Genomic DNA, 43,058 nt, shown 5'->3' on the forward strand with positions numbered 1-43,058 from the left:
CGACCACCTTGACCACATGGGGGTTGTATAGATCGGCGCCGTTCGCCAGGGGGGCGATGAGGGTAGTCATTTGAATTGATGAGTCCTTCAGAAAGGGGGTGATGGCACGGTCGATGTCCTCCGGCTTTATGAGGGGTTCGTCTCCCTGAACGTTCACAACGACATCGGATTCCACATCCGCCGCCACTTCGGCCACCCTATCCGTTCCAGAACGATGGTATGGAGAGGTCAACACGGCCTCCCCCCCGAATTCCCTTACCTTGGACAATATACGCTCATCGTCGATGGCCACGATTACCTGTTGGACCGACGAGGCCTTAACCCGTTCGTAGACGTATTGGATAAGGGGTTTTCCCTTTACCTCTAGCAAGGGCTTGCCTGGCAGGCGAGTAGAACCATATCTTGCAGGTATAATGGCGGTTATCTTCACTTCTTACCCTTGCAAGAGTTGGGTGTTTATCAAGAAGAAATATCTCAATAATCCCCAACAGTCAATGAATTTAGAGGTCCTTTAAGGTGAAAAAATACAAGCAAAGGAGGTGAGGGCGACATACCCCCTTCTTCCCCCTGTAGGGATATAGGAGCACTCTAAGATGGGTCACTCCTCCACTTCAATCTTGGTAACGCCCCTTTTTCTCGTCTTTTCCTTCTGCTTTTTGAGAAATTCTATCCTTTCATCGATGAGCGATTTGAACCCCTCCAGAAATTCAATGCGGGCATTGTCCATATGCTCCCAAAACTGAGGTTTCTTTGCCTTACGACCTTTGATCCAACTGAGGAATGCATAAATAGGACACTCCTCCATGGGCTCCCTCTCCTTGGTCCTGACTGTCTTGCGCCTAACCATCTTTTTTCCCTCCAAAGCTTATAGTGAGATTTTCTCCTTTTATCTTTGCCCCTAAGGGGGTAAGGTGGGCGATATTTTTGGGCAAAAGGATATGCCTCTTTACCCCTCCTATCCTGAGGATCAGTTCCTCCCCGCTTTTGCTCAGGTCTAAATCCTCCTTGGTGGTAAAGGGGAGTTTGATGCTCAAATAGTAATTCCCGTCCTTTTTGCTGAACTTATAAGGGCTCTCCGCGAAAAACACCTCGGTGGGGTCTCTTTTCCCATAGAGCTGATGGGCCAACTCTTTTAGATCTTTCTCCCCAACTACTTCGTCCTTAAAGAGGGCCAGTTTAAATATGGGTACAGGATCAAAATACCTTTCTGACTCTTGGATATGACGGCCTTGTGTCCCCATCCAGCGGTGGAAATAGGCGTCGGAGATCTCGTCCGGGAAGACCCTATTGATGATGACGGCATCTATACAAAGTCCGTAGAGTGAGAAATACATAAAGGCCCGCTGGGTCTCCTTGATCACGATCTTTTCGGGGTTGGTCGCCAACCTGACGGAGGTAATCCGAGGGTTGGTGAGAAGTTTCTCTACCCCTTCCAGTCTTTGAAAAAGGATCTGTATGTTTTCAAAGTATTCATCTTCAGGAAGGGGGAGGTCATAGACCCTTTCCGCCACAGGCCGGACATATCTGGTCAGCTTTCTCTCGACCTTGAAGAGTTTTTTCATATACCATTCTAAGGCCGTGGGAATGCTGATAAAGCGAATGGACTCTCCAGTGGGGGCACAATCTAGTAAGATAGTATCAAACTCATTTTGACTGGCGTATCGATTAATGTACAGAAGGCTGCTTACCTCTTCCATCCCTGGGATGATAGCCAATTCCTCAGCCAAGATCTCTTCAATACCTGAGGCACTGATCAGGGTGGCGGTGTATTGGTATACATCCTTCCAGTTTTTTTGGATTTCCTCTTGGGTGTCAATCTCTTGAATCCATAGATTTTCAGCTACTTGCGCAGGCCTCCCCTTGTTTATATCCATTAGCCTTTTGTCAAGGTCGAAGGAATCGGAGAGGCTGTGAGCTGCGTCCAGGGACATGACCAAGGTTCGGTGTCCCAATTGGGCCGCTCGCAGGCCAGTTGCCGCCGCAATACTGGTTTTACCTACGCCGCCCTTCCCCGCAAAGAGGATGATTCGCATTATTACTCCCCCTTTTAAACCCTCATGAGGGTTTACCCTCAGTCCATGAAAATATCCCTTCCCTCAAATAAGGGTTCAAGGATTCGAGGATTCAAGGGTTCAAGAGGGACCTTCAGATCGTCTACTTCAGGAGGCATTCCATAAAAAGGATCCAAAATTTGTTTTTTCACTGGAACCCTGGGCCCCTAGATCCCTGGAACCCTGAGGGTCTTCAGTAAAAAAAGGGACCCTCTTTTGGCCCCCTTTTTTATTTTTTATACCAAAGGGTTCATGCCAGGGCTATCCTTACTACCTCGTCTATGCGCTGGACGAACCTAAATCTCAACCCCTCTTTGATATGATCTGCCAGTTCCTCTAGGTCCTTTTCGTTCTTTTTGGGCAGGATGATGGTTTTGATCCCCGCCCTCTTTCCCGCCAAGATCTTCTCCTTGATCCCACCGACGGGGAGGATCATCCCCCTCAGGGTGATCTCCCCGGTCATGGCCACATCGCTGCGCACGGATTTGTTGGTCAGCAGTGAGGTAAGGGCTATGAACATGGCAATCCCTGCTGAGGGTCCGTCTTTGGGGATGCCTCCAGCGGGGACATGGATGTGGATATCGTGCTTCTGGTAAAAGTTCTCCTCGATCCCCAGCTCTTTGGCCTTGGATCTGACGTAACTGAGGGCGGCCTGGGCCGATTCTTTCATCACCTCACCCAGTTGCCCTGTCAGGGTAAGCCCCTTTTCCCCCTGCATCTTGGTGGCCTCCACAAAGATGATGTCACCTCCGGTGGGGGTCCAGGCAAGACCTGTGGCTACCCCTGGGTCAGAGGTCCTCTCTGCCACCTCGGGGAAGAACTTAACAGGGCCTAAAAACCCGTGCAACATGTCAGGTCCCACAGTGACCTTTCCCTGTTTTCCTTCTGCCACCTCCTTGGCCACCGCGCGGCAGATCGCCGCGATCTCCCTCTCCAGGTTTCTCACCCCAGCCTCTCTGGTATAGGAATTTATGATCATCAGGAGGGCCTCATCTTCGAACTCCAACAATTCGGAGGAAAGCCCATGTTCGTTGAGTTGTTTGGCGATGAGGTGTTTTTTGGCGATCATCAGTTTTTCATCGTCCGAGTATCCAGGGAGTTCCAAGACCTCCATGCGATCTTTTAAGGACGGAGGGATGGTCTCGAGCACATTGGCCGTGGTAATGAACATCACCTTCGATAGATCAAAGGGGACATCAATGTAGTGATCGGAGAACGAAAAGTTCTGCTCAGGGTCCAACACCTCCAGCAGGGCAGAGGATGGATCCCCCCTAAAATCGATGCCGATCTTATCCACCTCATCAAGCATGAAGATGGGGTTATTGCTACTGGTCTTTTTGATACCTTGTATTATCCTGCCTGGCAGGGCACCGACATAGGTCCTTCTATGCCCCCTTATCTCTGCCTCGTCTCTAACCCCACCCAGGGAGATCCTAGTGAACTTTCGGCCCATGGCCCTGGCGATGGACCTCCCCAATGAGGTCTTCCCCACCCCAGGTGGTCCTACAAAGCAGAGGATAGGACCCTTCATGTCATTTTTCAACTTGCGTACAGCCAGATACTCTAATATCCTCTTTTTCACCTTTTCCAGGTCATAGTGATCTTCATTCAATATCGTCTGGGCATGGGGGATGTCGATCTTGTCATCGGTGCCCTTTGACCAGGGGAGCTCTACCAGCCAATCGAGGTAGGTCCTGGCCACGGTGTATTCTGCCGAGGCAGGAGGCATCTTAGAGAGCCTGTCCAGCTCCTTTTCCGCTGCCTTCCTTGCCTCTTCGGGCATCCTTGCCTCTTCGATCTTTTCTTTTAACTCCTTTAGTTCAGCACTATGTTCATCGGCCTCACCCAGCTCTCTTTTGATGGCCTTGAGCTGCTCCCTCAGATAGTACTCCCGCTGCGTCTTGTCGATATCCTCTTTGACCTGGGATTGAATCTTGTCTCCCAGCTCCAGTATCTGGAGCTCTTTGGTAAGCATGAAGTGGATCTTGCTGAGGCGGTCCTTTATTTTGAAGGTCTCCAGAACCTCTTGTTTTTCTGCCGGGTTCACATTGAGGTTGGAGGCGATAATATCGGCCAAGATGCCGGGGTCCTTTATGTTCAGGACCATATTCTTCAGCTCCGCACTAAGGTAGGGTGCCAGTTCCACTGCCTTTTGGAAGAGGTTTTTCAGGTTCATGATCAAGGCATTGGTCTCTACATCTTTGGCCTCCTCCTCGGGGATCACTTCTACCTCGGCCACAAAATAGGGATCATTTTTGATATAGCGCAGGGTCTTGATCCGCTCGAGACCCTGGACAATGACACGTTGGGTACCGTCAACCTCCTTCACCATGCGGACCAAGTGCGCTGCAACCCCTATGGTATAAAGCTCATTGGGGTGGGGGTCCTCGACTTCCGAGCTATGTTGGGTAACCACTCCTATGATCCTTTCCCCCTCCATAGCCTCATCGATCAATTTCACTGATTTCTTCCTTCCCACCATGATGGGGAGGATGAGTTCGGGGAAAAGGACAGTCCCCCTTAGGGGTAATATGGGCAAGCGGCTGGGGATGGAGACCTTCTCCTTCCCTTTTCCATCTTTTGATCTGGGTACAAATATCATCCCTTTCTCCTCTTTTTGGCCTCGAGAATTTTGTGCAATTCCAAATAAAAAATAATCACCACTCCTTTGGCTGTCAACTGTTAATCATTTAAGGTTGTAAGATGAAGAGATATTATTCTCTTTTTATGGAACTTTTCCCCTCGGAAGCTCTCCTCCCTCCATTTATAGAGGGGTATTTAGTGCTTGCCCTTTTCTCATGCCTCATCCCCATTCAGAGGTTGAGGCCAGGTATTCTTTAATCTTCCCCAAGACAATCTTGGGAATATCTTCTTTGTCCTTAATGTTAAAGAGGGAGATATTCTTTTTCGTCTCTGTCCCCTCCTTAGAGCGGGTGGGATGTACGTTGTGGCCCAAATGAACGGCTGTTACCCTATTTTCGATCTGATTGAAAAACCCGATGAGTTTTTCGAGATTGGTGATCTGCATATCCGTGATAATGAAGATATCGGGGTTGTCCGCACAGGACAACAGATATTGTATGTCGCCCAGATCCAAGGCTGTACCCCCGCCGAAGTATCTGCATATAGCCTGGTAAATCTGTTCTTTTTCTTGGTTGAAGTCCAGGACGATTTTATTCCCCCTCAAGGCATCACTGAAGTTATAGACAGCAGCTCTGGACTCATTCTTCAGGTAGGCGTTGCAAGCACAGGCTGCCCCCAGGACCGCGTACGATAACCTCTCTCGGGGATTGATCATGCTTCCGGAAGAATCGATGATGATGAGACAGTCAGGGGTCCCTTCTAATTCCCCATAGGTCTCCCCCTCTCTTTTCATCCAAATTTGGGTTATGCCAGGCATGATCTTGCCGAAACTGGTCCAGACGTCTATATCAGCAAAGGGTTTTCCCATCTCCCAGGGCATATGAGAATGGGGATGGAGGTCACCCCTCTTTTCTATGGGGAGTTTTCTTATGGGAAGGGTATAGCTCTCGGCCAGTTTCATATAATAGAGGAGATTGGCATCGATGGGATTCCCCTTGCCCCTTCCCATTCCTCCGGTGGCATATCCCTTCTCCTCCAATTCCTCCCTTAAATCTTCCACCGTTTCCTTGAACTCCTGTAAATCCTGCACAGCAGAGGCGAAATCCCTCAATCCACGATCGATCTCATCCAAGGAGTAGTTGTCCAAAGAATGTTCCCCTAAGGGGTTGGGTCTTCTCTGGGGGTTCTCTTGCTCATTTTCTAATTCCTCTTCGAGGATATCCTGAATGACCTTGGTGAATTTTTTTATGCTTTCCTCCCATCTTTTTCGTTCCAGATAGGGAATACGGGAGAGGCGATTGACACGCTCATCGAAGCCTCCACCCCCCAGATCCACCCCCCAGATCTTTTCATAAAGGGAGGCCAGCACCTCATGGACCCCGGTCTTGGGGAGGTTTTTGTATAAATTAGGAATTTTTGTATCTTTTTCCTTTACACAATAGGTATCCGTTACCACATCCATAAAATAGGTGGTCGCCTTTTGGGCTACCTCTTTCTTTCTCACCACCTTTTTGGCCTCGTTGTAAAGAGTGAGGTGGGTGTGGAAATCCCAGGGACAATACATATAATGGGTGATCCCATGGTCGAGAACCGCTTCGACGATCTCTTCCCCCTCCATCGTATCCTTCAGCTTTTCATAAAAGGAATTGCTGATGAAGAGCTGCTTACTCTTGATCTCCAGGGCCACCTCCTCTCCTCCCTCGATCACCTTCGGTGGGGGAATTTGGGGAAAGAGGTGTTTTTTCCTCACCTTGGGCCAAACCTTTCGAATGATCTTTTCGATTTCCATCGCCAGGTCTCAAAAGTAGAAGGGTTTTACTCCCTCATTGGGGAAGATGGGGTGTTCCCTCTCGAAGATCTTCCCCCCTACTATCTTTCCCAAACCTTTTATCCTCCCCCCTGCAATTATCTCACCCCCGGTCATGCCATGTCCTGTGTTAAAGCCGAGATTATGCCTTACGATGATTTTTCCCCGCTTCATCCCCGCCCCCGTGTAATTCTTGCCGCTCCCCTCAATGATCAATTCTCCTCCATCCAGCCCTATCCCCGTAAAGTCGCCCACATTCCCCTCCACGATCAATTTTTTATTGGGGGGGAGGCGGTATCCCAGGAGGTTAATCTTGACATTGAGGTCTCGCAGATGGAGGGCGATTTCCTCCTCCTTGGCGTAGTTACAAAGGGTGGAGATATAGACCCCTGCAGGACCTGTTATCAGGTAGGGAATCTGGTCTGTGCGGTCTAGGGCATAACAAAACTCCTCTATGTCCTCGGCCGTATACTCTATCCCCTCTATCCCCTTCTCCGCTATGCTATAGGCCTTGATCACAGTACTATACTGCATCAGCCAAACCAAGTCTTTGGCCTCATTTTTCAATAGGTCTTCGTATCCCTTGAGAACCTTAGAGAGAGTCTCTTCCTTGGATTTTAAGATCTTATCCAGGGGGATCTCGCGCTTGCGACTGCTGGTTTGGTGAAAGGCCTCAAAAGGATTTTTCATCTTTGGCACCGATGTCTTTTTTTATCTCTTCATAAATGGGGTGATCTCCATCCAGGGGGGTTATCTCTTCCCCGGCAAAGGCCCTCCACCCTATGGAAAGTGCCTCCAGGAGATATTCTCTTTGCTCGTTGTATCTCTGAAAGATCTCCTCTGTTGCCTCCTTGGCCAAGTATATCTGAAATGGGTCATTCCTTCCCTCTCCCTCCTTTCTGGAGAGGTAGGAATCCTTCCACTGGATCCGATGGGCCAGGGTGTAGGGGATGACCAACCTGACGTGCTCGATGTCTATCTCGTCATCCTCCAAGAACCAGGCCAAGGCCTGAGAATAATTCCTGATTGAGGTAGGGAGTCTATTGGAGGCACAGTTTTTGATGTGATGGCATAGATAGCCCGTATAGTGGCATCCCTCTTCACATACTTCTACCGACCTCTTCTGTCCGTACTTGTGGCAGAAGGAGAGCTCTGCCAGCAGCGTGCGCACAAAGGCGTTGGCATCGAGATCGAAATCTATATCTACCATCTCCTCCTTGATCTCGCTCCTCTCTCCTTTGTTTAGACCTTTTACCCCAAGGGTTTCCTTCATATGCTCGCCGACGAGGTCACAGATCTCCTCGGCCATGGCCATCTTTTCATCATAGGGTTTGTTTCCCCTGAGTATCTGGTATAGGTCCTTCTCATACTGGGGGTGCCGGAGGGGATGGTTCAGCCTCGTCTCCTTACCGATGGTGAAGGCTATGTTTGGACCTGGGTGTCTTGACTCCACCAGGATGTCGAAACGGTCGATGAGGGGGGCGATGATGGTATTCGTTCCCCTGTCCTGATAGTTGGCCGTAGCAAAAAGGGAATATTCATCATTGATCAAGATCTCGTTGAGATATTCCCAGTTTCCCCGATCTACACCGTTCAAGATCATACTCTGTTTGGTCTCAGGGAGGCGGTTTATTTCGTCCACGATCTTCACGGGGATCTGTGCAAAGTTGGTCCAGACCACCTCTTCCTTTCCCTTGTTTAGTTCACCTAGATCGGGTCTGCCGATGATCTTTTCCTCTGTCTGTTCAGGGTGTCCGGAGACCTCACTCCCCCAGATCACTCCCAGGGGATACCGGTAGAGGATGGAACCCGCATATTCCGCTGAGGTTGTCTTGCCCAGACCAGGCTCTCCGATGATAAGCTCCTTGCCCCCATTGAGGCCTGTGAGGAGACAAAACAGGAGAGTAGAGTTGAATCTTTCTCCTTTTATATCTATGTCCGGTCTATTGAGATATAGGTTATCACTGATATAACCATATATATCTCTAATTCTTTCTTGATAATACCCATTTTTCATTTATTAGCTCCTCTTTATGTCCCAGTTATATTTGGCTTCTTTTGCATAGGTTAACATCATCCGTAGCGGAAATCAAGAAATCTATCCTTTACTTTTTTCCGAGGGCGGTCTCGTTGAGGCCTTCGATCTCTATTTTCTTGTAGGTCATCAGGGGGCTAGGGGAAGTGCGGTGAGATCTCAATCCCTCCAATCGGCGACGGTGCGCACAAAGAGGTAGATATTTATGACAAAGGCGAATAATCCGAGGACAATGCCGGCAATGACCCTCTCTATGGATATCTGATAGATGTCGCCTTCTGCGAAAAAGGAACAGGCGGCGAGGATGGTGAGCACGATGAAGATCAGAAAGATCCCCAAACGACCCCTGAAGTAAGTCAAGATGGCCAAGCCGATGCCGATACCTATGGATATCTTGACCTCAGGCAGGTGGTCCACCATCCCGTAGATGATATTTAATATCTCCTGCAAGACACCCTCGAGCAACCTCTGTCTCCTTCTCAAAATATATGTTAAGTAAAAAGCAAAACCTGAAATTTGTCAACCCTTTACTGACATCTGAATTTTTGTTAAAAAGTTATCGTGAAATTACGGTAAATAAATAGCACTAGATGATTAATAAGCGCTTAACGTCTGTTTTAATCTCACTTCAGGGGGCTGTACCCCCTGAAACCCCCCGAAAAGAAAGGGTTCTAGGGTTCAAGGATTCAAGTGGTTTCCCCTTTGCTAAAATCCTAGACCCCTCGAATCCTAGAATCCTTGAATCCCTCTTTGGGAAATGGTATCTTCATGATCGGGGGTGTGGGTAAACCCTTATAGGGTTCATTATGAACGAGGACAAAATAGTAATAAAGGGAGCGAGACAACACAATCTCAAAGATATAGACCTGGAGATCCCCAAGGGGCGAATGGTGGTGATCACCGGGATCAGCGGTTCGGGCAAGTCCTCCCTTGCCTTTGACACCATCTATGCCGAGGGGCAGAGGAGGTATGTGGAGTCCCTCTCTGCCTATGCCAGGCAGTTTTTGGAGCGGATGGATAAACCTGATGTGGACTCCATTGAGGGCCTCTCCCCCGCCATCGCCATTGAGCAGAAGGGGATAAGTAGGAATCCGCGCTCCACTGTGGGGACGGTAACAGAGATCTACGACTATCTCCGCCTTCTGTTCGCTCGAGTAGGACGCCCCCACTGCTATAGCTGTGGCCGGGAGATCAGGTCGCAGACCCCCCAGCAAATGGTAGATCAGCTCTTAACCCTCCCCGGGGGAAGCCGTTTGATCATCATGGCCCCCCTGGTGAAGGGGAGGAAGGGGGAGTATAAGAAGCTTTTGGATCAACTACGGGGGGAGGGGTTTGTCCGGGTGAGTATAGATGGGACCATCAGGGATCTGGGGGAAGAGATAGCCCTTGATAAGAACAAGAGGCACGACATAGAGTTGGTGGTCGATCGGCTCGTGATGCGTAAAGGGATCAAGAACAGGATCACCGAATCAATGGAGCTGGCCCTGAAGTATGGGGAAGGGGTGGTGAAGGTGGCAGTGGATGAAGGTGAGGAGCTTGTCTTCAGCGAGAGGTTCGCCTGCCTTGGATGCGGGGTGAGCTATCCCGAGGTATCCCCCAGGCTGTTTTCCTTCAACAGCCCCTATGGGGCATGCCCCCGCTGTGGGGGGTTGGGGTTTCTCCCGAGGGAATCCTCGTCCCCCGAGGGATCGGGATGGGAGATGGGCGCCTTTCCGTGTCCTGATTGTAGGGGGACTAGGTTGAGGAAGGAGGCGCTGCATGTGCGGTTTCAGGGAAAGTCCATCGCGGAGGTGACGGAGTGCTCCATTAAGGAAGCCCTCGCCTTTTTCCAGGAGGTGAGGCTCACCCCCAAGGAGGAGGAGATAGCCAGGTTAATACTGCGAGAGATCAGGGAGAGGCTCAGTTTCCTGATGAGCGTGGGGCTGGACTACCTCTCCCTAGAGAGGGCCTCCTCCACCCTCTCCGGAGGGGAGGGGGAGAGGATAAGGCTGGCCACCCAGATAGGATCGGGCCTCACCGGGGTCCTCTATATCCTGGATGAGCCAAGTGTCGGCCTGCACCTCAGGGACAACCTCAGGCTGTTGGTCACTTTGAGGCGATTGCGGGATCTGGGCAACACCGTCATCGTGGTGGAACACGACCCTCAGACCATCCTCTGCGCCGACCATGTCATCGACATGGGGCCCGGGGCAGGTGTGCACGGAGGGGAGGTGGTATTTACCGGCACCCCACAGGAGTTGGTTGAGGATGAGGGATCTCTGACCGGAAAGTACCTCTCAGGTCGTCTCACCATCCCCGTGCCCCCAGGGAGGAGGCACAGGGATAAGGGATTTTTGATCATCAAGGGGGCCAGGGCCAATAATCTGAAGGGGATCAGTGCCGAGATACCCCTGGGGGTCTTCACCTGTGTGACCGGGGTCTCCGGCTCTGGCAAAAGTACCTTGATCATCGATACCCTTTACCGTGTCCTGGCCCAACGCCTCCACAGTGCCAAGGAGAGGGCGGGGGAGTTTGAGGCCCTCAGAGGGATAGAAAAGGTGAACAAGGTGGTGGAGATCGACCAGATGCCCATCGGAAGGACTGCCCGCTCCAACCCCGCTACCTATACAGGGGTCTTTACCTTCATCAGAGACCTCTTCTCCCAACTCCCCGAAGCGAAGGTTCGGGGCTACACCCAGGGTAGATTCAGTTTTAATGTGAAAGGTGGCAGGTGTGAGGCGTGCCAGGGGGAGGGGATCATCCGGATCGAGATGCACTTCCTCCCTGACGTCTATGTGACCTGTGATGAGTGTAAGGGAAAACGCTTCAACCGGGAGACCTTGGAGATACGATACAAGGGGAGGGATATATCAGAGATCCTGGAGATGACGGTGGAGGAGACCTTGGAGTTCTTTCGCCATATCCCTCTCTTGAAGAAGAGGCTTCGGATATTGGCCGATGTGGGGTTGGGCTATATCAAACTGGGACAGCCCGCGCCCACCCTCTCCGGGGGAGAGGCCCAAAGGGTGAAGCTGGCCAGGGAGCTGGGCAAGAGGGATACCGGCAGGACCGTCTACATCCTTGATGAGCCCACCACAGGGCTCCACTTTGCCGAGATCCAGAAGCTCCTTGATGTGCTTAATCGCCTGGTGGATGCCGGCAACACCGTCATCGTCATCGAACACAACCTAGATGTCATCAAGTGTGCTGACTACATCATCGACCTGGGACCAGAGGGGGGTGATGAGGGGGGGGAGGTAATTGCCTTGGGTACCCCCGAGGCGGTGGCCGACATGCCCCATTCCTATACCGGACAATTTCTGAAAAAGGCATTGGGGGAGTGTCAGTGATTTTTCTAACTTTGGAAGAGAGGTACCGCGTAAGGCCCTTCTTTAATAAAGGCAAGGGTGGGCTCTTTCCCTATCCTTTGGATCCGGTATACGGCATGGATGAGGGCCCGCTGGATCATCAGTTGAGCCCTCTCCAGGAGGGGCTTTTTCATCTCCTCGTCCCCCAGGTAAACATAGCCGCTGACCCCGGGGATGATCTTGTAACCCTGCGAATGGATATTAGGAGAGCAGTAGATCAGCCTTTCTGCTGAGACCCTACGCATGACCTTCGTCCACATCTCTGTTTCCCATTGATCCTTGGTGAAGGTCCAGCTAGGTGAACGGATGAGGTCTAAGTATCCCTGTGGGCCTTGCATCTTCAACAGATGCAGCAACCTCTTGTATTCTGGCCCTCCAATGGGCTCGGGATCGAGATTGTTCGCGGCGATGATGATGGTTCCCCCCTCTTTGACGGCAGGCAGGGCCCCCACTGCTGCCTTGGCAGTCTGATAGTGATTTATGCCGACATAACCCGCATGGGTGAGGACGATGTCGTAGGGATGGTCAATGAGGATGGCCACCTCTTCCCTCACCTTTTGGCAGGACTCCAGATGGGCCTGAACCAGATCTCCAGCGAAGATCCCGGTGAGCTTGAGGTCGCGGTTCAGCGTAACATTTAGGGTGAAGGCTACCCCCACGGCCTGGGCTATCTCCAATGCCTCCTCATGACAGGGGTTTCCCTCCAGGACCAGATTGGCAGAAAGGGGATGCTCCAAGAGCTCCGGCCCATGAAAGCGTTCTATGGTCTGTTTATCCACCAGACCAGGGCAGATTGCCTTTCTGCCACCAGAAAAGCCCGCCATGAAATGAGTTTCTACCAGGCCGGTGGTGATGCGCAGATCTGCCCTGTAGAAGTCTTTATCGATGAAGACCTGAGTCCCTCGGCTGGTCCTCCCTACATAGGCCAGGTTGGCCTGATCCTCGCAATCGTGATCTTTGATGGGGTAACGCCCCATCACCTCATCTCCGAACATCTGAACCTTTTCCTCTTCAGTGCTAGCCCGATGCATACCTGTTGCGACCAGGAGCATGATATTCTCCCTCTTGATATTACATGTCTCTAGGGCTCGAAGTAGCGGTAGGAGAATACCTCCTTTCCCCTGATAGGGGATTGGCCTGGTGATATCGGAGACGGCGATGCACACAGAGATTTGGTGAGGTGGCCTTCCCTTCCGCTTGATGATCTCCTGCAAGGCGGGGCTGGCAATGGGATGTTTTAAGGCCTCATCAATGGCCTTTTGTGGATCTGGGAGGGGAGGGATTTCCGTCATCTCCAGGACCTCAAGCTGGGGAGGGACGATGATCTCCAGCTCAGCTTTGCCGAACTCTACAGTTATCCTCTTCCAGCCCTGAATGTCTGTATTTTTCAGCGCCTCGCTGACCTCGTCCCACATCATTGATCCCTTCTTCGTATCTATTGCTATCACTTCGTCGTTTATTTTGTCAAACCCCTCGGCACGTGGTAAAGATGTCTTTGCCACGTGCCCTTCCCAATTATGGAATAAAAAAGTTGGGGGGGTGTATTCGAGATCTGGAAAAATGCTCTGAAGATGGTCCTTGTGCACCATTTAGGTGCTTTATTGAAGAGATAGTTATGGTAATTGGGATTTTTGAAATTTTTGAGGAAACTTCTGGGATTTTTGAGCTTGACTTTTAAAAACAGAAAGGTAATATAACAGAACGTTTTCCAGAACACATAATGATTTTATAACCACTTTAACAATAAGGAGGTGTCTTATGAAGAGCAAGGTTTTTCGAGCAATCTTGGTTTTGTTTATAGCGGTAACAATGATAGGGGCTTTTGGGGTGATCAGCGCCAAAGCAGGAAAGAAGGGTAAACCTATAATTGTAGGATGTCCTGTTCCCCGGGCGAGTGCATATGGGCAAAATGGCGAACGGGGCATGATCTTAGCTGCAGAGGAAATTAATGCTGCAGGTGGGGTCAATGTCGGTGGTGTAATGCGTCCTCTTAAACTTGAAATAATCGATACCCGTGATGAAGAACCCGGTGTTCCTACTAGTGAAGTGCTTCTAGCAATAGAAAAGCTGATTTTACAAAAAAAGTCAGCTGTTATCGTTGGTGGTCCTTGCATGTCAGAGTGTGGAATTGCAGCTATGGATTTATACGCAAGGTACAAGATAGTAGATATAGTCTCCATTGGGTGTTATACACCCAGCTGGGATAAAAAGGTAGCCAGTGATCCTAAAAAATATAAGTATTCCTTTAGGGCTAGCGGCAGTGTTAAGTGGTATATAAAAGAGGGAGTTGATTTGCTCCATAAAATCAAAGAGCAGTACGGCTTCAACAAGATGTTCATATCCATCGACGACAGTCTGATGTGCCGTAAGGCCGCGGGAATTGTGGAAAAGCTCGCAGTAAAAGATGGCTGGGAAATCGTAGGCCACGACAAACATCCCATTGGTACCACTGATTACTCTGTAGCACTGAGCGAATGCAAGAAATCAGGGGCACAAGTTTTGTTTATGTGGGCCTATTCACCGGAAACTTCCATTCTCTTGAGGCAGTGGGCTGAGATGGAGGTGCCGGCACTACCCATTGGTTTCATCGGTGCTGCCGAGGACCCTGGTTTCTGGAAGGCAACCAAGGGCAAAGGCGCTTACACTGTGGTCACTCTTTCGGAGACTGGCTCTGTCCCCAGCAATGTAATGCCAAAGACCATGAAATTCTATAACGCCTTTAAGAAAAGGTGGGGTGTAGCACCTCGGAGCACTGGATGCGTAAGCGCCTATGAGGCACTTTTTGTATTGAAAGATGCCATTGAACGGGCCGGAACCCTTAAAAAAGATGCCCTGATAGCTGCCCTTGAGAAGACAAATCTTCCAGCTGTTCGGGGAACGATCAGGTTCGATCAAAACCATCAGATCATTTATGGCTATGATCCAAAGACGAGCGTATTAGGTTGTTGGATCCAATGGCAAGATGGTAAGAGGGTGTGTATCTTTCCAGAGGCAGCAGCCACTGGTACCATTAAGATGCCCCCTTGGCTAAAATGATATCAGTTCAAATAAATGATATTGGTTAGGCCCCCCGTCCCATGCTGGGGGGCCTATTTCTCTTAGACCCTCTTTGCTAGTTTCCTTAAATATAAGTAGTATATCAGATGCATATATTAATCTACGGAACAGTTAATAGTATTACATTTCTCCTGATAGCTGTTGGCTTTACCCTGGTCTATGGAGTAAGCAGATTGCCCAACTTTGCTCACGGCGCCTTATATGTTTTGGCCGGCTTTTTAACCTGGAGTTTCGTGAATGATTTAAAGATAAATTACGCACTAGCTATCATCCTATCCTTGGTTATTGTGGCATTTCTTGGCTTTATTATATACCGTTTAATTCTCATACGCCTAAGGGGTATGGCAACATCGGAGATTATCGCCTCATTCGCTGTTAGCTTAATCATACTGGAAGGTCTGCGCTTGCAAGGTATTGGCGGTTTCAAGGGCTTCATCGGTCCATTCTATGTTCTGGCGCCATTTATAGAAGGAAAAGTGAGCATATGCGGCGTGCTAGTGGACTTTCAGCGGCTTATCATAATAGGGGGAGGATTGCTAGTCGTAGCATTGTTGTGGCTCTTCACCCACCATACGAATATAGGGTTATCCCTTAGAGCCATAGCACAAGATGAACGTGCTGCCATGATGCTCGGAATAAATTCTGATCGAACAGCGGAGATATCCCTATCCATCGGTTCTGCCTTAGCCGGCCTGGCTGCTTTGATCATCCTTCCTCTCGGTAATGTCACAGCCGAGGCGGGATACAGGGTCTTAATCTACGCCCTTGCAGTATGCATCATTGGTGGACTTGGAAGTTGGGCAGGTGTGGTACTGGCATCCTTCGTGCTTGGCTTTGCCATGATAATTAGCACAACCTTGCTCGGGGCTGTATGGGAGTCAGTGGTACTTGTTGGAGCCATTATATTGATACTGATATTCAAGCCTTCAGGTTTTTTGGGAAAACAGAAAGAACTTGAGGAGAGGGTTTAATATTGGTCACAAGGGATAGGCGCAAAGAGAGGCTGGACAGAGGCATAAAGGTGCGAACCGAGGGCCTATATGCCATCTCTTCCTGGAGGGGAATGGCTTATCTTGTCATACCGAGGTTCGTCTTAATCGCGGGTCTACTCTTGCTTCCCTTTGTTTTGAGCATGTACTGGCAAAGGGTCTTATGCTCAGCGGGGGTCTACGCATTGCTAGCCCTGGGCTTTGATTTCTTGGCTGAATACGTCGGGCTGGTTTGTTTGGGTGGGGCCTTTTTCATTGGAGCTGGCGGATACATATCGGGGATCTTGAACGCCTATCTTGGCTGGCCACCAGTCCTGACTATCCCTATTGCTTCAGTTGCCGGAGCTGTGATTAGCACCTTGGTCTTACTCCCTTGCCTCCGATTACGAGGTATCTATTTTGCCATCGTTAGCTTCATGTTTCCACTATTTGCGGTTTATATCATCGTTGCACTAAATGTTTTCAGGGGTACCGAAGGCATCAGTGCCCTTGCAACCTTCCCCAATGTATGGGTTGACCAGTATCTTATACTGGGAATGGTTATCGTCTCGGTCTTTGCACTTAGAAGATTGGTCAACGAAGATGTTGGGTTGATTTTACGTGGCATAAAGGATAATGACCAAGCAGTCGAGGCCTCCGGTATTAGCATAACCTTATACAGGATTAAGGCAGTGTTCATAACATCGTTGATAGGGTGTTTTGCCGGTGCTTACCTTAGCCACCTTTATGGCTGGTTGGGTATATCCCTATTTGCTATGGACTTTTCTATACTCCCCATTGCCGCAGCTGTGATGGGCGGAATGGGAACCTTGGTAGGCCCGGTGCTGGGTGCCTTCATCCTAACCCCTATGTCCGAGGCATTGCGTGGTTTTGGCCAGCTCAGGGTAGTTCTCTATTGCCTCATCTTGATAGGCTTTATCGTATATAAGCCTGAAGGGTTAATGAACTACCTTCAGCGGAAGTATCATCAATTTGAGCATTGGATAGAGGTATAAGTATGGGCGAGGAATTTCTCCTCCAGGTCAAAAATGTTAGTAAGTCATTTGGGGGCGTTAAAGCAATAAAGGATGTAAGCTTTGCATTGTCCAAAGGCGAGATTCTTGGGGTCATCGGTCCCAACGGCTCTGGAAAGACAACGCTGGTGAATCTCATTACTGGTTTTGTAAAACCTGATTCAGGGGAGGTTTTCTTCAGAGGCAAAAAGATTACGGGCTTACAACCACATAAAATTGCTAACGTTGGGGTTACAAGAACGTTCCAAGTAATGAGACCATATCATAGCTTGTCCGCATTCAAAAACCTCGTTGTCCCTTTAAACTCACCGCGAGTTCGTGGAACTAAGGAGGGAAAGCTTGGAGACACAGATACAGTGGCTATAGATGTTTTAGAAGAAGTTGGTTTTGAACGCGATGCCCGTGTTCCATATAAAATTGCCGCATCTTTACCGCTTGGGTACCTTAAGCGTCTTGAACTTGCCAGGTGTATCGCGCTAAAGCCTGAGATAATAATATGTGATGAAATCTTTTCAGGTTTAAGCATGAGTGAGATAGCTAGTATGTTACCTCTCATAGAGAGGTTACAGATGGATGGCATTACATTACTTATGATAGAGCATAGATTGAGGGAACTATTCAGGCTGGTCAATAGGGTAATTGTAATGAATTTTGGTGAAAAACTTGCCGAAGGTGTCCCAGAAGAGGTAATGGAGAAACAAGAGGTTAGGGAGGCTTACCTGGGAGCAGGTCCCAGAAGGGGTCATCGAGAACTAAGAAGGCAGGAAGGATTACCTAAGAGCAGAGGTACTGAACCGATATCGTTAGAAGTTAAGGATCTTATGGTATTTTATGAAAATGCGATAGCCATAAATAATGTTAATATAAGGTGTCGCAAGGGGGAAATCACAGGGGCATTTGGAGCTAACAGTGCCGGTAAATCCACGTTGATGTATACCATTTCAGGAATAATACTAGACATAAAGAGAAAAGAAGAAATGAAAGGGGGAGAAAGGATAACAGTACTTGGAAACATAGAATATGATGGGTTGGATATCACCAATATGATGCCTAGCGAAAGGGCTGAGAGAGGGATTATTCTTTGTCCGGAAAGACGCAGGATCTTTCCAGAAAGCAGTGTATTAGAAAATTTGAAGATTGGCGGCCGTTTAGCTACAAGAGCTCAAGCCAAGAAAACACTTGATTTCGTTTTTACCATCTTTCCGGCCCTAAAGGGACTGAGAAAGAGAGAGGGAGGGTTTCTCAGTGGTGGTGAACAGCAGATGCTTGCCATCGGGAGGGCCTTGATGGCCCAGCCGAAGTTGCTCCTATTGGACGAACCTCTACTCGGGTTAAGCCCAAAAATAGAGGAAACGCTTGTTCAAGCAGTCGAAGAGATCAATAAGCAAATGGGAATTACGATATTGATCGCGGAGCAATATGCCAGGCCAATCTTGCCTATTATAGATTACGGCTATGTGCTGGAAAATGGGGGGGCTGTTTTGGAAGGTACTTCTCAGGAATTGATGGACAATCCGGATGTAAAATCCGCTTACTTTGGAGTTTAATTTATAGACCTTACAGAAATACAATAAATCCGTTTACACCTTAATTGATTTCTTTCCCTTCGTTAACCGTCTTCGCTCCTCATCCCTTATCTCTCGCCTCAAGAGCTTCCCTACCTTGGATTTTGGAAGCATATCTCTAAATTCTATATACTGTGGAATCTTATAAGGAGCTAGTTTTTCCCGGCACCATTTAGTCAACTCAGCCCCGCTTACACCCCTCGCATCTTCCTTAAGCACTACTATTGCCTTGATACGTTCTCCTACCTTGGAATCGGGAATACCCACCACGCATGCACCTATTACAGTGGGGTGATCTTGCAATACCGATTCGATTTCGGAACAGGAAACCCTATATCCCTTATACTTTATGACATCTGCACTTCTATCGACATAGTATAGTTGCCCATCACTCCCCATTCGGACATAATCATTCATACGGTACCAGATTTTACCATCGATCTTCACATATGAAACAGCAGTCTCTTCTGGCTTATTCCAGTAACTCTTTGAGATATATTCAGAAGTAACCAACAATTCCCCAGACGTGCCAGGAGGAACTTCTTCCAGACTTTCCGGGTCTACAATCTTGATCTCCCTGGATGGTAGCGGAAGCCCAATGCTCCCCGGAGTAGGCTCCCTGTCCAGAGGGCTCATCGCGGTAAAACCTACCTCGGTTGAACCGTATACTTGGTGTATTGGCACAGCAAACCTTTTTTTCCACCTGTTAAATACCTCGAGGGGAAGGACATCACCACCGCTCCAGCAGTATCTCAGTGAGCTTAAATCATAAAAGTCTAACCTATCATTTTCCAAGATCATACGGTAAAGGGTTGGTGCGCCCAAAAATAGAGTCCCTTTGTATACCTGTACCGCATCTAAAATGCTATCCACTTGAGGTATGGGCATCAATACAGCAGTATTCCCTTTAGTTAAAACCATTCCCAAAATGATCCCCTGGGCCATCTGGTGGAAAAGAGGATTCACCATGATGAATACATCATCTCCCTCTGAAATATAGTCCTTACCTGCTGCACGAATCTCATCAACGAAGGATACCATACCTGTATGGGTAGACATGCAGCCCTTAGGGAAGCCGGTAGTCCCTCCTGTGTATAATATGTAGCTGAGTTGAGTTCTTGGGTTGATGTTAATCTTTGGTGGCTGAGGTGGATATTTACGAATTAAGTCTTTGAAGAAATATATATTTTCACCTCGCTCAGTAATACCATCTGGTATTTTGTCAAACAAGATCCCGATGATACGCTTATACATAGGGAGTAGATCCACATAGTTTGTAATGATAGCCCTCTTTAGGCATGTTCCTGGAAAGACCTCTTTGATATATCTAAAATTCGTGTCCTGGCATAAGACAGTCTCGGCCCCAGCATCGTTGATGAGGTATCTTATCTCATAGGGTGTGTAAATAGGAGAGACCGGAACCGGTACAGCCCCAACCTGCTGAGCTCCGAAATATCCTATAAGGAACTGCGGGCAATTTGGAATATAAATCATAACCTTATCATTATCCCTGACGCCTAACTCATATAAAGCAGTTGCAAATCTATCAATGAGTTCTCTCATTCTCATATAAGAGAACTTTTCACCAAGATATATTATCGCTGGCTTGTCGGAAAATTTCTCACATGCCCGATCAAATGCACTAATTACGAGTTCATCATATGCTCCCATGATACCTCCTTATTGCATTGGCTCAATAACTTTTCCCAGGCAACAACCTCTTGAGAGAAACTTCACCATGCCGGTACAAGGAAATGGTTGATGGTAGCTCATCAAGGTTCCTTTATTAATACTAGGTTACAATTCTTAATTTGAAAGCAGTCCTCTGTGCACACCAATTATAGGTACTTCATGGAGTACTGTCAACAATTATGCATCCTTACCTCTTTCTTCTTTACTTCCCCTTAATTTTGTCTTACAATAATTTTAGAAAGTAAGAAAAAAGGGAGTGGGCTATATGGAAACGAGAGTAACCACCAAGGGGCAAATAGTGATACCTGCTGCACTGAGAAGGAGGCTGAAGATCCAAAAGGGTACGATATTTTCCGTTTCTGAGCGCGATGGCAAAATCATCCTTGAACCGATCTTTGATGATCCTATCAAGGCGGGTCGGGGTATGCTTTTGACTAGGGGAAAGGTCTTGAGACGGCTTATTGAGGATAGAAAGGCGGAGTCAGAGAGGTGAAGGATTATGTCTTTGACAGTTTTGCGATAATTGCATTCTTTGAGGATGAGCCAGGGGCTGATGAGGTGGAGAATGTGCTGAGGGAGTTGTATGAAAAGAAGGCCAGGGGCTGGATGAGCGTCATCAATTGGGGCGAGGTCTACTACAGTACATATCGTGAGCAAGGGCCTGATGCGGCCGAGGCGGTGGTGTTCCAATTAGCCAAGTACCCGATCACACTGGTGGACGCAGATAAGGGCCTGACTCGTGAGGCTGCTGAGTTCAAAGGAAAGTACCCCATTGCCTATGCCGACTGTTTCGCCCTTGCACTGGTAAAGAGGAAAAGGGCCGAACTTCTTACTGGTGATCCTGTTTTTGGTAAGATTCGGGAAGACATAAAGCTCCGCTGGATCGTTTAACCCCGCAGAGGGATATCTCTCAAGTTGGGTCTTACCATTTTGACTTTCGGTTGATTTCGTTTTACCCTATTATCGCTTGAGGAAGGTCAGAGGAGAGGATAAAAAGTGTTGGACCTGAAGTTTGTGCGAGAAAAGATAGATTTTCTCAGGGAGAAATTGGCCCAAAGGGGTGATGACCTTGACCTAAATCCCTTTATAAAGCTAGATCAACAACGCCGGGAACTGATCCAACAGGTGGAGGTCCTCAGGAGTCAAAGAAACCAGGTCACGGACGAAATCAGCAGGATCAAGAGGGAAGGGGGGGATGCGAAGGAGTTGATCGCCCAGATGCGCCAGGTATCCCAGGAGATCAAGGACCTGGAGGCCGTCTTAAAGGGAAAAGAGGAGAATATGCGACCCTTTCTCCTCACCATCCCCAACATCCCCCATGACTCAGTTCCCGTGGGCAGAACAGAGGAGGACAATGTGGAGGTGAGGAGATGGGGTGAGCCTTCCACCTTCTCCTTTGAGCCCAAACCCCACTGGGATATAGGCGAGGCCCTTGATATCCTCGATTTTAAAGGTGGGGCCAAGCTGGCCGGGGCCAGGTTCACCCTTTACAAAGATCTGGGGGCCCGGTTGGAGAGGGCCCTGATAAATTTTATGCTCGATCTGCACATCAGCGAGCACAACTACCGAGAGGTCCTCCCCCCTTTCATGGTCAACAGAGACGTGATGACTGGCACAGGGCAACTGCCCAAGTTTGAGGAGGACCTGTTCAAGATAGAAGGGACGGATTATTTCCTCATCCCAACGGCCGAGGTCCCGGTGACCAATATCCATCGGGATGAGACCCTCTCTGAGCACGACCTTCCCATCTATTATTGCGCATATACCCCCTGTTTTCGCAGGGAGGCGGGTTCTTATGGGAAGGATACGAGGGGAATTATACGCCAGCACCAGTTCAACAAGGTGGAGTTGGTAAAGTTTGCCACACCGGAGACTTCCTATGAAGAGCTGGAGGGTCTCCTTGTAGACGCTGAGGAGGTCCTGCAGAGGTTGAAGATCCACTATCGGGTGGTCGCCCTCTGCACAGGTGATCTTGGGTTTGCCGCCTCCAAGACCTATGATATCGAGGTATGGCTCCCTGGCCAAGGGGTTTATAAGGAGATATCCTCCTGCAGCAACTTCGAGGCGTTTCAGGCCCGTCGGGCCAATATCCGCTTCCGCCGGGGGGGTGTGAAGGGAACGGAGTTGGTCCACACCATTAATGGCTCGGGGTTAGCCGTGGGCAGGACTGTGGTGGCAATTTTAGAAAACTATCAACAGGAGGATGGAAGTGTGGTGATCCCTGATGCCCTGCGTCCGTACATGGGCGGCATTGCAAAGATCGAGCGGAAGACGTAAAATAAGTGAAATGGTTTGAGGAGTGGGTCAATCCCGTTTTAGAGTTTGAAAGAAAGAGCTAAAAGCTCAGGGCTAAGAGCAAAAAGTATCCCGCCATAGGCGGGATCCCGGAGGGATGGCCGAGTGGTTTAAGGCGGCGGTCTTGAAAACCGCTTCCCCCAAAAGGGGACGGGGGTTCGAATCCCTCTCCCTCCGCCAGAAAATTTGCTTTGCAAATTTTACGAGTTGCTTATAGCGATGAACTTGTAGCAGTTTGACTTAGTAGTACTTTAGGGGTATCATGATAAAGATTTAAGCCAGAACGTTGCAGAATGGGCATACGCCCTGGTTGCAGCAAGTGGCATCTTTACGAAACAAGCTGTAAGAAGAAAGCTACCTGCTAGAGGCTAAGGGTATCTCCGCAGTTGCGGGGATCGCGGAGAGATGGCCGAGTTAGGCTGAAGGCGCTCGCCTGCTAAGCGAGTATCCCGGGAAACCGGGATCGAGGGTTCGAATCCCTCTCTCTCCGCCATTTTTTTGTCTTTAGGGAGATGGAAAAGATCAGAAAAGGGATTATCCCCGCTGCAGGCATGGGGACCAGGATGCATTCCCTGGCGAGGGGGCAGATCAAGGAGATGCTCCTCATAGGGGGGAAACCGATGATCTCATATGCCGTCTGTGAGGCCGTCCTCTCTGGTTTGGAAGAACTATATATCGTGGTAAATGAACGAAAGGAATCCCTGCGCCGCTACCTCGAATCAGAGCAGTTACAGAAGGACTTACAAGCAGAGGGATGGAAGGGGAGGACTTTTTCTTTAAGGTTGACTTTTATAGATCAGCCGGCCCCCTTGGGGTCAGGTGAGGCCATATACAGGGTAAGGGAACTGGTAGGGGAGGAGCCCTTTGCCTTGATGATGCCGGACTTCATCTTCTTTGGCCGCACCCCTGCCTTGGACCAGATGATCCCTCTCTATCAGCGGTTTGAACTGGACACGATAGGGGTCCTCTCTCTGGGGGCAAGGGAGGCAAAGGGGTTCGGAAATGTCGGGATCATTGAGAAGAGAGAACGGAAGCCAGGGGTCGTGGAGGTCCGTGGCCTCTCGGGTAAACATCCAGGTGCTTTGATCCTCAAAGAAGATAAGAAGATCCTTAAGGGGGTTGGGAGGTGGATCCTCGGTCCTCACTTCTTCTCCTATCTGGAGAGGACCAAAGGCTGGGAGGAAGAATGGGATGACACCCCTGCGCTGCAGATGATCTGTGAGGAAAGGGAGGTAATGGGAAAGGTCTTGGAGGGGAGGGGTTTCGATGTGGGCAACCCCGTTGGTTACCGCGCAGCCCAGCGCTTTGCAGCAGGAGGGTCTTGACGCTGAAGTTTAAAGATGTTATTTAGAAAATAATCTTACTCGAATCCTTCTCCTCCCCTGGGGGGAGGGGATAAAGGGGAGGGGGAAATTAATTTTCAAAAAAAGCGCCCATAGCTCAGTTGGATAGAGCGACGGACTACGAATCCGTAGGTCGGGCGTTCGAGTCGCCCTGGGCGCGCCAGTGATTTCAAGGGGTTAGCCAATTGAGCCTAATCCCATTTTTACTATTTGCTACCATTTTGCTACCATCTCAAATTACCTTAGCCTTTTAAAGTTTAATGCGTATTTCCTGTTATCTCTGCTTCCCTCATATAGTTCTACATGACTTAGGTTATCCCTTAAACATTGAGTAATCTGTTTACGTTTTCGTTCTTCAATTTTACAACCTAGGTATATAGCTTCTATTTCCTGAGGCAAAAAGTCAAAAAATTCAAATAGCTTTCCATTATCTTCTTTTTTGCTACCAATACATCGCCATTCCTTTTCATATGCCCAGTGATCACTTTTAGTGCTCGCAAAACGAGGAAATAATTTGCTAGTATCTATTCGCTGTTGTCCCGTTATATGTTTAATCCAATCATCCATGCTAGCGATAACTGGAACACGAGTTTGATATTTGATTGGTACCGCTGCACACAGAGAAATATAAAGTGTCAGGTCTACACTATTGACTCCAATAATTGCTTGAGCTTCAACACCTCCTTGGATAGCTTCTCGTCTGCCTTCAGGATCTCCTCAAATCGTCGCGTGTTTTGGCTCACGCCTGAGGGACTGATCCCACCAAAAAACCCCCCGATTTCCCCCAAAGACCTCCCACTCAACCGATGACAGAGATACATCGCTGCCCTTCTCGCCTCAACCGCCCCCTTGCCAAATCTTTTCTCGCACTCCCTTAAAATGGAGGTACAATCTGGCCGCAAAGAAAGCTTCCCCAAAGCTGGAACATCACGATGGGAGGCCACCTTGCCAATCCATCTCTCCCTCACCCACGCCACAAACTCCTCAGAGCCCAAAAGGGTCGATGCGATCACCTTCTTTAGGGGATTCCCCACTTCCTCTCCCATTCCTTCCCTCACGTAATCCCGATACATCCTCCGAGCTCGCCTCTCATCCGAACTGAGCTGAGTCAATATGAAATCAACCCGCAGCCACCCCCACCTCTTTCCCTTGCCTACGTAATCTATATAACTGCTCCAAGGGTACTGCGAGGGATTATCCACTAAATGCGCCCTGAGCGGATTTAAATGAATGTAACGCGACAGTTCCCAGGCGTAGCTATCCCTTTCAACCAAAATAGCCCGGTACCGCCCCTGAAAAAGGTGGCCCACCCTCCCTGTATTTCGGTTGAAATAGTTGGTGTAACTGGTGTTCAAATGGTGAAGGATGACGTGGAGATTGCCCCTCGGGGTCTCCAGGAGGAGATGGTAGTGATTGGGCATAAGACAGAAGCAGTGAATCTGAGCCCCATATCTCTCGGTCGCTGATTCCAAGTAACCTGTAAATCTCTCATAATCCTCCTTTGCCAAAAAGATGGGCCTTCGTTCATTACCCCGGGAGGTGACATGGTAAAAAGCGCCAGGATACTCAATCCTCAATGGCCTTCCCATGAAGATTTTATATCAAATCAGATAGGTTTTGTCAATAGTGTAGGTCTGACACCACTGACACTCTACGAACTACCTAAAAGTGCTAATTGATGCTCAGGGTGGCCATTTTTGTCACCCAAAACAGACCCCCCCCAACTGGCTTGCAGCCCCCCTATTCACGGTATTCAACGGTATTCATTAGGTGGCCGTAGATATCCATTGTCACATTTATACTGCTGTGGCTCAAGTGACTTTGAATGTACTTGGGATGCTCCCCTTGAGCGATAAGCAGGTTTGCATAGGTATGTCTCAGGTGGTGGAATTGAATCTTCGGTAACTTTGTCCTTCTCAATGCGCGGGGCCCTCCGCTAGCCCCCCACATTCAGTGATTACGGCTTGCTAATTATATCTCCGTCAATTCTGCCGAATTGGTATACGGAATAAGTTCTCCCGAGGTCTTTCTCTCCCAAACTATTTCATTGTGAGTGGCTTGATATACCATGCTCTTTTTAGGAAAGGTTTTTGCAATTCTAGTGATAATCCTTTTTTCTTCAACTGTAAGTGGTTCAGCCATTGTCTCGTCAGCATTCTTTATCTCATCAATCAGGTCTCGATAGTTATTAAGCTGTGGACCCCACGGGAGCCGGGCATAAGTAGAGCCGGTCATACTTTCCCCTAGCTCCCGAAAAGCCACCATATCTGCATACCACAAATACTTTGCTGCGTAGAGCATCCTGTCGTTCTTTACCAAAAGCCTTTTTCCCAGGATAGACTCAAATTGCCTCAAGACGAGTTTTATTCTTGGTATTGATAATACTCGGTTACCTGTATAAATATCTCCAACTGTCTGACCCTGGAGGGCTGTACGCAGGGCCTTGTCCATAGATTTGCTTTGGATCAGCCCCCCTTCCCACCTCTTTATGCTAGCGATACCAACACTCATCCGCCTTGCAAGATCGTCTTGGGTTAAGCCCAGTTTTTTTCTACGTTCCCGTATTTCCTTGCCTGTCAGCAGACCAACCATTTTACGGTAGGCATCTGAAATCGCTCTCTGAGTGGCAGCCGCCTGGTCGATTGTACCCACCTCTATGCCGCAAACCAGGCATACGTAATATTCTGCTTGAAAAGTTATATCAACACCACGAAACGTTATACTTTTATCCAATTTCTTAATCTGCATTGCCCCGTGGCCATTTGGGCAGTTCATAGCATTTTTCGTCATTTTATTCTCCCTCTCTATGCTGGTGAAAAGATACAAGCCACATTTTGTCATCTTTGAGCGTAAACTTTAAATAGACCTCACAACCCAAACGCTTACTTACCCATCTAAAAGCGAAGAGCTCGCAATCCTTAATTTTGTCCTCATAAGAACGTTGCGGAGGTCTTTGCCCTGCATAATCAGGCGGCGTTATTTCATTCAATACCTCATAAAGGACATTTTCAATATCTTCGATAAGGTGGCCTAGTTCCAAGGCATCGGCAGCAATGGAGACTGGATCTACAATACCAATGCGATCTTCTAATACTGCTTCCCTTGCCTGTCTGATCTTGTTGTTAAGTTCCTTATGAGAAGGTCTTTTCATTTAAAGTATGGTATCAATTGATGCCTTTGTCAAGCACTTTTTGCCTTTTTATATCACTTTAGCTCTTTTATGCCACTTCCAACATACTGAGCATTAAAAAACCTTTAGTTTGCAGTAAGTTATCGATTTACTCGCTTTTTATAAAAATCATGCCAGAAAACCCACAAGCTTGCTTGTGGGATGAAATGGCATCCTTACAAAGCAGGGTTTTTAGGGGACGGCGATTAGCGGAAGAAGCAACCGAGCTTGCTCGGTGGTAGTTCACTTATTTTTGAGTGCAATAAAGATGGCCAAGGCGATTGCTATAATACCAACTGAATATGATAAAGCTGTAATAGGATTGCCAGACCAAAGACTACATATAATTTTTTTCCACCATGCCTTACCCCAAAGGGAATCGGGACATCCTAATTTGTCTCCCCAAAAATTTATAGCTAAGGCAACCGCTGCTAATGCAAGAACGATCCTTTGATAAATATTCATACCGTCACTTCCTTTCCCCCCAAAATAGGGAGGCCGGGTCACCAGGTGGATGGTAGAAGAGAGGTTTAACGCATCTCCTCAATCTCGGATCGCCGGCCAAGCTGTTGATAAAAAAGCCCCTCTTCAATTTCCCAATTTAACCATAGCACGGCAAGGGGGAAATGTCATCGTCTGATATCCCTTGACCCCTCATTGCTTTTCTGCTAGCATTTTTTATCGGAAGTATCGAAAACAAGGTGAAAAAAGGCTCATTGAAAGATAAAGAGATGATGGAGATGGCCATAGAGGAGGCCCTCAAGGCCTCGCAAGAGGGAGAGGTCCCTGTGGGTGCGGTCTTGGTCAGGGAAGGCGAGGTCTTGGCCAAGGAGCACAACCGTTCCCTTTCCCTCAACGATCCCACTGCCCACGCCGAGATCTTGGTCCTACGCGAGGGGGCCTCAAGGGTAGGAAATTACCGCCTGAATGGATGTGAGCTCTATGTTACCATTGAGCCCTGTCCTATGTGTGCCGGGGCCATTTTACATAGCCGGCTGGCCCGCCTCATCTTCGGGGCGAGGGACGAAAAGGCAGGAGCGGTAGAATCCCTCTATCGCCTGCTGAACGATCCGAGGCTGAACCATCGGGTCCAAGTGACCGAGGGTGTGCTGGCCGAGCGTTGTAAGGAGATAGTACAGGCATTTTTCCAACTTCGGAGGGAATAGCAGGAGAGGTACCGAAGTGGTCATAACGGGGCCGACTCGAAATCGGCTGTTCCGGGAAACCGGGACCGTGGGTTCGAATCCCACCCTCTCCGCCAAGAAATTTAGCAAAGCTAAATTTCACTCTTGGCTTATAGCAATGAGCTTTTAGCTGGAGGATTTCATTGCCGCCCTGCTGTAAATTATGAAATTTAGATTCAAGAATTTTAGGGCTTACCAGGAAGCTAAGGATTATTGCAAGTTTTGCCGGGACGTCATTGAAAGATATGTTGAGAAAAAGGGCAAGGGGCTTACAAACCAATTGGAAAGGGCTTTAAATTCCATTGTGCTTAATATTGCCGAGGGATCGGCTGACAATTCCGACGCTGAGTTTGCCCGGTTTTTGAGCATCTCGATTAGATCGGCCTACGAATCGGTGGCCGGATTTGATCTTGCAACGCTCTACAGGTATATTGATGAAGATTTAAACCAAGAGATTGAGGATAAGGCACATAATCTTGTAAAGCAACTTTCTTTATTTCGCAACAAACTGAAAAAATGATGTTACGTGCCAAGAGCTATAAGCCAATTATATTCCCGCATAAGCGGAATCCCGGAGAGATGCCCGAGCTGGCCGAAGGGGCACGACTGGAAATCGTGTGTACCGGGAAACCGGTACCGAGGGTTCGAATCCCTCTCTCTCCGCCAGAAAATTGAGCAAGGCTCAATTTTACTCGTAGCTTATAACGATGAGCTTTTGGCTGGTGGTTTTTGTTACCAGTATGTTGTAACCTAAGAATATCGGCGAGAGTGCCTTATGCAGGACTCTGCGTCTATCAATAGCCAGTATTGATAGCTGGGTCCTGCGCATTGGAGGGTTGCAAACCCCGTCAGGTCCGGGAGGAAGCAGCGGTAGTAACCTTATCTGGTGTCGCAGTAAACCTAGCTATCAATAGTGGCTGTTGGGTGGCAGGGAGCTACCCTGCCACCCCTTTCCTATTAAGTATGGATTTTCAATCTATGTGGATCTTCCCCAATTTAGTTGGTGGAGTTGAGAGGATTAAAGGGGTCAAAATGAAGGGTTTTAGGATTCCAGGATTCTAGGGCTTGCGGCGAGCTCAGCCGAGCGGTTCTAGTGTATTTCACTCGACCACTGGACCCCTTGGCCCCTGGAACCCTGGATCTATTGGCCCCTGGAACCCTATGAGATGAATCCCTGGGCACTTTTTAACGGCTTTTTTGGAGATTAACCACTTATGCCTTACCTTGTCCTGGCAAGAAAATGGCGACCGCAGATATTTGAAGAACTGGTGGGTCAGGACCATGTAACCAAGACCCTCCAAAACGCCATCTCTACCAGCAGATTGGCCCATGCCTTCCTATTTACCGGGCCCAGGGGGGTGGGGAAGACCTCGGCGGCCAGGATATTGGCCAAGGCGGTGAATTGCCAACAGGGTCCCACTCCAAGGCCATGTAACCAATGTGAGAACTGTAAAGAGATAGCTAACACCAACTCTATCGATGTGTTGGAGATCGACGGGGCATCCAATACTGGGGTGGACAATGTGCGAGAACTTCGGGAGAACGTCAAGTACCTACCGGGCAAAAGCAAGTACAAGATCTACATCATCGATGAGGTCCATATGCTCTCCACCAGCGCCTTCAATGCCCTGTTGAAGACCTTAGAGGAGCCACCTCCCCATGTCCTGTTCATCTTTGCCACCACGGAACCCCATAAGATCCCCCTTACCATACTCTCCCGTTGTCAGAGGTTTGACTTCAAGAGAGTCCCCTTAGCCCTGATCTTTGAAAAGCTGAAAGAGATTGCGATTGCCGAAGGAGTGAGGATAAGCGATGATACCTTGATGCTCATCGCCCGTGAGGCAGAGGGGAGCATGAGGGATGCCCAGAGCCTCCTCGATCAGGCCATCTCCTATGGGGGAGAGGAGGTAAAGGGAGAGGATGTCTTAGACCTGCTGGGAATAACAGATCGAAAGATACTTTTTGACATCTCCGCTGCCATCATCCAAGGAGATGCAAAAACGTGCCTGTATCTTGTAGATGAACTTTATAAAATCGGTTATGATCTTGGGCAGTTTTGCAAAGATCTCCTGAACCATTTTCGAAACCTCCTGGTGGTGAAGATAGAAGGGGGAGAAAGCCCCATCTTAAATGTACCTGATCATGAGGCCAATGACCTTTTGGATCAGGCAGCGGGGGTGGGTTTTGAGGATCTGTACAGGTGGTTTCAGATCCTTTTGAAGGGAGAAGAGTTGATGGCCCGCAGCCCCTTCCCCAAGGTCGTCTTGGAAATGACTTTGGTGGAGATGGCGCGCCTCAGGTCTTTGCTCCCTGCAGAAGAGATCTTATCAAGGGTGGAGAGGTTAGAGGGCGCCCTCTCCCAAGGGATAGAGGGGGCAGAAGGGCCTCCCCTTGGACCAGTGGAGCAAAGGGAAGGTGGGCGAGTAAAGCAGGAGAATCTGCAAGACACCCCCACTGTGCAGCAAATGGGAAGGGAATTAGGGCAGGAAGACCTGGGGCAATGGGAGGACTTTCTTAAATTTTTGCGGGGTGAGAATCCCATCCTTGCCTCCTTTTTAAATCAGGGACGTCCTGTGCGCCTGGATGATTCTTCCATGGAGATAGGGTTCGCCAGGGGCTCCTTCGCCCTTGACAGGGTCTCCGAACCCGGTACTTTGAAGTCATTGGAGGAAGTATCCCAGCGCTATTTCAAAAAAGAGGTGAAGGTAAAGATTACATCCATAGACCCTACTGGCAAGGCAAATGGAGATCCAAATACTTTGGCTCAAGATGAAGAGACCGATTTGACGAGGCACCTGAAAAAGGAGGCCCTGGCGAACCCCGTTGTAAAGGAGGTTGTTGAGATCTTTAAGGGGCGGATAGTTGGGGTTAAGGTAAAAGAGGGGTCTTGATCATGAGGAGGTGGTGAGATGAGCAAGGGGTTGGGGGATTTGATGAAACAGGCCCAAAAGCTGCAGGCTAAGATGATGGAGGTCCAGGAAGAACTGGCGACAAAGACGGTGGAGACCACAGCAGGGGGGGGCATGGTCACGGTGGTGGTCAATGGTAAGCAGCAGATATTGTCCATTAAGATAGATCCGGAGGTGGTAGATCGCCAGGAGATAGAGATGCTTCAGGACCTGATCGTCGCCGCGATGAATGAAGGGATAAGGAGGTCGCAGGAGATGTTGGCCGAGGAGATGAAGAAGATAACGGGTGGCCTGGCCATCCCAGGTTTGATCTAATATGTCCACTTATGCCCCAGCAGTAGAAGCTCTGATAACTGAGCTTTCCAAGCTCCCGGGTATCGGTAAGAAGACCGCTACAAGGCTCGCCTTTCATATACTCCGTTCATCTAAGGAAGACGCCCAGGCCTTAGCGGGGAGTATCCTGCGGGTGAAGGAGAGGATAGGGCTCTGCCGGATCTGTTTTAATATCGCTGAAGGAGAGGTGTGCAGTATTTGCAGCAACCACCAGAGGGATCATTCTCTCTTGTGTGTGGTAGAGGAACCGAATGACCTCATGGCCATAGAGGCAGCAGGGATATTTCGAGGGGTCTACCATGTGCTGCACGGGGTCATATCCCCTTTGGATGGGGTGGGACCGCGGGAGTTGAAGATAGAGGAACTCTTGCAGAGATTGAAACAAGGCGGGGTCGCAGAGGTCATCTTGGCTACTAACCCTACAGTAGAGGGTGATGCCACCTCCCTTTACCTCGCCAAGGTCATCAAGCCCTTTGGAATAAAGGTAACCCGCATTGCTCAGGGGATACCGGCAGGGGGGGACATCGAGTATGTGGATGGAAAGACCATGAGCAAATCCCTGGATGGAAGGAGGGAGATGTAAAGACCTTTACAAGTTATCTTATTCAGGGCAATGAGCAAAAAAGTTGCGGAAATATCAGAGAACAACAAATCTGAAAGGCTTTTCACTAATATGATTACGTTTTAACAAAGGTAGGTGAAAACAAAAAATTTTTTTATTGACTTTTTGGTGAATCAACGTTAACGTTAACATTAAATAGGCTTTCAAAGATTGGAGGCAGAGTTCGCATAAATTTTTGGCAATAGTTGCCCATCTAACAGTTGAGAGAGAATGGGGAAAGAATGATTGAGATAAGGCTTCATGGCAGGGGAGGGCAGGGGGCGGTCACCTCGGCGGAATTGTTGGCCTTGGCCGCCATCAAAGAGGGGAAATATGCCCAGGCCTTTCCGAGCTTTGGCCCGGAGAGGAGAGGGGCACCGGTGGTGGCCTTTTGTCGGATAAGTGATGAGAAAATTAAGGTTAGGTCCGTTATCTACCAACCCGATATCGTCTTGGTATTGGACCCTAGTATTCTGCGCTTGGTTGATGTTGCCAATGGTCTGAAAGCAGAAGGGATTTTGGTAACCAATACCCGGTTTTCTCCCGAAGAGATCAAGAAGGAGTTGGGAATACAGACGAGGTTGGCGACAGTGGATGCCACAAGGATTGCCAGGGAGGAGCTGGGGCTGCCCATCACCAATACTACCATGCTGGGGGCCTTGCTCAGGGCGGCGGAGGTGGCGGACAAGGGATCGATGATCGAGCCCTTACAAGAGAGATTTGGAAGGTTGGCCGAGAAAAACATCAAGGCCCTTGAGAGGGCCTACAATGAAACCAAGATATTGGAATAAGGGGGACAGAAGTGGCTAAGCCAGAGGACGAAATCACCTGGAGGGACCTCAATGTAGGTTACGTAGTTGATGAACCAGGAAATGCCAGTATCTACCGCACCGGAGATTGGAGGTCGCAGCGGCCTGTGTACGATAAGGAACGATGCATTAAATGTGGCACCTGTTACATCTACTGTCCGGATATGGCCATCAAGATTTTAAAAGATGGGTATATTGAGCACGACCTCTATTACTGCAAAGGGTGCGGGATATGCGCTGAAGAGTGTCCTACAGGGGCCATCACCATGGTAGAGGAGGAAGAGTAAATGGCAACCAGGATAGGAATGGAGGTCTCCATTGCTGCGGCAGAGGCGGTGAAGCAGGCGAATGTAGATATCATTGCCGCATATCCTATAACCCCTCAGACCCACATTGTGGAACACCTCTCCGAGTTGGTGAACAATGGTGAGCTGGATGCTGAGTTTGTCCCTGTGGAGTCCGAGCACTCGGCCATGAGTGTATGCTCAGGCAGTTCAGCCGTCGGGGCCAGGACCTTTACCTGCACCAGCTCCCAAGGGTTGGCCTTGATGAGTGAGATCGTCTATGCTGTTTCGTCTCTCAGGCTACCCATGTTGATGATTCTGGCCAATAGATCCCTTAACAGCCCCTTGAGTATATGGAACGATCACTCCGACGTGATGTCCATCAGGGATTGTGGATGGATCCAGCTTTTTGTGGACAACGGACAAGAGGTCTATGACCACGTCTTTATCGGATTTCGGGTGGCCGAGGATAGAAATGTCCTGACCCCCTTTATCATAAACCTAGATGGCTTTGTCCTCACGCATGTTATTGAGCCCATTGAGATGCTGGATCAAAAGGTAGTGGATCGTTACCTACCCCCATATCAGCCCCTTTACCGCTTGCACCCAGATCATCCTGTGAGCATGGGTTGTTTCGGTCCTCCTGTCCTCTTCACCGAGGCTAAAAAGGCTCAGGATGAGGCCATGAACAAGACCATGCCGTACATTATCCAGGGATGGCAAGAGTTTGGAGATTTGACCGGGAGATACTATCACCCCGTAGAAACACACGAAACAGAGGAGGCCAAGATCATCGTTGTTACACAGGGGAGTCTGGGTGAGACGGCTTCTATTGCCATCGATACGATGAGAGAAGAGGATGAGCCTGTGGGGCTGGTGAAAATAAGACTATGGCGCCCGTTTCCCTTTGAGGAGTTCGAAGAAGCTGTCAAGGGGGCAGAACTGCTGGTGGTAATGGACCGGGCCATATCCTATGGAGGACCAGGAGGTCCCTTGGCTGGGGAGATTAGGTCTGCCCTCTACCATCAAGAGAGACACCCACGGGTAGTGAACTTTATCATCGGGTTAGGAGGCCGTGATGTAGCCCCTGATGACTTTGCGCAGATGGTCCAGCAGGCCAAGGCAAGGCCCGGTGAGTGGTATGAGATATACGGAGTGAGGGAATAATGGACACGTATTTAGACAGGTTAGGGGTCTATGCTGCGAGGCTGGTGCCACAAAAGGAATACCTTGTCCCCGGACATAGGGCGTGTCAGGGGTGTGCTGAGGTCTTGGCGTTGCGTCTGGTGGCCAAGGTCCTGGGGAGAAATAACATCATCGCCAGCGCCACAGGGTGCATGGAGATCGTTTCGTCACCTCTTCCCCTGACCTCATGGGACGTTCCCTGGATCCACGTTGCCTTTGAGAACACGGCGGCTGTGGCATCGGGGATCGAGGCTGGTTTGAAGGCGTTGATGCGCAAAGGAAGGCTTCCAAAACAGAAGATCACTGTTATGGGGATGGCTGGCGATGGAGGGACCAGCGACATCGGGGTTCAGGCACTCTCGGGAGCCATGGAACGGGGCCATAACTTCGTCTATGTATGCTTTGATAATGAAGCGTACATGAATACTGGCATTCAACGCTCGTCTGCCACCCCTTTCGGTGCCTCCACCACTACCTCTCCCGCCGGCAAGGTGGTTCCTGGACAGACTACCTGGAAGAAGAATATGCCTGAGATCTGCGCGGCCCATAACATACCCTATGTGGCCACAGCGTGTCCCAGTTATCCTTTTGATTTGATGGAAAAGGTGAAAAAGGCGGCCGATATCGAGGGGCCTGCCTACATCCATATCCTCTCGGTCTGCCCCACAGGGTGGCGTCTGGCCCCGGAGTTGGCAATCCATGCAGGGCGTCTGGCCGTTGAGACGGGGGTGTTCCCGCTATATGAGGTAGAAAGGGGAAAGTATAAATTGAGCGTAGACCTCCCAGAACTCAGGCCGGTAGAAGAGTATCTCAAGATCCAGGGGAGGTTCAGGCACCTGACCCCCGAGCTGATCGATAAGATCCAGCAAAGGGTTCAAGAGGAATATACCAAATTGAAAAAGAAAGTACAGATGACGAACGAGGGCTAAGGGAATGAAGAAGGCTCAATTAGAGAAGATCTTAAAGAGATACGACTATCTGGATTCAAACCTGTTGGCCATCCTGCAAGATGTCCAGGTCGAGGAGAACTATCTCTCCCGGGAGGCGTTAGAGGGGGTGGCCGAAAGGTTGGTTATCCCCCTAGCCAGGGTTTACAAATTGGCCACCTTTTATCGGGCCTTCAGTTTGACCCCTAGGGGACGTCATCTAATAAATGTATGCCTGGGTACGGCCTGCCATGTGAGAGGGGCGACAAAGGTCTTGGAGAGGCTGGAGAGGGATCTGGGGGTAGAGGCGGGGGGGACCACGAAGGATCTCGGGTTTACCCTCGATACCGTCCGCTGCATAGGTTGTTGTAGTTTAGGGCCGGTGGTGGTCATCGATGGAGAGATCTTTGGCAAATTGAACCAGGGGAAGGCAGCCAAACTCCTTAAGGAGTATAACTAGAGAAATGGGGGATGATGGGGAAAGGTGATAGTATGAAGGTTAGAGGTCCAGAAGATCTGAGGAGGTTGAGAGAAGAGGGGCTTAAGAGGATCTATCCAGACCAGGCCAAGGTAACGGTGGAGATGGCCACCTGTGGGATCTCGGCCGGAGCCAACCGTGTCTATGAGGCTATAAAGGAAGGGATCGAAAAGGAGAAATTGAGTATCATCCTTGCCAAGGCCGGGTGTCTTGGGTTTTGTCAGAGAGAGCCCTTGGTGGATGTATGGAGACCAGGGTTTCCGAGGATCATCTATAAAGAGATGACTCCCGAAAAAGGGGTTGAACTTATCAGTGAGATAGTCAACGGAGGATTAAAGAAAGAATGGGCCTTTTGCCGCATGGAGGAGGATGAGCTTCTGCTCGAAGATGAGGTCAGAAGGTATCAGCTCAAGGGAGGGATTGAGGATCGAGAGGCCATTCCCCTTTATCAAGAAGTGGGTTTTTATAAGAAACAGTTAAAGATCGCCCTCAGAAACTGCGGTTACATCGATCCAGATAGCATTGAAGAGTATATAGCCAGGGGCGGTTATTTTATCCTTTATAAAGTCCTCCACGAGATGAGGCCGGAAGAGGTTATTGAGGAGGTCAAGAGATCCGGGCTGAGGGGGAGGGGAGGTGCAGGGTTCCCCACAGGAAGGAAATGGGAGTCCTGTAGGGGAGCGAAAGGGGACAAAAGATATGTCGTCTGCAACGCCGATGAGGGAGATCCAGGCGCCTACATGGATCGCAGCGTGCTGGAAGGGGATCCCCACAGCGTTCTGGAGGGGATGATTATCGGGGCCTACGCCATCGGGGCCCATGAAGGCTATGTCTATGTCAGGAATGAATATCCCCTTGCCGTGAAAAACATCGGGATAGCCATCAAGCAGGCAGAGGAGATGGGATTATTGGGGGAGGACATCCTCGGGTCAGGTTTTGATTTTACCATCAAGATTAACAGAGGCGGTGGGGCCTTTGTGGCAGGGGAGTCAACGGCCCTCATGGCGTCCATCGAGGGTTATGTGGCGGAGCCGAGGGCCAAACACATCCATACAGTGGAAAGTGGTCTTTGGGATAGACCGACGGATCTAAACAACGTGGAGACCTGGGCCAATGTCCCGGTGATCATAGAGAGGGGGGCTGATTGGTACAACAAAATCGGCACGGAGGGGAGCAAGGGGACAAAGGTCTTTTCCATGGTGGGGAAGGTGAACAACACTGGTCTGGTGGAGGTCCCTATGGGGATCACCCTGCGGGAGATCATCTTTGATATCGGCGGGGGTATCCCCGGGGGTAAGAAGTTCAAGGCAGTACAGACCGGAGGGCCTTCAGGGGGCTGTATTCCCGGGGAATTGCTCGATCTTCCTGTGGATTTCGACGAGTTGACCAAGGTCGGTTCCATGATGGGCTCCGGTGGAATGATCGTTATGGATGAGTCCACCTGCATGGTGGATGTGGCCAGATACTTCACGAATTTTCTCAAGGACGAATCGTGCGGGAAATGCACCTCCTGTCGGGACGGGACGTTGAGGATGTATGAGATCCTGGATGATATTACCAAAGGAAAAGGGAAAGAGGGGGATATAGAGCTCTTGGAGGAGCTTGGCTGGGTGACAGCAGAGGCATCCCTCTGCGCACTGGGGGGGACGGCCCCTAACCCGGTTCTGTCCACCATCCGCTATTTTAGAGATGAGTACGAGGCCCATATCAGGGATAAAAGGTGTCCTGCAGGGGTCTGCAGGGACCTGATCACCTATACCATAGATACTGAGGCCTGCAACGGATGTGGGAAATGCAGAAGGGCGTGTCCTGTGGAGGCAATCTCTGGCGAAAAAAAAGAACCCCATGAGATTGATCAAGATATATGTATTAAGTGCGGCACATGTATGGAGGTGTGCCCTGTTGATGCGGTGAGGGTGGAATAATGGCTGATAATGAGATGGTCAGGTTTACTATCGATGGGCAGGAGGTTGAGGCTGAAAAGGGGACGATGTTGCTCCCCGTGGCCCTTGATTACGGTTTTGAGATCCCCCACCTCTGCTATCACGAGGCCCTCTCACCTTATGGTGCATGCCGCCTCTGTTTGGTAGAGGTGACCACGGATGGCCGGACCAGGTTGACGACCTCCTGTAACTATCCGGTTGATGAGGGTATAGAGGTTGCTACCAACACCGAAAAGGTCCAACGAGCGCGCCGAATGATCCTGGAGTTGTTACTGGCCCGTGCCCCTAATTCCGAAAGGATCCAAAAGATGGCTCAGGAGGCGGGGGTTCAGGAGACCAGGTTTAGTTTGATGGATGTTGGCGACTGTATCCTCTGCGGCCTTTGTGAGAGGGTATGCAGAGAGGTAGTAGGGGCCAACGCCATCACCTTCATCAACAGAGGAGACAGAAGAGAGGTAGCCCCCCCATTTTGGGATCCCCTGGCCTGCATCGCCTGCGGGGCCTGTGTATACGTCTGTCCTACGGACTGTATCAAGATGGAAGAGAGGGGAGATGAAAGGACCATCCTCCGGTGGAAGAGGACCTTAAAGATGCAACCGTGTAAATCCTGTGGGAAGCCCTTTGCTCCTCTGTTTCAATTGAACTGGATCATCGACAAGGCCAATCTACCCCAGGACTTTTACGAACTCTGTCCAGTCTGTAGGAAGGCAAAAAAGTGACATAAGAGTATTTAAACTCCAAAACCTATCTTAAATTTAGTCCATTCTTCGTTATAAGGGCAACATCTCGCCATAAACTCAAATTCCGATCCACAGAGATAGAAAATTTTCCCATCTTTAGAGTAAAAAGGTCTATCATGTCCTGGGATAATTATATCTGCTACTTCTTTTATCTTTTCTATAGTGTTTTTTGAAACTTCTCTGTCTTCGGATATATCAACGGTGCCGGAGACAAATTCATACGCATTTTTTATTGCGTCCCCTGCGAGTATGACGCTTAATTCTCCATATTCAAGCAAACAGGAGATGCTGCCAGGGGTGTGTCCGGGTGTCTCTAGCAAGGTGATCTTCTCGTCTAGTTTGGTATCACCTTCAATAGGCGTTAATCTTTTTTGTATAGAATGCAAATAATCCCCCATAAACTCTGGAACAAACAGATCTCCACTGTTTCGAGATGCATATTCCAGTGCCGTTTTACTTAAGATGATATTCGCCCTTTTAAAAAGGGGCAGATTTATGGAATGGTCAAAATGTAGATGACTTAAAATTACGATGTCGATATCTTCTAACTCTATCCCCTCTACCTGGAGTCTTCTTATAAGCTCCTCTCTATCCCCCCAATTTCCGGTGTCAAAGAGAATTTTTTTGTCACGATTGACAAGAATAACGCTTGACCAACCGAGATACCCCCTCTCTGCCCTCCCTGGAAAACCATGAAACAGGATTTTTATATCTCCAGGGAGTGCTATGCTTTTTTTAGGCATGAATTACTTGGTTTTCCCCCCATGTATTGCTGAAGTCAAGTAGCCATGGAATTTCTTTTGTTCTTCATAAGATACGGGCTTTGTTGCATACGTCAAAATCAGGAATGCAATTAGACCTGCAAGCATCCCCCAGAGTGTATTATGGACACCGAACGGGAACTTCCAAATTGCAAAGGTGACAAATGCAACTACGCCCGCGACAATTAAGCTCCATAGGGCGGCTGTTTTGCCCACCCTTGGCCAGAACAACACCCCTATCAATGGAAATATGTAAGCCGCGATACAGATACCAGCACCCGCTGTTCCCAGCACCACGATGAAGCCCGGTTTTGTTAAGACAAAGAAAAACATAAATACGGTGACCACTAACACAAATATTTTCCCAACCAGTGTCTCTCTTTTTGGATCAGCCTTTGGATCGATGTATTTTACCCATATATCTCGCGTTAATAGTGAGCTTGCCGATATAAGTTGCGAGTCAAGGGTCGACATACCGGCGGCAAAGGCTGCAGAGATTATCACCGCTCCCACATAGGGTGCGTATTTAGCAAGGAGGGCAGGAATGATGGCGTCCGTTGCCGCTCCCTTTAAGCCAGGCAGCAGAACCAATGCACTGATGCCGATCAACATAACCGTTACCGTCTGGAACCATGGGCTGAGGATGGCGATGCTTACAGCCGATTGGGTAATAGCCTTACCAGATTTAGCCATGAAGGCCCTTTGTATCATGTGGGGGAGCAGCGGTGCGAATCCCCAGGTCATGATGAAGCCGAACCACAAAGCCCATTTAAACCTCCCAGGGTCGAAGATCTCCGGATGCCTTTCGGCAATAATTCTAAAAGGATTTCCCCCTGTTAATTTAATAGCCCATATCGACAGGATTAATAAGACTACCAGGAAGAATAGGCCTTGTAAGACATCGGTCCATGCCACTGCCCTTAATCCGCCGAAAAAGGTATACAAGGCGATGACTATTACCATGATTAACGCCCCAGCCCAAAAAGGGATGGCCCCGCCGGTGGCTGCCTCAAATGCCAGCCCACCGCCGAGGAGTTGAATGCTCATATAGGGGATGAGGGCGATTATACCGATAACTGAGGCGATTACCCTCATTGTCTCACTCTTGTAATAATCGGCAAACATGTCAGATGGTGTTATATAGCCAAATTTTTTACCCAACAGCCAGATTCTAACGCCGAACACCCAGATCATTAAGGGCCACAATAGGTTCCATGTAATCATACAGGCCATAAATGAAGTCCCCAGCCGGTAGTTAGCACCCACTGCACCGAGAAAGGTCCACATACTAGCGTATGTAGCGATCAACGTTAAGGAGAGGACAAAGGCCCCTAAAGTCCTGCCGGCAAGGAAATAGTCTTCAGGGGTTAGCTGGGTTTTCTTCCAGCCAATATAACCGATTATTGCGATTATGATGACATAGACAATAAATACAAGGATTACTGCTCCTGTAACAGTCATTTTAACCTCCTTTCTTCTTTTTAAATGTTTTATCCAATTCTTTTAATAAAATCCTTCCACAGGAAATATATCCCTACGATTGCGATTGTAGATATTAGGGAGAGCAACAAAACGAAGAAGAGCGAGAATGGCAATCCGAGGACAAAGGGATCCACTGATTTGGCAATGATCCTGAAATTCTGAAGATTCATGAGGATAACGAAGACGATGATCCAGATGAAAACCACTTTACTTCCCGTACTTGTCAATAGTTTTTCATGAAGTAGCCTGGAAGGAGGAAACTTTTTTCTTGAAAGGTGGAAAGGGATGATTATGTTTCCAGTAAGGAAGATGAATTAAGGAAAGGAGGTGCAGGTGATGGCCGTAACAAGATGGGAGCCTTTAAAGGACCTTATGGCCCTACAGGAAAGGATGAACAGGCTCTTTGAGGAGACCTTCTCCAGGGGGCCTAAGGAGGCAGAGGTGGGTGTTTGGTCGCCTGCCGTGGATATCCTGGAGAAAGGTGAGGAGATTATCCTCAAGATGGAGGTCCCTGAGGTAGATCAGAGGGATATAGATATCAAGATGGAGGGGAATATCCTCACCATAAAGGGCGAGAGGAAGTTAGAGGAGGGGACCAAAAGGGAGGATTACCACAGGCTGGAACGTCCGTACGGGAATTTTAACCGCTCTTTCAGCCTTCCCAACACCGTAGATCAGGGGAAGATAAAGGCAGGCTATAAGGATGGGGTGCTGAGGGTGATTCTCCCCAAAAAAGAGGAGACCAAACCGAAACAGATCGAGGTAGAGGTCGAAGAGTGATGGGTTGGGGGAATACCCCCAACCCAACTTTTTATTTCTTCGGCACCTTGGCCCAATCCTCCAAAAAGCGTTGGATCCCAATATCCGTCAAAGGGTGTTTTGCCAACTGTTTTAAGACCTTGAAGGGGATGGTGGCAATATCGGCCCCCATGAGGGCGGCCTCCACCACATGAAGGGGATGTCTTACGCTGGCCACAATCACCTGGGTGGGGAAATCGTAGTTTTCAAGGATGGTGATGATCTGCTCCGTTAGTTCCATCCCCGGGGTGGATATATCATCCAGCCTCCCCACGAAAGGGCTTAAATAGGTGGCCCCCACCTTGGCGGCGAGCAAGGCCTGTGAGGGGGAAAAGACCAGGGTCACATTGGTGTTAATACCCTCGGCGCTTAGCCTCTTTACAGCCTTAAGACCTTCCTCAATCATGGGGATCTTGACCACCACGTTGTCCCCAATCTTGGCCAGTTCTCTGGCCTCCTTTACCATTCCTTCGGCCTCAAGGCTGGTGGCCTCCAGGCTGACCGGTCCTTCCACCAAGCGGCATATCTCGGTGACCAGGGCGCGGAACTCCATCCCTTCTTTAGAGACCAAGGTGGGGTTGGTGGTAACCCCATCGACCACCCCCATCTCCAGACCCTGTTTGATCTCCTCCAGGTTGGCAGTATCGATAAAGAACTTCACGTGAAACCTCCTCCTTTACAATAGAGATCTTTACTAAGTGGTGTACTTATTGCTCTCTTTTAGGCCGAGGATAAAACGGCTGGGCGAAAAAGACAACCTTTTTCAGCGGAGTTTTTTCCGCAAAAACTCCTCCAGCACCCCCTCGATCCCTCGCTCTATGAACCTCGTGCTGATCCCCACTTCTGGATTCTTCAGATCCCCCCTCAGGGTAAAAGGGATGGTAAGCCGTCCCCCTTCGTCTTTAAAATACCTCCATCCCTTCCCAGAAAGATCTTTGGTCGCTGAGGGGGGTAGGTGGGCCTCCCCTTCCACCTTAAGCTGCAGGTCTAGGTCCATATCCCCCCACATCCTGATCTCCATATCTTTGTGGGAGATGAGGAGGTCCGGGAAGGAGACCTTCCCTCTCTGGACGATAAAGGAGGTGGATAGATCTTCAAAGGTAGTCTTCTCCTTCTCCCACCCCTTACCGCCCAGGGCTCGCACTATCTGGGCGACGATGTTCAACCAGGACAACTCCCCCTCCCTTACTCGAATCTTACCCTTGCCTGTGAGATCCCTCTTTAGGGAGGCGAGAGAACCCCCTTTCCCTTCTAGAGACATACGCCCATAAAGCCTCCCTTTCATCATTCCCTTCCATGAGGTGAGGTCACTCAGGACGGCATTGACGTCTACCCCTGTTATTTGGGTCTTAATTTGGAAGGGGAAAGAGTCTTTTCCCCTATCGATCCCCCCGGAGCCCCCCAACTTTCCCTTGAAGGCTGCCAAAGAGAACTTCTCTATCTTCAATTCACCCCCCTTCATCTCTTCTCCAGCGAGGAATAGATCCTGGAAACCAACTCCCTGAAACCTCCCTTCCTTCACCCTGAACATCCCCTTTACATTGAGCCTGTTGCGCTTTGTGGCCTTTCCCCCCTTTTTAGTTCTTCTCTCCTGGGGAATTTCTTTCTCCCCTTCTTCCTTTTTATTTCGAACTAGAGCGATCTCCATTTGGGAGGAGTTGGCTTCCAGGGAGAGGACG

41 protein-coding genes, 5 tRNA genes, 1 other RNA gene and 1 pseudogene are annotated in these 43,058 nt (G+C 49.3%); 29 read left to right on the forward strand and 19 right to left on the reverse strand.

What is annotated here, in order from left to right; genetic code table 11:
* The 8 genes from JRI46_02620 to JRI46_02655 form a co-directional block, all read right to left on the reverse strand.
* The coding region (locus JRI46_02620) for an NTP transferase domain-containing protein (GenBank protein MBW2038481.1) at positions 1–430 on the reverse strand (430 nt) is incomplete at its 3' end.
* A 168-nt stretch (positions 431–598) separates the two neighbouring features.
* Positions 599–847 carry a hypothetical protein gene (locus tag JRI46_02625; protein ID MBW2038482.1) on the reverse strand — a complete coding sequence of 83 codons (249 nt, stop codon included), beginning with the start codon at positions 845–847 and terminating at the stop codon, positions 599–601.
* A complete protein-coding gene (locus tag JRI46_02630; protein MBW2038483.1) occupies positions 840–2,033 on the reverse strand; it encodes an ArsA family ATPase in 1,194 nt (397 codons plus the stop codon). Before JRI46_02630 ends, JRI46_02625 begins: the two co-directional genes overlap by 8 nt.
* 268 nt (positions 2,034–2,301) lie before the next feature.
* On the reverse strand, positions 2,302–4,653 hold the full coding sequence (gene lon / locus JRI46_02635) for an endopeptidase La (protein ID MBW2038484.1): 2,352 nt from the start codon (positions 4,651–4,653) through the stop codon (positions 2,302–2,304).
* Between the two features lie 201 nt (positions 4,654–4,854).
* Complete coding sequence (locus JRI46_02640; protein ID MBW2038485.1) at positions 4,855–6,423, reverse strand: VWA domain-containing protein; 1,569 nt, start codon at positions 6,421–6,423, stop codon at positions 4,855–4,857.
* A gap of 9 nt (positions 6,424–6,432) precedes the next feature.
* On the reverse strand, positions 6,433–7,140 hold the full coding sequence (locus tag JRI46_02645) for a hypothetical protein (protein MBW2038486.1): 708 nt from the start codon (positions 7,138–7,140) through the stop codon (positions 6,433–6,435).
* Positions 7,115–8,458 (reverse strand): AAA family ATPase, encoded by a 1,344-nt coding sequence (locus tag JRI46_02650; GenBank protein ID MBW2038487.1) that lies wholly within the window; start codon positions 8,456–8,458, stop codon positions 7,115–7,117. The genes JRI46_02645 and JRI46_02650 overlap by 26 nt, the downstream gene beginning before the upstream one ends.
* Before the next feature lie 177 nt (positions 8,459–8,635).
* Positions 8,636–8,941 (reverse strand): hypothetical protein, encoded by a 306-nt coding sequence (locus JRI46_02655; protein MBW2038488.1) that lies wholly within the window; start codon positions 8,939–8,941, stop codon positions 8,636–8,638.
* 341 nt (positions 8,942–9,282) lie between these two features.
* On the opposite strand from JRI46_02655, the gene uvrA reads away from it, so the two are divergent.
* Entirely contained in the window at positions 9,283–11,805 is a 2,523-nt protein-coding gene (gene uvrA / locus JRI46_02660; protein ID MBW2038489.1) for an excinuclease ABC subunit UvrA, read from the forward strand.
* A 5-nt stretch (positions 11,806–11,810) separates the two neighbouring features.
* On the opposite strand, the gene larA is transcribed toward uvrA, so the two are convergent.
* Positions 11,811–13,325 carry a nickel-dependent lactate racemase gene (gene larA, locus JRI46_02665; protein MBW2038490.1) on the reverse strand — a complete coding sequence of 505 codons (1,515 nt, stop codon included), beginning with the start codon at positions 13,323–13,325 and terminating at the stop codon, positions 11,811–11,813.
* Positions 13,326–13,581: 256 nt separating this feature from the next.
* Here larA and JRI46_02670 point away from each other — a divergent pair, with 256 nt between their 5' ends.
* The 5 genes and pseudogenes from JRI46_02670 to JRI46_02690 all read left to right on the forward strand — a co-directional run bounded on the left by JRI46_02670 (position 13,582) and on the right by JRI46_02690 (position 18,429).
* Positions 13,582–14,859 carry an ABC transporter substrate-binding protein gene (locus tag JRI46_02670; GenBank protein ID MBW2038491.1) on the forward strand — a complete coding sequence of 426 codons (1,278 nt, stop codon included), beginning with the start codon at positions 13,582–13,584 and terminating at the stop codon, positions 14,857–14,859.
* A 107-nt stretch (positions 14,860–14,966) separates the two neighbouring features.
* On the forward strand, positions 14,967–15,851 hold the full coding sequence (locus tag JRI46_02675) for a branched-chain amino acid ABC transporter permease (GenBank protein MBW2038492.1): 885 nt from the start codon (positions 14,967–14,969) through the stop codon (positions 15,849–15,851).
* A gap of 92 nt (positions 15,852–15,943) precedes the next feature.
* Positions 15,944–16,864, forward strand: coding sequence for a branched-chain amino acid ABC transporter permease (locus tag JRI46_02680; GenBank protein MBW2038493.1), 921 nt, complete (start codon positions 15,944–15,946; stop codon positions 16,862–16,864).
* A 2-nt stretch (positions 16,865–16,866) separates the two neighbouring features.
* Positions 16,867–17,610 (forward strand): annotated as a pseudogene (locus JRI46_02685) (ABC transporter ATP-binding protein).
* Positions 17,611–17,703: 93 nt separating this feature from the next.
* Entirely contained in the window at positions 17,704–18,429 is a 726-nt protein-coding gene (locus tag JRI46_02690) for an ATP-binding cassette domain-containing protein (GenBank protein ID MBW2038494.1), read from the forward strand.
* A 33-nt stretch (positions 18,430–18,462) separates the two neighbouring features.
* Here the strand turns inward: JRI46_02690 and JRI46_02695 are convergent, their stop codons facing one another.
* Positions 18,463–20,118: an AMP-binding protein gene (locus JRI46_02695; protein MBW2038495.1), complete on the reverse strand. Its 1,656-nt coding sequence runs from the start codon at positions 20,116–20,118 to the stop codon at positions 18,463–18,465.
* Positions 20,119–20,404: 286 nt separating this feature from the next.
* Here JRI46_02695 and JRI46_02700 point away from each other — a divergent pair, with 286 nt between their 5' ends.
* The 7 genes from JRI46_02700 to JRI46_02730 all read left to right on the forward strand — a co-directional run bounded on the left by JRI46_02700 (position 20,405) and on the right by JRI46_02730 (position 23,940).
* Positions 20,405–20,632: an AbrB/MazE/SpoVT family DNA-binding domain-containing protein gene (locus JRI46_02700; GenBank protein ID MBW2038496.1), complete on the forward strand. Its 228-nt coding sequence runs from the start codon at positions 20,405–20,407 to the stop codon at positions 20,630–20,632.
* On the forward strand, positions 20,629–21,030 hold the full coding sequence (locus tag JRI46_02705; GenBank protein ID MBW2038497.1) for a type II toxin-antitoxin system VapC family toxin: 402 nt from the start codon (positions 20,629–20,631) through the stop codon (positions 21,028–21,030). The genes JRI46_02700 and JRI46_02705 overlap by 4 nt, the downstream gene beginning before the upstream one ends.
* Before the next feature lie 105 nt (positions 21,031–21,135).
* On the forward strand, positions 21,136–22,416 hold the full coding sequence (gene serS / locus JRI46_02710; protein MBW2038498.1) for a serine--tRNA ligase: 1,281 nt from the start codon (positions 21,136–21,138) through the stop codon (positions 22,414–22,416).
* A 109-nt stretch (positions 22,417–22,525) separates the two neighbouring features.
* Positions 22,526–22,614, forward strand: a tRNA-Ser gene (locus tag JRI46_02715).
* 219 nt (positions 22,615–22,833) lie between these two features.
* Positions 22,834–22,927, forward strand: a tRNA-Ser gene (locus tag JRI46_02720).
* A gap of 19 nt (positions 22,928–22,946) precedes the next feature.
* Entirely contained in the window at positions 22,947–23,759 is an 813-nt protein-coding gene (locus JRI46_02725) for an NTP transferase domain-containing protein (GenBank protein MBW2038499.1), read from the forward strand.
* A 104-nt stretch (positions 23,760–23,863) separates the two neighbouring features.
* Positions 23,864–23,940: transfer RNA gene (locus tag JRI46_02730), tRNA-Arg, on the forward strand.
* Between the two features lie 478 nt (positions 23,941–24,418).
* Here JRI46_02730 and JRI46_02735 read toward each other — a convergent pair.
* From JRI46_02735 to JRI46_02755, 5 genes are all read right to left on the reverse strand, one after another.
* The gene (locus JRI46_02735; GenBank protein ID MBW2038500.1) at positions 24,419–25,366 is read right to left on the reverse strand and encodes a transposase; all 948 of its coding nucleotides are present in this window, start codon (positions 25,364–25,366) and stop codon (positions 24,419–24,421) included.
* A gap of 151 nt (positions 25,367–25,517) precedes the next feature.
* On the reverse strand, positions 25,518–25,727 hold the full coding sequence (locus tag JRI46_02740; protein MBW2038501.1) for a tyrosine-type recombinase/integrase: 210 nt from the start codon (positions 25,725–25,727) through the stop codon (positions 25,518–25,520).
* A gap of 21 nt (positions 25,728–25,748) precedes the next feature.
* Positions 25,749–26,567 carry a type II toxin-antitoxin system MqsA family antitoxin gene (locus tag JRI46_02745; GenBank protein MBW2038502.1) on the reverse strand — a complete coding sequence of 273 codons (819 nt, stop codon included), beginning with the start codon at positions 26,565–26,567 and terminating at the stop codon, positions 25,749–25,751.
* Between the two features lies 1 nt (position 26,568).
* Positions 26,569–26,928 carry a hypothetical protein gene (locus tag JRI46_02750; GenBank protein MBW2038503.1) on the reverse strand — a complete coding sequence of 120 codons (360 nt, stop codon included), beginning with the start codon at positions 26,926–26,928 and terminating at the stop codon, positions 26,569–26,571.
* Positions 26,929–27,189: 261 nt separating this feature from the next.
* The gene (locus JRI46_02755) at positions 27,190–27,411 is read right to left on the reverse strand and encodes a hypothetical protein (GenBank protein MBW2038504.1); all 222 of its coding nucleotides are present in this window, start codon (positions 27,409–27,411) and stop codon (positions 27,190–27,192) included.
* Positions 27,412–27,635: 224 nt separating this feature from the next.
* On the opposite strand from JRI46_02755, the gene tadA reads away from it, so the two are divergent.
* The 15 genes from tadA to JRI46_02830 all read left to right on the forward strand — a co-directional run bounded on the left by tadA (position 27,636) and on the right by JRI46_02830 (position 38,317).
* Positions 27,636–28,112 (forward strand): tRNA adenosine(34) deaminase TadA, encoded by a 477-nt coding sequence (gene tadA / locus JRI46_02760; GenBank protein ID MBW2038505.1) that lies wholly within the window; start codon positions 27,636–27,638, stop codon positions 28,110–28,112.
* A gap of 2 nt (positions 28,113–28,114) precedes the next feature.
* Positions 28,115–28,207, forward strand: a tRNA-Ser gene (locus JRI46_02765).
* Positions 28,208–28,293: 86 nt separating this feature from the next.
* Positions 28,294–28,650: a four helix bundle protein gene (locus JRI46_02770; protein MBW2038506.1), complete on the forward strand. Its 357-nt coding sequence runs from the start codon at positions 28,294–28,296 to the stop codon at positions 28,648–28,650.
* 53 nt (positions 28,651–28,703) lie between these two features.
* Positions 28,704–28,796, forward strand: a tRNA-Ser gene (locus JRI46_02775).
* Between the two features lie 146 nt (positions 28,797–28,942).
* Positions 28,943–29,039, forward strand: an RNA gene (ffs, locus tag JRI46_02780) — signal recognition particle sRNA small type.
* 305 nt (positions 29,040–29,344) lie between these two features.
* A complete protein-coding gene (gene dnaX, locus JRI46_02785; protein ID MBW2038507.1) occupies positions 29,345–31,021 on the forward strand; it encodes a DNA polymerase III subunit gamma/tau in 1,677 nt (558 codons plus the stop codon).
* A gap of 18 nt (positions 31,022–31,039) precedes the next feature.
* Positions 31,040–31,354 (forward strand): YbaB/EbfC family nucleoid-associated protein, encoded by a 315-nt coding sequence (locus tag JRI46_02790; GenBank protein ID MBW2038508.1) that lies wholly within the window; start codon positions 31,040–31,042, stop codon positions 31,352–31,354.
* A gap of 1 nt (position 31,355) precedes the next feature.
* Positions 31,356–31,955, forward strand: coding sequence for a recombination protein RecR (gene recR / locus JRI46_02795; GenBank protein ID MBW2038509.1), 600 nt, complete (start codon positions 31,356–31,358; stop codon positions 31,953–31,955).
* Between the two features lie 260 nt (positions 31,956–32,215).
* The gene (locus tag JRI46_02800; GenBank protein MBW2038510.1) at positions 32,216–32,764 is read left to right on the forward strand and encodes a pyruvate ferredoxin oxidoreductase subunit gamma; all 549 of its coding nucleotides are present in this window, start codon (positions 32,216–32,218) and stop codon (positions 32,762–32,764) included.
* Between the two features lie 11 nt (positions 32,765–32,775).
* Complete coding sequence (locus JRI46_02805) at positions 32,776–33,069, forward strand: 4Fe-4S binding protein (protein MBW2038511.1); 294 nt, start codon at positions 32,776–32,778, stop codon at positions 33,067–33,069.
* Entirely contained in the window at positions 33,070–34,233 is a 1,164-nt protein-coding gene (gene porA, locus JRI46_02810; protein MBW2038512.1) for a pyruvate ferredoxin oxidoreductase, read from the forward strand.
* On the forward strand, positions 34,233–35,180 hold the full coding sequence (locus tag JRI46_02815) for a pyruvate synthase subunit beta (protein MBW2038513.1): 948 nt from the start codon (positions 34,233–34,235) through the stop codon (positions 35,178–35,180). Before porA ends, JRI46_02815 begins: the two co-directional genes overlap by 1 nt.
* 4 nt (positions 35,181–35,184) lie before the next feature.
* On the forward strand, positions 35,185–35,637 hold the full coding sequence (locus JRI46_02820; GenBank protein MBW2038514.1) for an NAD(P)H-dependent oxidoreductase subunit E: 453 nt from the start codon (positions 35,185–35,187) through the stop codon (positions 35,635–35,637).
* Positions 35,638–35,669: 32 nt separating this feature from the next.
* The gene (locus JRI46_02825; GenBank protein MBW2038515.1) at positions 35,670–37,580 is read left to right on the forward strand and encodes a 4Fe-4S binding protein; all 1,911 of its coding nucleotides are present in this window, start codon (positions 35,670–35,672) and stop codon (positions 37,578–37,580) included.
* A 14-nt stretch (positions 37,581–37,594) separates the two neighbouring features.
* On the forward strand, positions 37,595–38,317 hold the full coding sequence (locus tag JRI46_02830) for a (2Fe-2S)-binding protein (protein ID MBW2038516.1): 723 nt from the start codon (positions 37,595–37,597) through the stop codon (positions 38,315–38,317).
* A gap of 11 nt (positions 38,318–38,328) precedes the next feature.
* Here the strand turns inward: JRI46_02830 and JRI46_02835 are convergent, their stop codons facing one another.
* Positions 38,329–39,081 (reverse strand): MBL fold metallo-hydrolase, encoded by a 753-nt coding sequence (locus JRI46_02835; protein ID MBW2038517.1) that lies wholly within the window; start codon positions 39,079–39,081, stop codon positions 38,329–38,331.
* 3 nt (positions 39,082–39,084) lie between these two features.
* Positions 39,085–40,560, reverse strand: a complete 1,476-nt coding sequence (locus JRI46_02840) for a sodium:solute symporter family protein (protein ID MBW2038518.1) — start codon at positions 40,558–40,560, stop codon at positions 39,085–39,087.
* Positions 40,561–40,917: 357 nt separating this feature from the next.
* Here JRI46_02840 and JRI46_02845 point away from each other — a divergent pair, with 357 nt between their 5' ends.
* On the forward strand, positions 40,918–41,361 hold the full coding sequence (locus JRI46_02845) for an Hsp20/alpha crystallin family protein (protein MBW2038519.1): 444 nt from the start codon (positions 40,918–40,920) through the stop codon (positions 41,359–41,361).
* A gap of 31 nt (positions 41,362–41,392) precedes the next feature.
* Here the strand turns inward: JRI46_02845 and fsa are convergent, their stop codons facing one another.
* Positions 41,393–42,040, reverse strand: a complete 648-nt coding sequence (gene fsa, locus JRI46_02850; protein ID MBW2038520.1) for a fructose-6-phosphate aldolase — start codon at positions 42,038–42,040, stop codon at positions 41,393–41,395.
* Between the two features lie 102 nt (positions 42,041–42,142).
* The coding region (locus JRI46_02855; GenBank protein MBW2038521.1) for an AsmA-like C-terminal region-containing protein at positions 42,143–43,058 on the reverse strand (916 nt) is incomplete at its 5' end.

This window comes from Deltaproteobacteria bacterium (assembly GCA_019308925.1).
GTDB lineage: Bacteria > Desulfobacterota > B13-G15 > B13-G15 > RBG-16-54-18 > JAFDHG01.

Bases quoted from the DNA above. Each gene is read 5' to 3' on its own strand.
- JRI46_02700 (MBW2038496.1), top strand. From the start codon at position 20,405: ATGGAAACGAGAGTAACCACCAAGGGGCAAATAGTGATACCTGCTGCA.
- JRI46_02735 (MBW2038500.1), bottom strand. From the start codon at position 25,366: ATGGGAAGGCCATTGAGGATTGAGTATCCTGGCGCTTTTTACCATGTC.
- dnaX (MBW2038507.1), top strand. From the start codon at position 29,345: ATGCCTTACCTTGTCCTGGCAAGAAAATGGCGACCGCAGATATTTGAA.
- porA (MBW2038512.1), top strand. From the start codon at position 33,070: ATGGCAACCAGGATAGGAATGGAGGTCTCCATTGCTGCGGCAGAGGCG.
- JRI46_02800 (MBW2038510.1), top strand. From the start codon at position 32,216: ATGATTGAGATAAGGCTTCATGGCAGGGGAGGGCAGGGGGCGGTCACC.
- JRI46_02835 (MBW2038517.1), bottom strand. From the start codon at position 39,081: ATGCCTAAAAAAAGCATAGCACTCCCTGGAGATATAAAAATCCTGTTT.
- JRI46_02630 (MBW2038483.1), bottom strand. From the start codon at position 2,033: ATGCGAATCATCCTCTTTGCGGGGAAGGGCGGCGTAGGTAAAACCAGT.
- JRI46_02650 (MBW2038487.1), bottom strand. From the start codon at position 8,458: ATGAAAAATGGGTATTATCAAGAAAGAATTAGAGATATATATGGTTAT.
- JRI46_02750 (MBW2038503.1), bottom strand. From the start codon at position 26,928: ATGAAAAGACCTTCTCATAAGGAACTTAACAACAAGATCAGACAGGCA.
- JRI46_02820 (MBW2038514.1), top strand. From the start codon at position 35,185: ATGAAGAAGGCTCAATTAGAGAAGATCTTAAAGAGATACGACTATCTG.
- JRI46_02670 (MBW2038491.1), top strand. From the start codon at position 13,582: ATGAAGAGCAAGGTTTTTCGAGCAATCTTGGTTTTGTTTATAGCGGTA.
- JRI46_02825 (MBW2038515.1), top strand. From the start codon at position 35,670: ATGAAGGTTAGAGGTCCAGAAGATCTGAGGAGGTTGAGAGAAGAGGGG.
- lon (MBW2038484.1), bottom strand. From the start codon at position 4,653: ATGATATTTGTACCCAGATCAAAAGATGGAAAAGGGAAGGAGAAGGTC.
- JRI46_02830 (MBW2038516.1), top strand. From the start codon at position 37,595: ATGGTCAGGTTTACTATCGATGGGCAGGAGGTTGAGGCTGAAAAGGGG.
- JRI46_02725 (MBW2038499.1), top strand. From the start codon at position 22,947: ATGGAAAAGATCAGAAAAGGGATTATCCCCGCTGCAGGCATGGGGACC.
- JRI46_02695 (MBW2038495.1), bottom strand. From the start codon at position 20,118: ATGGGAGCATATGATGAACTCGTAATTAGTGCATTTGATCGGGCATGT.
- JRI46_02690 (MBW2038494.1), top strand. From the start codon at position 17,704: ATGGTATTTTATGAAAATGCGATAGCCATAAATAATGTTAATATAAGG.
- JRI46_02740 (MBW2038501.1), bottom strand. From the start codon at position 25,727: ATGTGGGGGGCTAGCGGAGGGCCCCGCGCATTGAGAAGGACAAAGTTA.
- JRI46_02815 (MBW2038513.1), top strand. From the start codon at position 34,233: ATGGACACGTATTTAGACAGGTTAGGGGTCTATGCTGCGAGGCTGGTG.
- JRI46_02640 (MBW2038485.1), bottom strand. From the start codon at position 6,423: ATGGAAATCGAAAAGATCATTCGAAAGGTTTGGCCCAAGGTGAGGAAA.
- JRI46_02625 (MBW2038482.1), bottom strand. From the start codon at position 847: ATGGTTAGGCGCAAGACAGTCAGGACCAAGGAGAGGGAGCCCATGGAG.
- recR (MBW2038509.1), top strand. From the start codon at position 31,356: ATGTCCACTTATGCCCCAGCAGTAGAAGCTCTGATAACTGAGCTTTCC.
- JRI46_02745 (MBW2038502.1), bottom strand. From the start codon at position 26,567: ATGACGAAAAATGCTATGAACTGCCCAAATGGCCACGGGGCAATGCAG.
- JRI46_02790 (MBW2038508.1), top strand. From the start codon at position 31,040: ATGAGCAAGGGGTTGGGGGATTTGATGAAACAGGCCCAAAAGCTGCAG.
- JRI46_02770 (MBW2038506.1), top strand. From the start codon at position 28,294: ATGAAATTTAGATTCAAGAATTTTAGGGCTTACCAGGAAGCTAAGGAT.
- JRI46_02680 (MBW2038493.1), top strand. From the start codon at position 15,944: ATGGCTTATCTTGTCATACCGAGGTTCGTCTTAATCGCGGGTCTACTC.
- uvrA (MBW2038489.1), top strand. From the start codon at position 9,283: ATGAACGAGGACAAAATAGTAATAAAGGGAGCGAGACAACACAATCTC.
- JRI46_02840 (MBW2038518.1), bottom strand. From the start codon at position 40,560: ATGACTGTTACAGGAGCAGTAATCCTTGTATTTATTGTCTATGTCATC.
- JRI46_02755 (MBW2038504.1), bottom strand. From the start codon at position 27,411: ATGAATATTTATCAAAGGATCGTTCTTGCATTAGCAGCGGTTGCCTTA.
- JRI46_02675 (MBW2038492.1), top strand. From the start codon at position 14,967: ATGCATATATTAATCTACGGAACAGTTAATAGTATTACATTTCTCCTG.
- JRI46_02845 (MBW2038519.1), top strand. From the start codon at position 40,918: ATGGCCGTAACAAGATGGGAGCCTTTAAAGGACCTTATGGCCCTACAG.